Origin of the sequence: Streptomyces ovatisporus (genome assembly GCF_042653885.1) — a bacterium.
In the GTDB taxonomy this organism is placed as follows: domain Bacteria; phylum Actinomycetota; class Actinomycetes; order Streptomycetales; family Streptomycetaceae; genus Streptomyces; species Streptomyces ovatisporus.
Genome location: NZ_JBHSFH010000006.1, coordinates 1 through 56,199, shown reverse-complemented (window position 1 = coordinate 56,199; position 56,199 = coordinate 1). Strand labels below are relative to the sequence as shown.

The 56,199-nt window shown below is 70.4% G+C and carries 53 protein-coding genes (1 of these 53 only partly in view); 14 read left to right on the top strand and 39 right to left on the bottom strand.

Annotation, left to right across the window (positions count from 1 at the left end; translation table 11 throughout):
- A protein-coding gene (locus ACFPA8_RS11620) for a helix-turn-helix domain-containing protein (protein ID WP_386446473.1) crosses the window boundary here: on the bottom strand, positions 1-289 show its start. It extends 1,073 nt beyond the left edge of the window; the window shows 289 of its 1,362 coding nt (coding positions 1-289); its start codon is at positions 287-289; its stop codon lies beyond the left edge, outside the window.
- A gap of 82 nt (positions 290-371) precedes the next feature.
- Here ACFPA8_RS11620 and ACFPA8_RS11615 point away from each other — a divergent pair, with 82 nt between their 5' ends.
- Both ACFPA8_RS11615 and ACFPA8_RS11610 read left to right on the top strand, forming a co-directional pair.
- Positions 372-1,322 (top strand): glycoside hydrolase family protein, encoded by a 951-nt coding sequence (locus ACFPA8_RS11615; RefSeq protein WP_386446470.1) that lies wholly within the window; start codon positions 372-374, stop codon positions 1,320-1,322.
- A 92-nt stretch (positions 1,323-1,414) separates the two neighbouring features.
- Complete coding sequence (locus ACFPA8_RS11610; protein WP_386446467.1) at positions 1,415-1,846, top strand: protein-tyrosine phosphatase family protein; 432 nt, start codon at positions 1,415-1,417, stop codon at positions 1,844-1,846.
- Positions 1,847-1,978: 132 nt separating this feature from the next.
- Here ACFPA8_RS11610 and ACFPA8_RS11605 read toward each other — a convergent pair whose 3' ends face one another.
- The 3 genes from ACFPA8_RS11605 to ACFPA8_RS11595 all read right to left on the bottom strand — a co-directional run bounded on the left by ACFPA8_RS11605 (position 1,979) and on the right by ACFPA8_RS11595 (position 4,456).
- Positions 1,979-2,749 carry an SDR family NAD(P)-dependent oxidoreductase gene (locus tag ACFPA8_RS11605; RefSeq protein WP_386446465.1) on the bottom strand — a complete coding sequence of 257 codons (771 nt, stop codon included), beginning with the start codon at positions 2,747-2,749 and terminating at the stop codon, positions 1,979-1,981.
- A gap of 130 nt (positions 2,750-2,879) precedes the next feature.
- Positions 2,880-3,884 carry a LacI family DNA-binding transcriptional regulator gene (locus ACFPA8_RS11600; protein WP_386446461.1) on the bottom strand — a complete coding sequence of 335 codons (1,005 nt, stop codon included), beginning with the start codon at positions 3,882-3,884 and terminating at the stop codon, positions 2,880-2,882.
- A 122-nt stretch (positions 3,885-4,006) separates the two neighbouring features.
- Positions 4,007-4,456 (bottom strand): VOC family protein, encoded by a 450-nt coding sequence (locus ACFPA8_RS11595; RefSeq protein ID WP_386446458.1) that lies wholly within the window; start codon positions 4,454-4,456, stop codon positions 4,007-4,009.
- Between the two features lie 80 nt (positions 4,457-4,536).
- On the opposite strand from ACFPA8_RS11595, the gene ACFPA8_RS11590 reads away from it, so the two are divergent.
- Positions 4,537-5,178 carry a CGNR zinc finger domain-containing protein gene (locus tag ACFPA8_RS11590; RefSeq protein WP_386446455.1) on the top strand — a complete coding sequence of 214 codons (642 nt, stop codon included), beginning with the start codon at positions 4,537-4,539 and terminating at the stop codon, positions 5,176-5,178.
- Entirely contained in the window at positions 5,175-5,591 is a 417-nt protein-coding gene (locus tag ACFPA8_RS11585) for an SRPBCC family protein (RefSeq protein WP_386446453.1), read from the top strand. Before ACFPA8_RS11590 ends, ACFPA8_RS11585 begins: the two co-directional genes overlap by 4 nt.
- Positions 5,592-5,670: 79 nt before the next feature.
- Here the strand turns inward: ACFPA8_RS11585 and ACFPA8_RS11580 are convergent, their stop codons facing one another.
- From ACFPA8_RS11580 to ACFPA8_RS27680, 3 genes are all read right to left on the bottom strand, one after another.
- Entirely contained in the window at positions 5,671-6,330 is a 660-nt protein-coding gene (locus ACFPA8_RS11580) for a dienelactone hydrolase family protein (protein ID WP_386446452.1), read from the bottom strand.
- Between the two features lie 184 nt (positions 6,331-6,514).
- Positions 6,515-8,338: a glycoside hydrolase family 43 protein gene (locus tag ACFPA8_RS11575; RefSeq protein WP_386446449.1), complete on the bottom strand. Its 1,824-nt coding sequence runs from the start codon at positions 8,336-8,338 to the stop codon at positions 6,515-6,517.
- A gap of 239 nt (positions 8,339-8,577) precedes the next feature.
- Complete coding sequence (locus tag ACFPA8_RS27680) at positions 8,578-8,655, bottom strand: 50S ribosomal protein bL37 (RefSeq protein WP_373292019.1); 78 nt, start codon at positions 8,653-8,655, stop codon at positions 8,578-8,580.
- A gap of 443 nt (positions 8,656-9,098) precedes the next feature.
- Between ACFPA8_RS27680 and ACFPA8_RS11570 the strand changes: the two genes are divergently transcribed.
- On the top strand, positions 9,099-9,734 hold the full coding sequence (locus ACFPA8_RS11570) for a class I SAM-dependent methyltransferase (protein WP_386446446.1): 636 nt from the start codon (positions 9,099-9,101) through the stop codon (positions 9,732-9,734).
- 42 nt (positions 9,735-9,776) lie between these two features.
- On the opposite strand, the gene ACFPA8_RS11565 is transcribed toward ACFPA8_RS11570, so the two are convergent.
- Positions 9,777-11,393 (bottom strand): phosphodiester glycosidase family protein, encoded by a 1,617-nt coding sequence (locus ACFPA8_RS11565; protein ID WP_386446443.1) that lies wholly within the window; start codon positions 11,391-11,393, stop codon positions 9,777-9,779.
- 170 nt (positions 11,394-11,563) lie between these two features.
- Between ACFPA8_RS11565 and ACFPA8_RS11560 the strand changes: the two genes are divergently transcribed.
- Entirely contained in the window at positions 11,564-13,096 is a 1,533-nt protein-coding gene (locus ACFPA8_RS11560) for an alpha-amylase family glycosyl hydrolase (protein WP_386446440.1), read from the top strand.
- Positions 13,097-13,265: 169 nt separating this feature from the next.
- Here the strand turns inward: ACFPA8_RS11560 and ACFPA8_RS11555 are convergent, their stop codons facing one another.
- The 5 genes from ACFPA8_RS11555 to ACFPA8_RS11535 form a co-directional block, all read right to left on the bottom strand.
- Positions 13,266-15,218: an ABC transporter ATP-binding protein gene (locus ACFPA8_RS11555; RefSeq protein ID WP_386446438.1), complete on the bottom strand. Its 1,953-nt coding sequence runs from the start codon at positions 15,216-15,218 to the stop codon at positions 13,266-13,268.
- A gap of 1 nt (position 15,219) precedes the next feature.
- The gene (locus tag ACFPA8_RS11550; RefSeq protein ID WP_386446435.1) at positions 15,220-16,161 is read right to left on the bottom strand and encodes an ABC transporter permease; all 942 of its coding nucleotides are present in this window, start codon (positions 16,159-16,161) and stop codon (positions 15,220-15,222) included.
- A complete protein-coding gene (locus ACFPA8_RS11545; RefSeq protein WP_386446432.1) occupies positions 16,158-17,153 on the bottom strand; it encodes an ABC transporter permease in 996 nt (331 codons plus the stop codon). Before ACFPA8_RS11545 ends, ACFPA8_RS11550 begins: the two co-directional genes overlap by 4 nt.
- Before the next feature lie 5 nt (positions 17,154-17,158).
- A complete protein-coding gene (locus ACFPA8_RS11540) occupies positions 17,159-18,829 on the bottom strand; it encodes an ABC transporter substrate-binding protein (RefSeq protein WP_386446429.1) in 1,671 nt (556 codons plus the stop codon).
- Positions 18,830-18,958: 129 nt separating this feature from the next.
- Positions 18,959-19,999, bottom strand: a complete 1,041-nt coding sequence (locus ACFPA8_RS11535; RefSeq protein ID WP_386446426.1) for a LacI family DNA-binding transcriptional regulator — start codon at positions 19,997-19,999, stop codon at positions 18,959-18,961.
- Positions 20,000-20,147: 148 nt separating this feature from the next.
- Here ACFPA8_RS11535 and ACFPA8_RS11530 point away from each other — a divergent pair, with 148 nt between their 5' ends.
- On the top strand, positions 20,148-22,670 hold the full coding sequence (locus ACFPA8_RS11530) for a beta-galactosidase (protein WP_386446423.1): 2,523 nt from the start codon (positions 20,148-20,150) through the stop codon (positions 22,668-22,670).
- 3 nt (positions 22,671-22,673) lie between these two features.
- On the opposite strand, the gene ACFPA8_RS11525 is transcribed toward ACFPA8_RS11530, so the two are convergent.
- Both ACFPA8_RS11525 and ACFPA8_RS11520 read right to left on the bottom strand, forming a co-directional pair.
- On the bottom strand, positions 22,674-23,480 hold the full coding sequence (locus tag ACFPA8_RS11525) for a thioesterase family protein (RefSeq protein ID WP_386446420.1): 807 nt from the start codon (positions 23,478-23,480) through the stop codon (positions 22,674-22,676).
- Positions 23,481-23,590: 110 nt separating this feature from the next.
- Positions 23,591-26,155, bottom strand: a complete 2,565-nt coding sequence (locus ACFPA8_RS11520; RefSeq protein WP_386446417.1) for an ATP-binding protein — start codon at positions 26,153-26,155, stop codon at positions 23,591-23,593.
- Positions 26,156-26,834: 679 nt separating this feature from the next.
- On the opposite strand from ACFPA8_RS11520, the gene ACFPA8_RS11515 reads away from it, so the two are divergent.
- Positions 26,835-27,056, top strand: coding sequence for a hypervirulence associated TUDOR domain-containing protein (locus tag ACFPA8_RS11515; protein WP_386446414.1), 222 nt, complete (start codon positions 26,835-26,837; stop codon positions 27,054-27,056).
- Positions 27,053-27,397: a DUF3140 domain-containing protein gene (locus ACFPA8_RS11510; protein ID WP_386446412.1), complete on the top strand. Its 345-nt coding sequence runs from the start codon at positions 27,053-27,055 to the stop codon at positions 27,395-27,397. Before ACFPA8_RS11515 ends, ACFPA8_RS11510 begins: the two co-directional genes overlap by 4 nt.
- A 33-nt stretch (positions 27,398-27,430) precedes the next feature.
- Here ACFPA8_RS11510 and ACFPA8_RS11505 read toward each other — a convergent pair whose 3' ends face one another.
- From ACFPA8_RS11505 to ACFPA8_RS11480, 6 genes are all read right to left on the bottom strand, one after another.
- A complete protein-coding gene (locus ACFPA8_RS11505) occupies positions 27,431-29,044 on the bottom strand; it encodes an amidohydrolase (protein ID WP_386446409.1) in 1,614 nt (537 codons plus the stop codon).
- Positions 29,041-30,564 (bottom strand): sodium:solute symporter family protein, encoded by a 1,524-nt coding sequence (locus ACFPA8_RS11500; RefSeq protein WP_386446406.1) that lies wholly within the window; start codon positions 30,562-30,564, stop codon positions 29,041-29,043. Before ACFPA8_RS11500 ends, ACFPA8_RS11505 begins: the two co-directional genes overlap by 4 nt.
- Entirely contained in the window at positions 30,561-30,920 is a 360-nt protein-coding gene (locus ACFPA8_RS11495) for a DUF3311 domain-containing protein (protein WP_386446403.1), read from the bottom strand. Before ACFPA8_RS11495 ends, ACFPA8_RS11500 begins: the two co-directional genes overlap by 4 nt.
- An 89-nt stretch (positions 30,921-31,009) precedes the next feature.
- A complete protein-coding gene (locus tag ACFPA8_RS11490) occupies positions 31,010-31,834 on the bottom strand; it encodes an SDR family NAD(P)-dependent oxidoreductase (RefSeq protein ID WP_386446400.1) in 825 nt (274 codons plus the stop codon).
- Positions 31,831-33,288 carry an aldehyde dehydrogenase family protein gene (locus ACFPA8_RS11485; RefSeq protein WP_386446397.1) on the bottom strand — a complete coding sequence of 486 codons (1,458 nt, stop codon included), beginning with the start codon at positions 33,286-33,288 and terminating at the stop codon, positions 31,831-31,833. Before ACFPA8_RS11485 ends, ACFPA8_RS11490 begins: the two co-directional genes overlap by 4 nt.
- Before the next feature lie 32 nt (positions 33,289-33,320).
- Positions 33,321-34,541 carry a M20 family metallopeptidase gene (locus tag ACFPA8_RS11480; protein WP_386446394.1) on the bottom strand — a complete coding sequence of 407 codons (1,221 nt, stop codon included), beginning with the start codon at positions 34,539-34,541 and terminating at the stop codon, positions 33,321-33,323.
- Positions 34,542-34,744: 203 nt separating this feature from the next.
- Between ACFPA8_RS11480 and ACFPA8_RS11475 the strand changes: the two genes are divergently transcribed.
- Entirely contained in the window at positions 34,745-35,524 is a 780-nt protein-coding gene (locus ACFPA8_RS11475) for a FadR/GntR family transcriptional regulator (RefSeq protein ID WP_386446391.1), read from the top strand.
- A gap of 79 nt (positions 35,525-35,603) precedes the next feature.
- On the opposite strand, the gene ACFPA8_RS11470 is transcribed toward ACFPA8_RS11475, so the two are convergent.
- Complete coding sequence (locus ACFPA8_RS11470) at positions 35,604-36,698, bottom strand: chitinase (protein ID WP_386446389.1); 1,095 nt, start codon at positions 36,696-36,698, stop codon at positions 35,604-35,606.
- 37 nt (positions 36,699-36,735) lie between these two features.
- Between ACFPA8_RS11470 and ACFPA8_RS11465 the strand changes: the two genes are divergently transcribed.
- From ACFPA8_RS11465 to ACFPA8_RS11455, 3 genes are all read left to right on the top strand, one after another.
- Positions 36,736-37,185, top strand: a complete 450-nt coding sequence (locus ACFPA8_RS11465) for a hypothetical protein (protein ID WP_386446386.1) — start codon at positions 36,736-36,738, stop codon at positions 37,183-37,185.
- Positions 37,186-37,304: 119 nt separating this feature from the next.
- Positions 37,305-39,347, top strand: coding sequence for a bifunctional polysaccharide deacetylase/glycosyltransferase family 2 protein (locus tag ACFPA8_RS11460; RefSeq protein WP_386447618.1), 2,043 nt, complete (start codon positions 37,305-37,307; stop codon positions 39,345-39,347).
- A gap of 164 nt (positions 39,348-39,511) precedes the next feature.
- Entirely contained in the window at positions 39,512-39,706 is a 195-nt protein-coding gene (locus ACFPA8_RS11455; RefSeq protein ID WP_386446383.1) for a hypothetical protein, read from the top strand.
- A 107-nt stretch (positions 39,707-39,813) separates the two neighbouring features.
- On the opposite strand, the gene ACFPA8_RS11450 is transcribed toward ACFPA8_RS11455, so the two are convergent.
- The 12 genes from ACFPA8_RS11450 to ACFPA8_RS11395 all read right to left on the bottom strand — a co-directional run bounded on the left by ACFPA8_RS11450 (position 39,814) and on the right by ACFPA8_RS11395 (position 51,409).
- Positions 39,814-40,149, bottom strand: coding sequence for a hypothetical protein (locus tag ACFPA8_RS11450; protein ID WP_386446380.1), 336 nt, complete (start codon positions 40,147-40,149; stop codon positions 39,814-39,816).
- Positions 40,146-41,513, bottom strand: a complete 1,368-nt coding sequence (locus ACFPA8_RS11445) for a hypothetical protein (RefSeq protein WP_386446377.1) — start codon at positions 41,511-41,513, stop codon at positions 40,146-40,148. The genes ACFPA8_RS11450 and ACFPA8_RS11445 overlap by 4 nt, the downstream gene beginning before the upstream one ends.
- Positions 41,514-41,518: 5 nt before the next feature.
- Entirely contained in the window at positions 41,519-41,851 is a 333-nt protein-coding gene (locus ACFPA8_RS11440) for a hypothetical protein (protein WP_386446375.1), read from the bottom strand.
- 220 nt (positions 41,852-42,071) lie between these two features.
- A complete protein-coding gene (locus ACFPA8_RS11435; protein WP_386446372.1) occupies positions 42,072-42,632 on the bottom strand; it encodes a M23 family metallopeptidase in 561 nt (186 codons plus the stop codon).
- 298 nt (positions 42,633-42,930) lie between these two features.
- Positions 42,931-43,206, bottom strand: a complete 276-nt coding sequence (locus ACFPA8_RS11430) for a hypothetical protein (protein WP_386446370.1) — start codon at positions 43,204-43,206, stop codon at positions 42,931-42,933.
- Positions 43,207-43,331: 125 nt separating this feature from the next.
- Positions 43,332-44,204 (bottom strand): MurR/RpiR family transcriptional regulator, encoded by an 873-nt coding sequence (locus tag ACFPA8_RS11425; RefSeq protein ID WP_386446367.1) that lies wholly within the window; start codon positions 44,202-44,204, stop codon positions 43,332-43,334.
- A gap of 183 nt (positions 44,205-44,387) precedes the next feature.
- A complete protein-coding gene (locus ACFPA8_RS11420; RefSeq protein WP_386446365.1) occupies positions 44,388-45,602 on the bottom strand; it encodes a M20 family metallopeptidase in 1,215 nt (404 codons plus the stop codon).
- On the bottom strand, positions 45,599-46,366 hold the full coding sequence (locus tag ACFPA8_RS11415; protein WP_386446362.1) for an amino acid ABC transporter ATP-binding protein: 768 nt from the start codon (positions 46,364-46,366) through the stop codon (positions 45,599-45,601). The genes ACFPA8_RS11420 and ACFPA8_RS11415 overlap by 4 nt, the downstream gene beginning before the upstream one ends.
- On the bottom strand, positions 46,363-47,343 hold the full coding sequence (locus ACFPA8_RS11410) for an amino acid ABC transporter permease (protein WP_386446359.1): 981 nt from the start codon (positions 47,341-47,343) through the stop codon (positions 46,363-46,365). The genes ACFPA8_RS11415 and ACFPA8_RS11410 overlap by 4 nt, the downstream gene beginning before the upstream one ends.
- 8 nt (positions 47,344-47,351) lie before the next feature.
- Positions 47,352-48,170: an ABC transporter substrate-binding protein gene (locus ACFPA8_RS11405; RefSeq protein WP_386446356.1), complete on the bottom strand. Its 819-nt coding sequence runs from the start codon at positions 48,168-48,170 to the stop codon at positions 47,352-47,354.
- A 762-nt stretch (positions 48,171-48,932) separates the two neighbouring features.
- The gene (locus ACFPA8_RS11400) at positions 48,933-50,798 is read right to left on the bottom strand and encodes a LamG-like jellyroll fold domain-containing protein (RefSeq protein WP_386446353.1); all 1,866 of its coding nucleotides are present in this window, start codon (positions 50,796-50,798) and stop codon (positions 48,933-48,935) included.
- Positions 50,799-51,175: 377 nt separating this feature from the next.
- Positions 51,176-51,409, bottom strand: coding sequence for a hypothetical protein (locus tag ACFPA8_RS11395; protein ID WP_386446350.1), 234 nt, complete (start codon positions 51,407-51,409; stop codon positions 51,176-51,178).
- 824 nt (positions 51,410-52,233) lie between these two features.
- On the opposite strand from ACFPA8_RS11395, the gene ACFPA8_RS11390 reads away from it, so the two are divergent.
- On the top strand, positions 52,234-52,857 hold the full coding sequence (locus ACFPA8_RS11390) for a TetR/AcrR family transcriptional regulator (RefSeq protein WP_386446347.1): 624 nt from the start codon (positions 52,234-52,236) through the stop codon (positions 52,855-52,857).
- A 37-nt stretch (positions 52,858-52,894) separates the two neighbouring features.
- Here ACFPA8_RS11390 and ACFPA8_RS11385 read toward each other — a convergent pair whose 3' ends face one another.
- The 5 genes from ACFPA8_RS11385 to ACFPA8_RS11365 all read right to left on the bottom strand — a co-directional run.
- Positions 52,895-54,091, bottom strand: a complete 1,197-nt coding sequence (locus ACFPA8_RS11385) for an alkane 1-monooxygenase (RefSeq protein ID WP_386446344.1) — start codon at positions 54,089-54,091, stop codon at positions 52,895-52,897.
- A gap of 162 nt (positions 54,092-54,253) precedes the next feature.
- Positions 54,254-54,811 (bottom strand): TIGR03086 family metal-binding protein, encoded by a 558-nt coding sequence (locus tag ACFPA8_RS11380; protein WP_386446341.1) that lies wholly within the window; start codon positions 54,809-54,811, stop codon positions 54,254-54,256.
- 2 nt (positions 54,812-54,813) lie between these two features.
- A complete protein-coding gene (locus ACFPA8_RS11375; protein ID WP_386446338.1) occupies positions 54,814-55,347 on the bottom strand; it encodes an SRPBCC family protein in 534 nt (177 codons plus the stop codon).
- On the bottom strand, positions 55,344-55,706 hold the full coding sequence (locus ACFPA8_RS11370) for an ArsR/SmtB family transcription factor (RefSeq protein ID WP_386446335.1): 363 nt from the start codon (positions 55,704-55,706) through the stop codon (positions 55,344-55,346). Before ACFPA8_RS11370 ends, ACFPA8_RS11375 begins: the two co-directional genes overlap by 4 nt.
- Positions 55,707-55,853: 147 nt before the next feature.
- On the bottom strand, positions 55,854-56,199 hold a 346-nt coding region (locus ACFPA8_RS11365; protein ID WP_386446332.1), incomplete at its 5' end, for a hypothetical protein.

Here is a 56,199-nt window from a genome sequence, read left to right as displayed (position 1 = left end):
CGACGGCCTCGTGCAGCGCCTCCACCAGCGGGCCGGGCGGATCCGCGTCCAGCTGCGGCCAGGCGGGCACGGTCACGAGATCGGCGCTCGCCACGCGCTGCGGGCCGTGCTCGGCGTACAGGGTGAATCCCGAGGTCGTCCTGACCGGGCCGGGCTTCGCGGAGCACACGGCGAAATCGTGGACGGGAAAGCCGTCGTCGGACCGGTCCAGCCCGAAGACCTGGGCGACCACGCCCAGTTCGAAGGCGGCGGCCTGCTCGCCCACCAGCGCGACGACGTTGCGGAGCATCCGTCCATCATGGCAGGAAGTTCCGGGGTAGTGGCAGTCCTGCCACTGTCGCTCTTTCCCGGAGCTCAGCAGGATTCCGGGCATGGACACCTTCACAGCCCCGGCCGGACAGTCCGGCCTCTCCGACGCGGCTGGCCGTCCCGGCAGCTCCCGCCCGGCCGCGCCCGGCGGTCTCCCCCTGCCCGGCACGGCTCCGGCCACCGTGGCCGTCCCGGCACCCGGCAGAGGGCCACAACGCTGGGCCGGTGCGCCCAGTGCCCTGTACGACACGGACGGGTCCCTTCTCCTCGCGTACCGCGTACGGGACGAGGAGGACTACAACGTCGTCGCCCGCTCCGGGGACGGTCGCACCTTCACCACTCTCGCGGTCCTGGAAAGCAGCCGGCTCGGCGCCATGATGGTCGAGCGCCCTGCCCTCGTGCGGACACCGGCCGGCACCCTGCGCCTGTACGTCAGCTGTGCCACGCCGGGCACGAAGCACTGGTGGATCGGCGTGCTGGAGGCCGGCACTGCCGAAGACCTGCCCGGTGCGCCTCTGCGGCCCGTCTTCCGCGGCGACCGCGACACCGCCGTCAAGGACCCCGTGATCCGGTGGCGGGACGGGCGCTGGGAGGCGTGGCTGTGCTGCCATCCCCTGGACCGGCCCGGGGAGGAGGACCGGATGTTCACCGCGTACGCGACCAGCGGGGACGGGCTGCACTGGCAGTGGCGCGGCCCGGTGCTCCAAGGGCGCAGCGGAGCATGGGACGCCCGCGGCGCCCGCCTGACGTCCGTGCTGCCCGACGGGCGTGCCGCCTACGACGGACGGGCCAGCGCCGAGGAGAACTGGTTCGAGCGCACCGGTCTCGCCGCCCGCGAAGTGACGGACGGTGCCGTGAAGTTCAGCGCGACGGGGCAGGAACCGGTCGCCGACGTCCGCTACCTCGACGTCCTGCCGCTGCCCGGCAGGCGCGGACACCGCATCTTCTACGAGGCCAGGCTGCCGGACGAAAGCCATGAACTGCGTACCGAGTTGATCCTCCCGGACGGGTGACCGGGCCTGTGCCGGCAGCATGGTGCGGCCAGGGGCGGCGTCGGGACGTGACAGCCGTGGAGGGGCGCGGCAGCCCCCGATAGGCTGCGCGGATGACCGAGACCTGGGAGCCGGGCGCCGCCGGCGTACTCCGGCTGCCCTCCGGACGCGCCGTGCGCGGGCGGGGGCTGCGCAAGCCGCTGCCGCCCGGCCCGCAGCCGGCCTTCTCCGTGTTCCTGCTCGGCAAGCAGCCGCCCGAAGTCCCCTGGGATTCCCGGTGGTTGCGCTGGCCCGACTTCCGCGTGCCCAGTTCCCTCACCCAGGCCCGTGCCCTGCTCAGCGAGGCCTGGTCGCGGGCGGAGTCGGAGCGGGTCGAGGTCGCCTGCGGTGGGGGCCGCGGCCGTACGGGTACGGCGCTGGCCGCCCTCGCCGTCCTGGACGGCGTGCCGCCCGCCGAAGCGGTCGCCTTCGTGCGCCGGCACTACGACCCGCGGGCGGTGGAGACCCCCTGGCAGCGCCGGTGGGTGCTGCGCTTCGCCGACTGACCGGAAGGGAGGGGAAGGGGCACGGAGAGGAGGGGTGAGGAGGGGCAGCGGTGCAGGGGCGCACCCGGCGCACCGGCCGTCCCGTTCGGGCACCTTTCCGTGGCCCCTTCACCAGTCCGGTTCCAGTCCGGTTCACCAGTCCGGGTCGCGGCCGAGCACGGTGCGCCCGCCGTCGACGGGCACCGTCGCACCGGTGATGAATCCGGCATCCGGCGAGAGCAGGTGCGCGATGGCTGCCGCCGTCTCCTCGGGCCGCCCCACCCGTCCCAGGGGGTGCAGCGCGCGCATCTCCTCCTCGATGCGCGCGGCCACTTCGGGTTCGCAGGCGGCGAGAAGACCGGTGTAGCGCTCCGTGGCGACGGAACCGGGCGCGACGGCGTTCACGCGTATTCCGTACGGCCCGTACTCGACGGCCAGGGCCCGGGTGAGACCCTCGACGGCCGCCTTGGCGGTGACGTACGGAGTGCAGCCGGGGACGGCCCGCGTGGCCTGGTGCGAGGTGACGTTGACGATGCTGCCCGCTGTGCCGTCGGCGAGGAATCGGCGCAGAGCGGTCGCGCATCCGACGACTGCCGGGTCGAGGCTGCCCGCGATCAGGCCGAGGACGGTGGGGACCGGGGCGGTGTGCAGCGAGGCGTCGCGGAAGACGGCGGCGTTGTTCACCCAGCCCGTCAGAGTTCCCACGCTCTGCGCGAGGTCCGCGGCCCGCTCGGTGACTGTTTCGTCGTCTGCGCTGCCTGCCAGTGCGAGGGCCCTGCCGTCGGAGGAGTGCGACTCGACCCACTCCAGTGCCGCCGCATCGACGTCGACCGCCACCACGGAGTGGGAGCCGGCCAGCAGGCGCTCGGCGAGTGCCCGCCCGATGCCGCGGCCTGCACCTGTCACGACGTAGGCGTCGCCCATGCCTCCGCTCTCCCTTCCTCCGTGCGTCGCTGACGGCGCGACCCACCCTTGTCCCCGCCGCCGGACAGTGTCAACTGCATTTGTCGAAGCACTTCGACAGCGCTCGTCCACGGCCGCCCGGGACCGGGCCTCAGCTGGAGCCGCGCTCGATCAGTTCGAGCCGGAGTGTGACCTCCCGTACCGCTGCCCCGTCCTTGCCGGTCATCCGTTTGTGCAGCAGCTCCATCGCGGCCCTGCCGGATTCCTCGAGAGGCTGGCGCACCGTCGTCAGATCGAGGGCTTCGGCCAGGTCGCTGTCGTCGAATCCGGCCACGGCCACGTCTCCGGGTACCGCCAGTCCGAGCTCGTGCGCCGCCCTCACCACGCCCGCGGCGAGGGTGTCGTCGGCGGCGAAGACGGCCGTCGGGCGCTGCTCACCCGAGAGCAGGGCGCCCGCCGCCGCGGCGGACGCCCCCACACTGGGCTCGACGAAGCGCACGTGGGTGTCGGCGAGCCCGCATCCCGCTTCGGCCAGCGCCGCACGGTATCCGCTCAGTCTCCTGCGGGCGGGCGAGAGGTAGTCCTCCGACTGCTGCGTCTCGCCGACGAAGCCGAGGCGCCGGTGCCCTCGTCCGACCAGGTGCCCGGCCACGAGGCGGCCGCCGGTGGCGTCGTCCGTGTGGACGGAGTCGAAGTCGGGATGGCGCACGTCGACCAGTACGGCCGGCAGTCCCAGCGCTCGCAGGCGCCCGGCGACGGACTCCTCCAGCGGGAGACTCACGACGAGGATCCCGTCCAGCTGTCCGGTCAGCGGCAGGCTCTCCAGCAGCGGTGAGGCGCTCCGCACCGCCGACTCCTCGTCGAAGAGGACGACTTCCAGCGGCAGCCCGGCCGCCTCGCGCAGCACGCCGTTCAGCCGCCGGGCCACCGAGGGGTAGGAGGTGAAGGGCGCGAGCACTCCGATGCGGCCCACGCCCCTGCGTGCCTTGGCGACGGCCTCCGTCTTGGGGGTGTACCCGAGCGCGTCGGCCGCGGCGAGGACGCGCTGCCGTGTCCGGGTGCTGACGCGTGCCGGAGTGTTCAGCGCCAGCGAGACCGTGGAGATGCTCACGCCGGCTTCCGCGGCGACGTCGTAGATGGTGACGCGGCTCGGCAACTGCTCTCAGCTTTCCTCGACTTGGCCCCGGCCGGCCACATCGTAGACCGGTACGCACGGGGGCCGGGCCCGCTGACGGAGCGCGGACGGCACGGGAGTTGCGCCGCAGGCCGCGCGGAGGCTCACTGGACGTCGAACTCGTTGCCCTCCGGGTCGGCCATGGTGACGTGGTTGCTGCCCTGCGCCTCGACCTTGTGCAGCACCTTCGCGCCGATCTCCGTGAGCCGGCGCACCTCCGAATCGCGCTGCTCCGGGCCGACGTGCAGATCGATGTGCAGACGGTTCTTGGCCTGCTTCGCCTCGGGGACGGCCTGGAAGAGCAGGCGTCTGCCCAGGCCCGTGCCGCTGGCCTCGTCGACCGGGTCGTCGGGGTGGCGTACGGCGGCCAGGAGGCGCCATGCCTTGCGTCCGTCGACCACGGTGAAGTCGTTCCGGCCGACGGCTCCGGAGGCGAGGAGCTGGTCGATGAGCACGCTGTTGTCCTCCACCTCGTAGCCCAGGGCGAGGGCCCAGAACCTGGCGAGCTGCAGCGGGTCCGAGCAGTCGACGACGAGTTTCCAGTCCACGGCCATCAGGTCCTCCAGGTCCGGGAAGAGCTTCGCGCTACAGGTCTCTCAGTGGTTCCCACCCGGAAACCACTTATACTGGTTACATGAATGCCGAGGCAACAGGGCTGGTCATGCACTCGCCCGAAGGCACCCGTTACGTCTTCGACCCGGGAGCGCTGTGCCTTGAACTCCTCACCACGGGCGGACCGGGCGACCTGGCGCGCTTCGAGGTGCTGCACACCCCCGGTGATCTGGCCGAGTGGCTCGTCCGGTCACGCCTCCGGCCGGCTCCTCAGGACGTCCGCGTGACCGTCCCCGAACTGGATGCCGCACGCCGACTCCGTGACGCTCTCTGGGACCTGGCGCGTGCAGGGGTGTACGGACGCGCGCGAGAGCCCCGTGACGTGGCCGCGCTGAACCGCGCCGCCGCCCACCCCCCACCCGTCCCGCAGCTGGGGGAGGACGGCGCCCGCGGCTGGCAGCCTCCCGTCTCGGGAAGTCAGGCCATGTCCGCCGTGGCCCGGGACGCCGTCGAGCTGTTCACGGGCCCGTTCGCCTCCCGTGTGCGCGAATGCGGCGCAGGCGACTGCTTTCTGGTCTTCGTGGACACCTCCCGCCCGGGGCGCCGCCGCTGGTGCGCCATGGAGCGATGCGGAAACCGTCACAAGGTCCGGGCCCTGCGCGCCCGGCGCGAGAGCGAGAGAGAGGAGACGAGAGGGGAGACGAGAGAGGAGACAGGGCCATGACCCGACCCACGGGACTGACGAAGGACGCCGGCTACGAGATCGGCGTCTCCAGGACGCTGCACCTGCCGCCCGGAGCGGTGTGGGAGTTCCTCACCAGCTCCGAGGGGCTGGCCGTCTGGCTCGGTGCGGGCGCCCGTGTCGAGCCCCGCCGCGGCGCCGCGTACACCCTCGACGACGGCACGACGGGAGAGGTGCGCGGCTATCAGGAGGGAGTCCGTGTCCGGCTGACGCACCGTCCGCCCGGAGCGGACCGCGAGAGCACGGTCCAGTTCACACTCCAGGCGCGGGCGAGCAAGACAGTGCTCCAGTTCCATCAGGAACGCCTCGCGGACGCGGAGGAGCGGGAACGCCGGCGCCGCCACTGGAAAGCGGTGATGAGCCGCGTCACGGAGGCACTCACGCCCGCCGGTTGACGGCGCTCCGCTCTTCTCGCGCCCTGCCTCCGCTCTTCTTGCGCCCGGCGCTCCGCTCTTCTCGCGGCGCGCAGCCGACTCACCCCGGGCCGGAGCCGGCCGACTGGAGGAACCAGTCGCGCGCAGCCGCCGCGACCTGCTCCAGAGCGCCAGGCTCCTCGAACAGATGGCTCGCCCCGGGCACGACCTGTACGCGGTGCGTCTCGGGCAGCTCCTCCGCGGCCTTGCGGTTCAGATCCAGCACATGCTCGTCCCGGCCACCCACCAGCAGCAGCACGGGCACCCGCACCCGGCCGACCGCACCACCGGCAAGGTCCGGCCGCCCGCCGCGGGAGACGACGGAGACGACGCGGTCCGGCCGCTCCGCGGCGGCCACGAGCGCGGCGGCGGCGCCTGTGCTGGCGCCGAAGACATGCACCGGCAGTCCACTGGTCGACGGGTGCTTCGCGAGCCAGTCGACGGCGATGGCAGTGCGCTCGCCCAGCAGTTCGATGTCGAAGCGGAACTGCCCGCTCAGCGCGTCGGACCGCTCCTCGTCCTCGGTGAGCAGATCCATCAGCAGCGTGCCCCATCCGTTCCGGCGCAGCGCCTCGGCGACCGCACGGTTGCGGGGGCTGTGCCGTGAGCTGCCGCTGCCGTGCGCGAAGAGGACCACCCCGCGGGACGAAGGGGGAACCTCCAGGTCACCGGCGAGGTCCACGTTGCCCGGCACCGAGACCGACACTGTTTCCGAGACCATCAGAGCTTTCCCCTTCCGGCTGGCTCTCCGTGCTCCCCAGGTAGCCGTGCCTCCGGGATCTCATGCACGGAAACGGCGTGCGAGCGGGCACCGAGACAGCACCTGCGATACGGAGGCAGGCCGCAGGGAGGCGGAGGAACCGCAGGAGAAGACGCCGTCCCGGGCTTCGGTGCCGGTCAGGCCGTCAGTGCCGGTAGACGCGGAAGTAGTCGAATTCCGCGGTCGCACCCTTGCCGCCCATGGAGACCAGCCCCGCACGCAGCTTGCTCCCGCCGGGCAGCGTCCAGGTTCCGCCCGCGATCCACTCGTGGCCGTCACGGCTCGTGAACGCCTGTACGCGCCTCTCGCCGCTGCGGCGGTCCGTGGTGTGCCTCAGCCGCAGCCACGTGGTCCCGGCGGGCGGGCCCACGGACGTCGAGCCGTAGGCGATGTCGCCCTCGTAGGGCTGCTCCTTGCCGTACTCGGTCTGCCGGGTGTTCCAGATCGCCGCATGTGACAGGCGCAGGTACCTGTCGTCGTCGACGTAGGCGACCAGACCGCCCTGCTGGTAGTTGCGTTCGGTCTCCTCGCCGAGGTCGATTTCCAGCTTCGTCTCGACGGTGAAGTCCCCCTTCGGGGTGTCCCGCAGCATGACGGAGGCGGTGTTGTTCTTCTTGTGCAGGTCGGCGTCCTGGGTGGGCCAGACGTACTGTCCCTTCTCCACCCGTCCAGCGGGATCGCGCACCCACTGCCAGCCCGGACGCGGCTGCTCACCGTCGAACTCGTCGCTGCGGGAGCCGTCGAGCCGGCCGGGCACGTCCGGCCGGTGCCCCTCCGGCCCCGGCAGTGTGCTCGCCGCGGCACCGGGTGGTCCGGTGACCGGGGCGGACTGCCGCCCTTCGGACGCGCCCTTGCCGCCGCGGACGACCGGCCAGCCGTCCACCCAGTCCAGGCGGTCGATGAGCATGGGGCGGCGGTTGATGCCGTACGGCTCGTCGAGGTACGGCTTCGCGCGGTCGATGGCGTGGTAGACCATCCAGTCCTGACCGGCCAGGTCCTTCACGACGGCGTTGTGTCCCGTGCCCACCCAGCGGTTGCCGTTGGGGGTGAGGGCGATGCTTCCGCCCGTACGGGATGCCGTCAGCGCGACGCCCTCGCGGTCGGTGAAGGGGCCGCGCACGGAGCGGGAGCGCCCGACGAAGACCGAGTAGCCGGTCGTCGGGCCCGCACAGCAGTCGCCGGAGGAGGCGAAGAGGTACCACCAGCCGTCACGCCGCACGACGTAGCCGCCCTCGAACCTGTTGTCCGTGGCGACCTTCGTGGGTCTGCCCACGGTCCGCCGGCCGTCCGCCGACAGCTCGGTGACCTCGATGCCGCCGTAGTACGAGCCGTAGTAGAGGTAGCGCCGGCCGTCCGTGTCGACGACGTGCGCCGGGTCGAACGTCCACAGGAAGTCGTCCTTCTCCCCCGTTCCGCGCCTGGGTTCGACGACGGGCTCGTCGTGGGACTTCCAGGGGCCGGCGGGGCTGGACGCGGTGGCGACACCGATCGCGCTGTCGTCCTTCTCGCCCGTCGCGTCGGTCTGGGTGACGACGTAGTAGAGCCAGTAGCGGCCGTCGTGGTAGCTGATGTCCGGCGCCCAGTAGGCGGCGTCGTTCTTCTCGTCGGCCCACTCGGGGGCGTTGTCCTCGTCGAGGGCGTCGCCGACGTAGGACCAGTTCACCAGGTCGTGCGAGCGGGCCACGGGCAGCGAATGCGGCTTGCCCTCGCCGCTGCGGAGCGGATCGGTGGTGCCGAACGCGTACCAGTAGCCGTCCTTGCCGCGTACGACTGCGGGGTCGGCGAAGGTGTCGGCGAAGCTGCCGGAGACGGGGTTGCGGTAGGTGAGTGCGCGCGTTCCGTCGCCATCCGCCCTCGCATCGGCGGAAGCGGCGGAACCGTACGTGTGCGGCACGAATGCCAGCGGAATCAGCAGAGCCGACCCCGCGAGTGTGCGGCGGATCCGTGCTCCGGAGCTCCGTGCGGTCACTTGCCCTCCCAGGGTTCTCACAGCGGCACGCTCGTTCTATAGCCGGGAGTACAACGTTGTAAAGAGCTGGGGCGGGGACTGCTCGCCACCGTGACAAAGACCGTGAAGGCTGCTCAGGCCGCCCTCGTGCAGAGGCAGTCGGCCCATGCGCAGAGAACTGCAGCCGTCCACCGCTGCGGAAGCGGTGGACGGCTGCAGGGGACGGCCGGGCTCTCAGGCCGCCGGGCCGGGGCCCGTCCTCAGGACTGGGGCCGCCTGCCGTGGTTGGCCGCGTTCTTGCGACGTGCCTTCTTCTTGCGGCGCCGCTTCGATGACATGCCGGCTCCTTTCTGTGGTGCTTCCCGGGTGCCCGGCCCGGCGGTCATACGCGCGTATGCCCCGCCGCCGGAGCACCAACCGTTCGTGAGCAGCACCCCACCATGCACGGGCGGTCATCTCCAAAACGGCCGGCCCCGCGGCCGGTCAGCCCTGGATGCCCTGCCGGAAGTGGAGGAAGTCCTGCGGGTCGTACGGTGCTTGACCCCGGTGCGGCGCCGGCAGGCGGCCGGACTGCGCCTGCGGGCTCTGCCTGTGCGACCCGACGGAGCTGACGGGACCTGCGCGAACGTCCGGCCGGCGGGGTTGCATTCCTTCCCGGGCAGCGGCGCCTCATGGGTGCCGGGTGACGCGGGACCGGGGGAGGGGCGGAACCGGCCGGTCCCCGCTGCGTGTCACGACGCCCGTTCGACGTCGGGACCGCGTCCGGGTCCAGTGTGTGGGTATGGAGACAAACCGACGTTCATGGGCACTGGCGGGGCCCGTCACCTCGCCGTTCGCCCACCCCGGTGGCGTCCTCGGGCGCCTGGCCGGGCGCTTCATGCTGTGGACCAATGCCCAGAGCGACATCCTCGGTGTCCTCCGAGTGCGGCCGGGGGAGCGGGTACTGGAGGTCGGGTACGGGCCGGGGGCACTGGTACGGCTGCTCGCGGCCCGTACCGGAGCGGGCCACATCCACGGTGTGGACCCCTCGCCGGAGATGCGGGACGCCGCCGCCCGCCACAACCGCGGAGCCGTACGCGCCGGCCGCGTCACCCTGGAGACGGGGACGGCGGAGGACACCGGCCTGCCCGGCGAGGCCGTGGACCACGTCGTATCCGTCAACACCGTGGCGATCTGGCCCGATCTGGAGGCAGGACTGCGGGAGTTGCACCGCGTCGTACGTCCCGGAGGCGCCGTGGTGATCGCATGGCACGGCGGCACCTCCCCCGGCCGGATCGCGCGCAAGCTGCGGCTGCCCGAGGACCGGCTGGCGCGCATCGAGTCCGCACTGACAAGCCTGTTCACCGGCGTGGAACGCCGCCGGTTGCGGAACCTCGACGTCTTCAGGGCCGTGCGCCGAACCCGCCCCGGTGGGTGAATCCGCCGAGGAGGGCCGGGAGTCGGGACGTACCGTCCGCGCTCAGCGCCTCAGCAGCAGCGCATCTCCGATGGCCCGTTCGCCGGCCGGGTCCGAAGGACGCGTGATCAGAGCACCGCCGACGGTCATGCCCGTCGAGCCGCCGCCGTCCAGGTTCATCGCCTGCACGGCACCCAGCGAGGCCATCAGCCGCGCCGTCTCCGTGACCGACAGGCCGTCGCTGTAGCCGGGCTGCCTGCCCTCCGCGGTGACGAGAACGACCCGTCCCCGGCCGTCCACGCCCAGAGCCGTGCGCGGATTGCGCTTGAGGCCCCACGCGTAGGGGGCCGTGGGGTCTCCGGGCCGGTCGATGCCGTCGGCGCCGAAGTCGACGGCCACCTTCCCGTCGCGCACGAGCCGCGGGCCGCCGTTGACGATGTCGTCCCCGGGACCCAGGCGCACTGTCCGCCCGTCCTCGTCGAGGACGCGCTTCTTCAACTTCAGGTCCGATCCGGGGACGGCGTGAGCGCGAAGCCAGCCGGCGCCCTCGCCCGTGCCCGCGAGTACGTTCCCGCCGGCGGGCACCTTTCCGCCGCGCGACCGCAGTTCCAGCACCCGGCCCGTACGGTCCAGCACGGCCTCGACGCCCTCGCCCGACGGGGTGGAAGCACCCAACTCACCGGTGAACAGGACAAGTTCGTGCTCGTCGGTGCAGGTGATGTCGTGCCGCGGCAGTTCGGTGGGACGGTCGCCGCCGACTCCTCCGCAATTGCGGATCAGCCCCGGCCGCCGGTTGACGCCGTCGACCGTCCTGGCGGGCCCGTCAGCCCCGCCGCCCTCCGCGCGTACGCGCAACTCCGTGCGCAGATGCCGCAGTTCGGGCCGCAGCCCGTCACCGCGCAGCACCGCCGCGACCCGGCCGTTCGTCGCGGCGCTCTGCAACCGGCCGTCGTGCGCGGCCACTCCGGCCGCGGCACCGGGCACACCGTCCTCCTCCTCCATCACGAAGAAGCCGGCGTTCACGCCGAGCAGCGCACCCGCACGGGAGGACAGCGACGTGAGCGTCTCCCTGCCCGAGACGGCCGCGCCGGTGTCGCTTCCGAGGGAACCGCCGAACCGGCGGGGGTCGATCACGGCGGCTTTCACACGCGTCATCCCGCCACGGCCCGCTCCGTCCCCGCCCGTCCAGTCCGTCGCAGCATCGAAGCCGGCCTCGTCGAGGTCGGCGCGCCGCGCGTCGGCCTCCTCCTGCGATGCGTAGCTCCCGACCCGTATCCGCACACCCAGGGTTCCGTGCCGGTCGGCGGATCCACGAGGCCATTCGACGCGCTCCGTGCGAGGGGTGAAACCGGCTGCCCGGAGTTCTCCCGCCGTCGCCTGCGCCTCGCTCCGGCTGAGGAGTTGGGCGCCGTCCACGCTCACGGTCGTCGTCCAGCGCGCCGTGCCGCCTTCCTCGAGGAGAGTGGAGTACAGGTCCGCACCCGGCGCGAGCCGCTGGTGGTCCCAGCCCGAAAACGCCCCGGGCGTCCGCCCGTCGAGCCCGTCCCCGCCGACCGCACCAGCCGGCGGCGCCGTGAGGAGAGCCACGCTGACGGCTGCCAGCGCGCCCGCCGTGCCGGTCACGCGCATCCCGAAGGGGCGGACGGTGCGGCGGGGGCGTACCCGGTGACTGGCGGCCATGGGCTCTCCATCGGGACAGGTCGGGGAACGGCTGTGGTGCGCAGAAGATACTGGCTGCGAAGTCCGCGGGCAGCCCCGCGTACCACATGCCGGGCGACGGTGCTCTCCGGCGGGACGGTGTGCTGTGATGAGGCGCCGGGCGTCCCCACACTCGTCGCAGGAGCCACCACATGAGCGCCGAAGAAGCACCGTGGTGGCGGGATGCCGTCGTCTACCAGGTCTATCTGCGCAGTTTCGCGGACGCGGACGGCGACGGTACGGGCGATCTGCGCGGCCTGCTAGGGCACTTGGACCACCTGGCCGAGCTGGGTGTGGACGCGCTGTGGCTCAACCCGTTCTACGTCAGCGGCGAGGCCGACGCCGGATACGACGTCGTCGACCACCGGGCGGTGGATCCCGCGATGGGCACCCTCGCCGACGTGGACGAACTGATCGGGCAGGCACACGCACGCGGCCTTCGGGTCGTCGGTGACATCGTCGCCAACCACACCTCGGTGCACCATCCCTGGTTCCGGCAGGCCCGGTCGGGCGGCCCCGGGGATCCGATGCGCGCCCGCTACCACATCGCGCCCGGCCGTGACGGCGCGCCGCCCTCGCAGTGGCAGTCGCTGTTCGGCGGCCCCGCGTGGGAGCCGCTCGGCGACGGCGACTGGTATCTGCACCTCTTCGACGTCGAACAGCCCGACCTGAACTGGGATCATCCCGAAGTCCTCGCCGACGTCGAGAGAACGGTGCGCTTCTGGCTCGACCGGGGCTTCGACGGACTGCGCTTCGACGCCGCCGGAGCCCTCGCGAAAGCCCCCGGCTACCCCCCGGTGCCCGAGGGGGAGCGCCGGCCGGGTGACGGCCATCCCTACAGCGACCGCCCCGAAGTGCACCGCATCCACCGCCGGTTCGCCCGGATCCTGGCAGAGCGTCCCGGCCGCTTCGGGGTGGCCGAGACCTGGGGTCCCGCCTGGCTCGGTGAGCCGTATCAGCGTCCCGGCGAGCTTCAGCAGGCGTTCGCCATGGACGTGGTCTTCACCCCGCTCGACGCCGAAGCGCTCGGCAGCGCAGTACGTTCCTACCTGGACGCAGCGGCCCGTCAGGGACGGCGTCCCGCCTGGCCGCACGGCAACCACGACGTCGTACGGGCGGCGACCCGCTGGGGGAGCGAAGGCGCACTGGCGGTGCTGTTCCTCCTGCTCGCACTGCCCGGCGCGACTTACCTCTACGCCGGTGACGAGCTGGCCCTGCCCGAAGTCGAGCTCGCCGACGACGACTTGAGGGACCCCTCCTGGGCGCGCTCCGGCGGTACGGACCGCGGCAGGGACGGCGCACGCGTGCCGCTGCCCTGGACCCGCGAGAAGGAGGGCCACCACGGGTTCTCACCTCTGGGGACGCGCCGGGGCACGTGGCTGCCGCAGCCGCCCGGATGGGGCGAGCGCAGCGTGCAGGCCCAGCACGACGACTCCCGCTCGGCGTTGCACACGGTCCGCTCGGCGCTGGCTGCCCGGCCGGAGCTCCGGGACGCTCCCTGGCCGCAGTGGCTGCCCGCCCCTGCCGGAGTGCTCGCCTTCCGGCGCGGTCAGGTCACCTGCGTGCTGAACTCGGGTGGCGAGCCGCTGACCCTGGACGCCTGGGGCGGCGAACTGCTCGCATGCAGCCGCCGGTTGGACGCGACGGGCAGGCTGCCCTCGCCCGGCACCGCCTGGCTCCGCTGACGCACAGCGGGAGCAGACCCCGTCACCACCGCTTGATCAGACTCCGCCACCGTAGCGGCGGCCGAGCCCCGAGAGCGAGGCGTTCCCCCTCCCACGAGCAGCACCGAACCGGGTGACGCACCCCCCTGTCCAGTGCGCCACCCGGAGAACCACCCGCCCCTGTCAGGGCTCACGCCCCGGGCGGTCGCTGCTCCGTTCCGTGCTCCCCGCCCGGCGAGGCGCCGGGAGGAGGCCCGGCCATCGCCGGCACGCGTGCCGTGCCCGGCCGGGGGATCGCGGCCAGCAGCTGGCGCGTGTAGGGGTCCTTGGCGTCCCCGATCACCTCGAGCGTCGGTCCGTGCTCCACCATCGATCCCTGGTTGAGCACCATCACCTCATCGGCGAGGAGCCTGGCGCTGAGCAGGTCGTGGGTGATGTAGAGCATGGCGATGCCGCGCTCGCGCACCAACGTGTCGAGGAGTTCGAGGATTTCGGCGCGGATGGAGACGTCGAGCATCGAGATGGGCTCGTCGGCGATGAGCACCTCCGGCTCCGGCGCCAGTGCCCTGGCGATGACGACCCGCTGCCGCTGCCCTCCGGAGAGCTGACTGGGCAGTTTGTCCAAGTACTGTCCTGCCGGGCTGAGTCCGACGGTCTCCAGCAGCTCGGCTGCCCGCTTCCGCGCCTGCCTGCCGTCCATCCCCAGGTGGTTGCGGAGCGGCCGGCTGAGCGCGTACGCGAGGGTCCGTGTCGGGTTGAGCGCGGAGAACGGGTCCTGGAAGACGAGCTGGACGTGCCGCCGGTAGCGGCGCAGCGCGCGGCGCCGCAGCCGGTCCACGCGGGTGCCCTTGAAGTGGACGCTGCCCCCGCTGGGCCGCTCCACCCCGGTGAGCAGGCGGGCGATGGTCGACTTGCCCGATCCGCTCTGCCCGACCAGGGCGCTGACCCGTCCCGGCCGCAGCGTGAACGACACGTTCCGCACGGCGGGGGTGGAGGTGAAGGCGAACCCACGCTTGGTGCGGTAGGTCTTGCTGACGGCTTCGACGACCATGACCGGCTCCCCGCCCGTCCGTCCCCGGGCATCGGCCGTCGTGGAGAAGACAGCCACGTTCCGCACGGGCGCCGCCGCTCCCGCCGCCACCGCGGCTCCCGGCCCGACGCTGTCGGCGGCCCGGTCGGAGGTCCCCTCCAGCAGCAGGCACCTGGCCTCGCCGCTCCCCACGGGCAGGAGCAGGGGGTGGTGCGTCCGGCAGGCGTCGACCGCGACCGGACAGCGCGGCTCGAACAGGCACCCGTCGTGCTGACGCGACAGGTCCGGCGGCCGCCCCGGCGTGTAGGCGACTTCGACGGCTGCGTCGCGGGGGTCGGCGTACGAGCCGAGCAGACCGACGCTGTAGGGGTGCAGCTGCCCCGCCACCATGTCGGCCGCGGGCTGGTTCTCGACGATCTCACCGGCGTACATCACCATCACGCGGTCGGCCATCTCCATGACCGTCCCCAGGTCGTGGCTGATGAAGAGCACCGCGAACCCGAGCCTGCGCTGCAACTCCCGCAGCCGGTCCAGGATGTCGCGCTGCACCACGACGTCCAGGCCCGTCGTCGGCTCGTCCAGGAGCACGAAACGCGGCCGCAGCAGCAGGGCGAGAGCCAGAGCGACACGCTGTTTCATGCCGCCGGACAGCTCGTGCGCGTAGCGGCGCAGCACGCCGCGGTCGAGGGAGACCATCTCCAGCAGTTCGCCCGCCCGCTGGTCGACGTCGGCCTTCTCGCCGGCCACCTCGGGGTGGGCGGCGATGGTGTCGGCGAACTGCTCGCGCACGGTGATGACCGGGTTGAGCGAGTTCATGCTCGACTGGAAGACCGTGGACAGGTCGGCCCAGCGCATCGGCCGGAGCTCTTCCTCGTCCAGGTGGGTCACGTCGCGGCCGTCGAAGGTGATCCGTCCGCCGGTGATCGAGGCGGGCTTCTCCAGCAGCCGCAGCACCGCGTGCCCGAGTGTCGACTTGCCGCAGCCCGACTCCCCGAGCAGGCCGACGAATTCACCCTCGCCGACGGTGAAGCTGACGTGGTCCACCGCCCGCACGGCGGCCGAGTCACGGGGACGGTAGGTGACGCTGAGGTCTTCGACCTGGAGCAGGGTCATCTCAGTCCTCCCTCAGGTGCGGGTTGCTCAGCGCGTCGACGCCGAAGTTGACGAGCGTGAACGAGGTGACCAGGAGCGCCAGTACAAGCCCTGGCGCGACCACCCAGGCCCACTGTCCGGTGGTCATGGCTCCGCCGAGGCTGGCCTGGTTGAGCATCGTTCCCCAGCTGACGGTCTGCGGATCGCCCAGGCCGAGGAACGCGAGCCCCGACTCCGCGCCGATCGCTCCGAGGGCCGACCCCATGAACCCGACGACGATCAGCGACATCATGTTGGGCGCGATCTCGTACGTGATGATGCGCGCCGTGCTGTCACCCGCGAACTTCGCCGCCGTGACGTAGTCGCGCGTGCGCAGCGTGATGATCTGGGCGCGTTTGATGCGGGCACCGTGGGCCCAGCCGGTCACCGTGATCACGACGATGATCAGCCAGAGCCCCTTCACCGGCGCGTAGGCGGCCAGCGTGATCATCAGTGGCAGCACCGGCACGACGAGGCCGAGGTTGATGAAGAACGACAGCACTTCGTCCACCACCCCCTGCAGGTATCCGGCCGTGAGCCCGACGGCCACGGCGATCAGGGTGCTCAGCACCCCCGCGACGACGCCCACGAGCAGCGACGTGCGTGCCCCGAAGACGAGCTGGGAGAAGACGTCCTCGCCCCGGGCGGTCGTGCCCAGCCAGTGCGCACCCGAGGGCACCTCCGAGGTGGCGAACTCCTCGACGCGCGGGCCGAACGGCGCGATGAGCGGGGCGAACACGGCGATCAGCGTGAACGCCGCGAGCATCAGCAGCCCCACACGGCACTTGCCGTTGCGCCACAGGATGACGAACCAACCGGGCATGCTCCGGGACCTGCCCGCGTCGAGTGCCGCGACCCCCACGCCTTCGGTGTCGCCCGGAGGGGCGGGGGCGGCGATCGGCGCGTTGCCGGGGGCGGTGGTCATGTTGCCTCCTTCCGCCTGACGCGCGGGTCGAGGAACCCGTACGCGATGTCGGCGAGGAAGTTCGCGACCAGCACGCCGACGGTGGTGAACAGGAACAGCGTCTGCATCAGCGGGAAGTCCTTGTTGGACACCGCCTCCAGCAACAGCCGTCCCATTCCCGGGTAGTTGAAGATGCTCTCGACGAGCACGGTGCCGCCGAGGATGCTGCCCAGCGCGATGGCGAATCCCGTCACGTTGGGCAGGATCGCGATGCGTGCCCCGTAGGTGAGGGCGATGCGCCGCTTCGGCAGGCCCTTGGCGCGGGCCAGCCGCGCGTAGTCCTCGCCGAGGTTCTGCACCATGTTGTTGCGCATCCCGAGGATCCAGCCGATGGGGCCGGTGATGAGCAGTGACACGGCGGGCAGCACACTGTGCTGGAAGGCGTCGGAGAAGAACAGCCAGGTCCAGCCCGGCTGACTGCCGCCCCCGTAACCGCCGCCCTCGGGGAACCAGTTGAGAGTGATGGCGAAGACGAAGATCAGCAGCAGGCCGATCCAGAAGAACGGGAGCGTGCCGATGAACGTGGACCCGAGAGTGATCAGGGAGTCGGTCCTGCTGTTGCGGCGGTAGGCGGCCCACGCGCCGAGCGCCGTGCCCACCGCGAAGGAGAGGATCTGGGTGACACCGACGAGGACCAGGGTCCACGGCATCGCCTCGCTGATCACGTCCGTCACCGAGTACGGGTAGTAGGTGTAGGAGACGCCGAAGTGGCCCTGTGCGAGGGCGCCGAGATACTCCCAGTACTGCTGGAGCAGGTTCCCGTCCGGCGTGCCGAGCAACTTCCGTACAGCTGCGAGCTGGGCGGGGTCGACCGCCTCGGTCCTGCTGGTCAGCCGGGCCAGCAGCGCCTCTGCCGGGTCCCCCGGCTCGAGCCGGGGGATGAGGAAGTTGAGCGTCACCGCCGCCCACAGGGTCGCGAGGAAGAAGCCGGTACGCCGGACGAAGAACGTCATGAGAGTCAGTCCCTGGCGGGCTTGAGGTGGGTCAGCCAGACGAGGTTGTCGCCGGCGGCCGCATAGGGGTCGTTCTCGTTGGGCCAGCCCACGGCCTTAGTGGTCTTGTACTGGAACCATTTCGCGCCGTACCAGATCGGGATCATCGGCACGTCGGTCATCATGACGTCGACGAGCCCGGCCACGGCCTTCTCCTGCTCGTCACGATCCACGGTGAGCCGCAACTGCTTCAGCAGCTTGTCCGTCCGCGCGTCCTTCCAGCGCACCGTGTTGCTGGGGGCCTTCTCACCGACGGGAGCGGTCTTCTCGCTGCTCAGCGGATCCGCGAAGTTGTTGTAGTTGTTGCAGCTGCCGGGGAGGACGCCGAAGGTCATGTCGTAGTTGCCCGTCGCGCGGTCCTCCTCCTGCGACTTGGGCGTCGGCGTCTCCATCTCGACCTGGAGGCCCAGCGCCTTCATGTTGTCGGTGAGGATCTCGGCGGAGGCCACCCAGTCGTTGTACGAACCGGGGACCTTGAAGCTGAACGAGATCGGCTTGCCGTCCTTGCCCAGCCGCCGGCCCTCGGAGTCGCGCTTGTACCCGGCCTTGGTGAGCGCCGAGCTCGCCGCCTTCGGGTCGTAGCCGATGCGTCCCTCATCCTGGAGGCCCCTGGGCAGGAAGTCCTTCTGGCCGGGGACGATGAGACCGCTCTGGCTGGCGTGCGTGACGTAACCCAGCTGCGCTTTGCTGACGACCTTCTGGTGGTCGTACGCCTTGGTCAGCGCGCGGCGGAAGCGCACGTCGTCGAAGGGCGCCTTGGTGAGGTTCATGTAGACGCTCACGGCGCCGCCCGGCGCGTACCAGTACTTGTGGTGCTCCGGGTCGCGCTTGACGTACGTCTTCTCGATGTCCGGGACGTACAGGCCCTGCTGGTCGTACTCGCCGCGGCTCAGTTTCAGCTGCTCGACCTGGCCCCCGGCGTCGGTCTTGTTGAAGCGCAGTTCGTTGACCTTGACCTTGTCGGCCTGCCAGTAGCGGGGATTGCGCTCGGTCACCAGCTGCTTCGGGCTGAAGGACTTCATCTTCATCGGGCCCGTCCCGACCGGGTTCTTCGCGTTGGTGAACGTGGTCGGGTCTTTCACCTTCGACCAGATGTGCTCCGGGACGATGGGGACCTCGGTGATGGAGGTGAAGGCGGAGGCGCCCGGCTCCTTGAAGGTGAAGACGGCCTTCTCGCCCCGGGCCTCGACCGACTTCAGCTTCGCCGCGCTGCCCGTGGTGTCCAGGGCCGAATGCTTCTTGAGCATGTCGAAGGTGAAGGCCACGTCCTCGGCGGTGAATGCCTTGCCGTCGTTCCACTTCACCTTCGGGCGTATGTCGAAGACGAGGGTCTCGGGGTCCTCCCACTCATAGGCGCTGGCCAGCCACGGCTTCTCCTTGCAGCTGTTGCCCTCGACTATGTAGAGCCGCTCGTACATGTATTGCGTGGAGCTGAGCTCCAACGCGTCCAGGTACGGGTTGTAGTTGGGCTTCGGCGCCGCGCCGCCGCCGAAGTCACCGAGGTTGAGGTAGTCGATCCTGCCGCCGGCGCCGGTTGCTTCCCCCGCCCCCTCGGTGCCCGTACAGCCCGAGAGCAGCAGGCTGACAACTGCGGTGCCCGCCACGAGGGCGGTGGTCGTGCTCCGTGGTCGACTCATCGTCGAGTACCTCCATCGGTGCTACCGGCGTGTCTGTGCGCGCCGGCTGTTGTGGTCGGTCACGTGCGTGCCGGGGGCCCGCCCGGTGGCGGCGAAGCCCGGCTCCCCCCCGTGGTGGGCAGTGGCAGTTCAGCCGTCACCACCGGTGAGGCCGTCCCGGCTGGACGTACCGGAGGGCCTGTCCGGGCAGCCGCACGATCCACGCAGCACCACGTCCGTCTTCAGAAGGGTGTCGCCGTCCCGCTGCGTCAGCGGGGCGTGCAGCAACCGGGCCGTGGTGGTGGCCAGTTCGCGTACGGGCTGCCGCACCGTGGTCAGCCCGGGCTGGACGAGCGCCGCCATGGGCATGTCGTCGAAGCCGGTCACGGCGATGTCCTCCGGAACGCGCAGACCGCGGCCGAGCGCCCCGAGGATCAGCCCGAGGGCCGTCTCGTCGTTGGCGCAGACCACGGCCTCGGGCGGCTCCTCACCCGAGTCCAGGAGCTTCTGCGCGGCGATTGCGCCGTCGGCCTGTGCGAGTCCGACGAGCGTGGGCCCGGCGGGCGGCTGCCTGCCCGCCTCGGCGTGAGCGGCGAGGAAGGCCTCCCAGCGGGCCGTCACATCGGGGGAGCCCTCCGGTGTGCCGACGAACGCGAGCCTGCGGTAACCGTGTTCGACGAGCATGTGCCGTGTGAGGGTGCCGACGGTGCTGTTGTCGGTGCTCACCGAGGCGTGCGCGGGTCCGGCCTTGTCGGCCATCACCACCACGCGGATCGACTGGGAGACGCGCTCGACCATGGCGTCGGAGACCGTCCCGGCGTGGATGGCCATTCCGTCCACCCTGCCGGCGAGATCGAGCACCTTCGCGTCGGTGTCGGAGCGGTAGTGCGAGGAGAGCAGCAGCACTTGGTCGCCGGTCTCCAGGGCCTCCGACTCGAAGCCCTGGATCAGCTCCGAGAAGTACGGGCCCGAGAGCCCCGGGAAGACGAGGCCGAGCGAGCCGTGCCGCTTCTCGGCCAGCGCCCGCCCGAAGTGGTTGGGCCGGTAGCCGTGTTCCTCGATGACCCGCATGACCCGCTCGCGCAGCTCCGGCGAGACCTGGGCCGATCCGCGCGAGACGCGCGAGACGGTAGCGGGTGACACGCCGGCCTGTTCGGCCACCCAACGAACGTTCACGCGACTGTTGCTCATCGAAGAAGCTCCGGATAGGTTCTGAAACCGGTTTCCTGAGACCGGTTTCAGGAACCTAAGCAGATCCCTTCCGCAGTGGCAAGACCTGAGCACGCACGCCTTGGGCGCGACCGCCCGATTCGAACCGCACCACGGTGAGGACCCTTCCGTGACCACACCACAGACCGCAGGCCGTCACACCGCTCGCCCGCCGCACGCCCAGGAGTTGCCGACCGGACAGGTGCGGCTGGAGAGCCGCCGGCTCCTGGTCGGCGGAGTACCGAGAATCCTGATGGCGGGGGAGGTGCACTACTTCCGCCTGAAACGCGGCGACTGGGCCGACAGGCTGGGGAAGCTGGCCGCCGCCGGATGCACCGCGGTGGCAACCTACATGCCGTGGCTCGTGCACGAGACGGCAACCGGCGAAATCGATCTGGAGGGCCGCACCAGCGAGTACCGCGACCTCGTCGGGTTCCTCGAACTCGCCGCCCGGCTGGGCCTGTTCGTCATCGCACGCCCCGGCCCGTTCATCATGGCGGAACTCAAGAACGAAGGGATTCCCTTCCGCGTCTACCGCGAGCACCCGGGGGCGCGCCCGCCGGGCTGGGACGGTGAACGCGGCCCCACCGAGACGCTCGACTACCTCGATGCGGGCTACCTCGGCGAAGCCGAACGCTGGTACGCCGCGGTCATGCCCGTCCTCGCCGACCGCCTCACCACCCGCGGCGGGCCCGTCGCGGCGGTGCAGCTCGACAACGAAGTCGGCATGCTCTCCTGGGTCACCAACACCCCCGAGCTGACGGACGGTTCACTCGCCGCCCTGGCCTCCCGGGCCGAAGCGCGCTGGGGCCGCCGGGGCGCGGTCACGCGCTACGGCGCCGACCCCGGCGACACCGCCGCATGGGCGGCGTGGTGGCGCAGCGGCGGCACCCGGGGAGGCACCGAGGCTCAGCAGCTGGCCCTCCACCACGACCTCGGTGTCCACCACCGCGAGCGCTACGCCGAGTACGTGCGGCGGCTGAGCGACTCCGCCCGGGAACACGGCATCGACGGCGTGCCCTTCCTCGTCAATCTGCACGGTACGTCCGAAGGGCGCGGCCGTACCTTCCCCATCGCCGTCAGCCAGCTCTCCGCCGCTTACGCGGGCCGTCCGCAGACCACCTCCGGCTCCGACCACTACATCGGCGAACTGACCGTGGAGAACGTCCCCGACCTGTACGTGATGAACGCCTTCATGGCCGCCGTCCACGACGCCGAACAGCCCCTGACGTCACTGGAGTTCGAAGCGGGCACGGGGGACTACGGAGAGGACCTCGGCAGCCTGGTCTCCCCGGAGACCACGGAGCTCAAGACGCGTCTGTGCGTGGCCCAGGGCAACCGTCTGATCAACTACTACCTCTTCGCCGGCGGTCACAACCCGCCCCTGGACGAACCCGTGGGCGACGGCAACGACCGCATCGCCTTCACCGGCGAACGGCACGGCTTCGCCGCCCCGCTCGACCCGGAGGGCCGCCCCAGCAGCACCTACGACGCGACGCGCAGCGCCGTACGCGCAGTGATCGGCGCCGAACACCTCCTCGCCGCCATGGACGAGGAGCACGACGACGTCGTCCTCGGCTACGTTCCCGACCACTACCTGACCGAGTACGCCCATCCCGCAGCACAGGGCCGTCGCCGCCTCGTGCGCGAACTGGAGCGTTTCCGCGGCATGGGCGCGCGCGACGTGCTGGCCCGCGCACTGCTGCTGAGCGGCCACTCGTTCCGCGCCGTGGACCTCTCCGCCGCACCGCACTCGGCCGGCTCCCGCCTCGACCCCGCAGGACCCGCTGTCGCACTGGCGTCCCCGCCGGTCCTCGGCCGGCCGGTGCAGGAGCGGCTCGCCGCCTTCGTACGGGGCGGCGGGCGGCTGCTGCTGCACGGACTCCTGCCCACGCACGAGGAGGACGGCACGCCCTGCACCACCCTGGCCGACGCGCTCGGACTCACCGCCGACGCCACGGTCGAGGGCACTGTCGGCTACTTCCCCTCCGTACGGGCCACCGACTGGATCGCGAAGCAGCCGGAAGTGCGGACCGGTTTCCTGCAGCGCCTGCGGACGGCCCCGGGAAGCACGGCACAGCCGCTGGCCCTCGACGTCACCGACGGCTCACCGGCCGCCCTCGACGTCACCTTGGACGGCGGTGGACGAGCGCTGGTGGTGGCCTGCGACTATCCCTGCCATCTGGACTTCTGGCGGGGGCTGGCGGCCCGTCTCGGAGTCGGGCGGCGCGTCACACTCGACGGTGCGACACCCGGCCTGGTGGCCACCACCACGGCCGACGGCAGCGGTCAGCGACTGCTGCACCTGGTCAACGTCGCGCCGCATGCCCAGAACTTCACAGCCGCAGTCGGGGGGACGTCCGTGGCCGACGGCTTCCGCTTCCGGCTGGCCGCCCGCAGCGGCCTGATGCTGCCGCTGGACGTACGCCTCGACGGGGCGGTGCTGCGCTGGTCCACAGCCGAACTGGACGGCGCCGGCGACAGCTCCACCGTGCTGCTCCGGCGGGGGGAAGGTGCGGGCAGGGCGCTGGTGGAGACTGCCAGGCGCGTCACCGTCGACGGAGACGCCGAGGTGTCGCCCACCGGAAGCGGTCAGCTGGTCACCTGGTCCGGCGGCCGGGCGGGACGGGCCCTGCGCATCCAGCTCACCTGACGTTCAGGGGCGTGCCGCGACGAACAGGCTCTGCACGCCCCGTCCCATGGGTCCGCGCTCGTCGTGGAGCGCGGACTCCGCCATGCCCACCCCGGCTCCGCCGATGCTGGTGGTGGCGTCGACACACACCCACTCGCCGCACGGATACCGGTGCAGATGCACGGTCAGATCCGGGTTGACGAACATGTGCCGCGAGAAGTCCAGCACGTTGCTCACCCCGTTTCCCGAATCCGCGGCGATCAGCACCCTGTCCAGGGGAGCTGTCTTCTCACCGGCCACCAGCGGCACTCTCATCCGCAGCCAGCAGGCCGCCGCCCCCCGCTCGAGGAAGGAGCCCGAGGCGAACCGGAACTCCATCCCCGTGTGATACCCCTTCTCCCACGGCACGTCGAAGAACGGCTGCGCCGCCGAACTCGCGGGCGGCGCAACGACAGGCCCGCTGACCACTTCGGGCACGGATCCCGGCTCCGAGCGGATGCGCAACGCCCTCGCCCGCATGACTTCCCGTCCGCCCTCCGGTGTCAAGGACGCCTCGACCAGCTCCACGCTGCGTCCCTCCCGGAGCACACGCGTGGTCACCTCCAGGGGCTTCAGGGGCACCGGGCTCATGATCTCGAACGTGATCCGGGCCAGATGCATGTCCTCCCGGGCGCCCTCCCGCTGCAGCACGGCCCGTCCCAGCAGCGCCGCAGGAGGTCCGGCGTGCTGGCTGTCCGCGCCCCAGGGACCACGGGTGTATCCGGTGGGTACGTACCGCGCGTCCCCGTCCTGCTCGAAGAAGGCCTCGGCACTGCTCTCCTGCACATCCACTGCTGCTCTCCCGCCCTGACGACGGCAATCACCCTACGGGGGCGGCGGATCCGGCACCTCGGCGCACCCGTGCGCGCCCGCCCCCGCGGCCAACTGCCGGGCCGGGCCGCTCAGGTGCGCTGCAGCGTGGCCCAGACGACGGTCACGAGGATGGCGAGGGGGACGGTGATCATGACGAGCAGCGCGGGGACGCTCGGGTCGCGCAGACTCCTGCGGCGCCGGCGCCGCTGCGGCGCCGGGCTGGAGGGGGCCGGCGGGGGGCCGGTCCTCCCTTGGGGGGTGGGGGCGGGAGGGACGGGTGCCCCGGGGTGCCGCGGGTGCCCGTTCGCGACGACGCGCTCCTGCACGAGGGACTCGCCACCCGTCCCGTTGCCGTTCACGGCGGCGTGGGCGGGGGTGGGGGCCTGCTGCTGCACGGTGACATCTCCCCGCACGGCCGCCTGGCCGAGTACGAGGGTTTCCCCTGGCGTGGTGACGGTGGTCTTCGCCTGTGCGGCGGCTGCTTCGCGCGCGGCCCGTTGCGCCTCGGCCTCCCTGCGGGCTTCAGCCTCCCGCTGCCGCTCGTACGCCTCCCTCTGCCGCTGCGCGGCGGCGGCGTGCAGGGTCTTGAGCCACTTCTCCCTCGTGTTCTCGGGGAGGTGCTCGGTGATGTGCGTGGCGGGGACGGCGAGGAGCGCGGAGTTGACGGCGATGGTGTGCGCGATGTGGGGGGCGAGATGGGGGTGGGCGGTGAGGGTGTGGGCGAGAGTGGTCAGGCTGCGCCGGCGCTGACCGGCGCTGATGTACCGCGAGGTCAGGGCGTGGTGGAGGAAGGTGCCGGTGTCTCTCTCCAGGCGGTCGATGAGCGCGCTCGTCAGCGCGTGCGGGCCGGTGCTGCCGCAGCTTCCTCCGTCCAGCGGCGGATGGCACTCGCGCAGCGTCCGGTGCAGCTTGTGCAGGGTCTGTTCGTCCAGAGGCGCGGGGTGGGGACGGTGATGGAACTGCCAGGCGGTCTGGATGAGCGAGGTGGTCTCTTCCTCCGTCTCGGCGCCCGCCATCGCCTGGAGGGCTGTGAGCGCCTGGAGGAGATGGGGGTGGGCGTGGGGGAGGCCCTGCTTGGCGGCGCCGCGCTTGAGGTAGGTGGTTTCGTGCTCGATCAGCGTGAGCGTCGCGGGCAGCGAATCGGTCAGCTCACCGGGGGAGTTGAGCAGGACGCTGGTCAGCGCGTCCATGTGCAGCGTGAGGATGTGCGGGGGCGCGCTCTTCGTGACGGTCGCCGTCTGCGGCGGCGGAGTGTGCGCGGCGGCCGTCGCACGCTGATCGGCGGCCTGGTAGGCGTCCCAGTCGTCGGGGGTGCCCGCCCGGTGCAGGGTGAGGATCCGTTTGCTGAAGTCGATCTCCGCGAGTTCCTGGATCTGCGCGGGAGTGTGATGGCGGTAGAGGGCGTCGGAGTCCAGACCGATCGGCGGGTCCAGCACCAGCCCGCGGTAATGGTCCTGCAGCCTGTGCCACCAGCTGTGGGTCGAACGGGCAAGCAGCAGAACGCGGATGCGGTGCTGCGGCCGGTCGTGCGTGGCGAGCGCGGAGAGCAGCTGGTCGACCTGTGCGAGGCGTGTCTCGGCCTGGTCGACGATGATCAGCGCGGGCCTGGTCAGTTGCCGGAACATGCCGTAGGGAGGCGGCTGTTGGCCCGGGATCCCGGAGAGGAAACCCGCGGTCCACGGGATGTCCGCGCTTCCCGGCTGGTGCTCGGCCTCGGGCCGGCGCTCGCTCAGGCGGCGGGCCAGTTCCGCCCCCAGACGGCTCTTCCCGACGCCCGCCGGACCCTCGACGGCGGCGACGCTTACGCCCTCGCGGGTGTGGCACCAGTCGGTCAGCGTGTTGATCTCGGTGTCGAGACCGATGAAGTCGACGACTTCGGACCGCGGGTCCAGCAAGTACGAAGCCGCCGCGGCCGGTTGAGGAAGACTGTCGAAGAGACCGTCGAGGTCCGCCGCTTCGAGACGCGGCCTGCTTCCGCAGGCCTCCTCGATGATGTCGCAGAACCCGCGGTCCTCGAGCAACTGCCGTGCGGGCACGGCCTCCACGCGGCTGTGCAGGCTCGCTCCGGGCGCATGGGCGACCATGCCCATCAGCAGGTCCGCACAGAAGACCGCCGCGCCGGACATGCCCTGCCACGGCGAGAAGGCCTGACCGTCCAGGTGCTGGGAGGGCCGCAGCGCAAGGTGCAGCCCGTAGGCGGGGGAGGCGTTGGCCACGGTGTCGATGTCGACGTGGACAGGCGCCTTGAGAGGCTCCGGCCCGCTCGGCTCCTGCCACCCGGCATGCTCGTCCGGCTGCGCACCGGACGTGAGGGAGCGCATCCCGGACGGTGCGAGGCCCAGGGCCGAACACTGCGGTGGCGTCGCGGGGTTGGTGCAGGTCATCTCCCCCCACCGCACGGGCGTGAACTCCTGGCCCAGGTCCCTGGGACGGCAGCGGAGCAGCGCCGCCTCACCGCGCCGCCAGGCCACTTCGGCCTCGGCGCGTGGACCCGACCCGCCGTTGTTGAGGACGCGCACCATGCGCGGCTCGCCCACGGACTCCGACGCGGTGGGCTCCACCATGCGGCGAGCCGTGAGGATGACTCCGGGTGCCACGACGCAGCCGACGCCCACCCGCCCTGCGTACTCCACCGACGCTGCGCGATTCCACACCGGTACTGCCCCCTACGCCTCGGGCTGAGCGTCGCGGCCCCGACGGCCCCGGCGCTGGTCAGCGGCCATGCTCACGGTCACTTCCGGCGGAGCGGCCCTCCCGGGTGAAGGACGGCGCACTCCGGCGCACACCAGCGATGCCCTCGCTCTGGCAGTCTTCCGGCTGGTCCTGTCCGTCTACCTGTTCAGTCGAGGTCACCCGCGTCTGCGGCACTCGGCCACGGTCCGGCCCCTCGCGACCGCTCCCGGTCGACCGGAGTCCCGTACGTCGCGGTGAGAGCCTGGCTGCACACCGAAGCCGCAGATCACAGACACACCACTACCACCGTGTGCTCATCCGGTGGCCACTTCGTGCGAACTTCGACAAGTCCCCTCCACACATCTTGACGGGACGCTTCCGATCTTCCCCGGGCCCTCGGAGGACGGCGTCCTGCCGGGCCTGCTGCGGTACGGACGGATCCGTCCGCTCACTGCCCGGCACGATCGGTCACCGTCCGGTACGACAGGCGGTACCGCCTGCGGTGACGAGCCCGTACCGGAGCGGCATACCGCGAGACGCGCTGCTCAGCCAGGCTCTGACCCGGCAGGCGCATGCCCGGCTCCGACGAGGACACCCGGGCGGCGAATCGCACGTACAGCAGAAGACGAATCGTGCGTACAGCAGAAGGGGGAGCCCGCCATGACCAGGAGACTGCGCAAGGGCGACCGGGTGAGCTGGAAGACGTACGGGAACACGGCTGTCGGAACGGTCAAGAACAAGATCACGAAACGGACGCGGGCCGGTGGCCGGACCGTCGACGCGTCACCGGAAGAACCCCAGTACGAAGTGGAGAGCGAGAAGTCCGGGAAGACCGCCGTTCACAAGCCGGGGTCCCTCAAGAAGAAGGGCCGCTCCTCGTGAGCGCGCAGAAGGCCGGCACGGAACGCGACAAGGTCCTGGCCGACTTCGACGACGCGGTCAACATGAGCGCCGACGAGCTCGAGGACTGGCTTGCGACAGACGAGTCGAAGAGTGCCGGGCAGCACAGGGACGGGGAGGAGAGCACCGGACATGCCTCCGGGCGGCGGATCGTCGCCCTGCTGCGTACCGGCAAGCGGGAGCTCAGCGACGACGACCTCGCGCACATGCGGAAAGTCGTCGGCTACGTCCGCCGCCACCTGGGACAGCGGCCGGCGGGTGACGTCGGCGACTCACGGTGGCGGTACTCGCTGATGAACTGGGGGCACGATCCGCAGCGTTGAGGATCGCCGTCCCGTTCCCTCCGCACCGTACGGTCAGGCCGCGTACACGCGCTCACCGCCGACATAGGTCGCCCGGACGGGTATCGAGGCGATGCCGCGCGGATCCGCCGCGAGCGGGTTCTCCCCCAGCACGGTGAAGTCGGCGAGAAAGCCGGGCGCCAGCCGCCCCTTGCAGTCGATGGTGCCCTCGGCCTCGGCCGAGCCGAGCGTGAAGACGGCCAACGCTTCGCGTGGCGTGATCTGTTGGGACGGCCCGACCGGGACACCGTCGTCCATGCCTTCCCGCGTGACCATCGACTGCATGCCCAGCAGCGGCTGGTAGGGCCCGCACGGATAGTCGGAGGAGCCGGCGACGCAGACCCCGGCGTCGAGGAACGCCCGGTGGGCGAACATGCGCTCCGTCCGCTCCGGGCCGTACCAGCGGTTCAGCGAGCCGCCGTGGTAACCGACATACCCCGCGAAGGGCACAGCGATCGCCTTCAGCGCGCGCATCCGCTCGACGATGTCCGCGTCGATCACGCTGCAGTGCTCGATCCGGTGCCGCAACCCCGGCCGGGGAGTGCGGCGTTGAGCGTCCTCCATGACGTCGAGGACGAGCCGGATCGCGGCGTCCCCGTTGGCGTGCACGCCGATGCGGTTTCCGTCGGCGTGCACGGTGTGGACCTGCTGGGCGAGGTCCTCGGTCGGGGTGGTCTGCAGCCCGTGCCCGCCGGAGTCGGCGTACGGCTCGGCGAGGAGGCACGTACGTCCGCCGATCGCGCCGTCGACGAACGCCTTGACACCCACCAGCCGCAGCCGGTCGTCGCCGAAGCCGCTGCCGAGACCGAGAGCGCGTGCCGCGCCGTAGTGGTCGATGGACAGCAGCATCCCCACCCGGAGGGTGAGCTGGCCGCTCTGACGGGCCCGGTGCAGCAGGCCGGTGTCCTGTGGCGCTATCAGCGCGTCGCAGACGGAAGTGAGACCCGCGGCGTGCCAGGACCGCTGGGCACGGACGAGGCCCCGCAGCTTGTCCTGCGGTGAACTGGGCCGCAGCGGCGAGGTGTTGCCGCGCGCCGTCGCGGGATAGACGACGTTCATCAAGGCGCGTTCGACGAGCCGCCCGTCGAGCCGTCCGTCGTCCGAGCGCCCGAAGTCGCCGCCCTGGGGCGGAGGCGTGTCCTCGTCGATGTGCAGGGCCTTCAGGGCGGCGGAGTTGGCGACACCCCAGTGCCCCGCGACCTGGACGACGAGGACGGGATGGTCCGGAGCCGCCGCGTCCAGCTCCCGGCGGGTGACGGGGCCTGTCTTGGTGTCGTCGTAGCGGCTGCCGCGTATCCACTCCCCGGGTGCTGCCTGTGCCGCCTCGTGCCGGACCTGGGCCAGCAGGCCGGGTACGTCCCGGACGGCGTCGGCCGACAGGTCCAGATGCAGCATGTCCTCGGCGGCGATGGCGAGGTGGATGTGCGCGTCGTTCAGGCCCGGCACGATGCACGCGTCGCCGAAGTCGACCTCCTGCGCGCCGGGGAAGCGGTCGCGCAGTCCGGCGACGGACCCGGTGGCGCGTATCCGTCCGTCCGCGACGGCCAGCGCCTCCGGCTCCTCGCCCGTGTGCTGCTGGCTGACGATGTGAGCCGCCCGGTAGAGCACGGGCATGGTCTCGTTGATCACGGAGTCCCCCCGGAAGCGGCCACCGCGGACCCGGCCTCGGACCGTCCCGCCGTGGCAGGACGGTCCGTCCCGGGCCGCAGCAGCGAGACGGCGCAGGTCACGGCGAGGTTGGCGCCCAGCGCGATGATTCCGCCGTTGACGCCGTTCCACGGGTCGTTGCCCGAAGCCCACAGGGCGGTCATGACCGCGAGGCCGACGATCGCTCCGGCGCCGGCGGCGGCAGCCGTCATCCGGCGCCAGTACAGCCCCAGCAGCACAGCGGGTACCAGCTGGGCGAGGCCCTCGTAGGACAGAACCGACAGCTGCACAAGGGTGTTGGGGAAGAAGAGAGCGCCCGCGAGGGCCAGCAGACCGGCCAGGAGACACACGAGCTGCGAGAGCCGCTTCGTCCTCACGTCGTCCGCCGGTGCCTGGCCCGTGCGGCGGCTGCGCGGATCCGCACCGTTGCCGCCGCCCAGCAGGGTCCGTCCCCACAACGTGCCGATGGCGAGCATGAACACACTCATCGGCACGATCGCCGACAGTGCCCCCGCCACCCCGATCACGGCGACGAGCGGTGCCGGCAGCGAATCGGTCACCAGGGAGAACAGCGCGAGGTCGGGATTGCCGAGGTTCGGCATCACGAACAAGGCCGTCGCTCCGACCATCATCGGGATGAACAGCAGCAGTTGGTACCAGGGCAGCAGAAGTGCGTTACGGCGCAGCGCGTTCGGCGACCTGGCGCTGAGATATCCGGCCACAGTCGTGGGGAAGATCGTGATCGTCACGGCGTTCAGCAGCAGCGTGCTGATGAACCATGTGCCGTCCAGGCCGCCCGAGTCGTGTCCCGGGAAGGTCAGCCACTCCGGCTTCTCCGTCACCATCCGTTGCATGAAGTCCCCGACGCCGTCCAGGTAGTGCATCGGTACGTACACCGCGAGGAACGCCACAGCGGCGATGACCAGCACGTCCTTCAGCGCGCTCACCCACGCCGAACCCCGCAGTCCAGAGACCAGGATGAAGACCTCGGCGACGACGAAGGAGATCACCGCCGCCACGCGGAGATCGATGCTCCCGTACGTCATGGCGTTGACCACGACGCCCATGCCCTGAATCTGGACCTGGATGTACGGGACGATGAAGACGGTCGCCACCACGGCGACGAGGATCCCCAACGGCCGGGAACGGAAGCGGTGTTCGGCCATGTCCGCGATCGAGATCAGACGGTGCCGGCTGGCGTACGTCCACAACGCGGGTCCCACGACGTACGCCACGGCGAAGCCCGTCGTCAGATACGCCACGAGATAGAGGATCGGCACCCCGAAGGAGAACGACCATCCCGCGGTGCCCAGGAACGAGAAGCTGGTGTAGGTCTCACCGGCCATCAGCAGCCAGATGAACAGCACCCCCAGACCGCGGCTGGAGACCGACCACTCGGCCAGCCCCTTGTCCCGTCCGCGGGCACTGAGCAGACCGACGGCGATGGTGGCCACCATCGCCACGGCGAAGATCGACGTCGCAATCGCCGCGGAGGAGCTCATCGCGCACCCCCCGTGCCCGCGCCGCCGTCGGCCCCCTGGGGACCGTCATCGACCGGGATCGGTTCGAGCGCCCCCGTCCGGTAGGCCGGATCGAGCCGCGCCACCGCCCATATGACCAGCGGGGAGATCACGGTCGCCGCGATGATCCACGCCAGCAGGAACGGCACACCGAAGACGCGCGGCTCGATGCTGTTGGCCACCAGCGGAGCCGCGCAGTACAGCACGGCGGGCACCAGCAGCAGCCACAGCATCCGGCGTCGCGGCGGGACCACCGGCAGCGCGTCGAAGGAGGGCGGGCCTGACTCCTGCGGGACCGGCGGGGTCTCCTGCCCGCCCGGTGCGGGGCTCTCGGACATGTGGCTCCTTGAAGTGCTCAGTGCTCAGTGCTGGTTGCCGGTTGCCTGCCGGCGTTCTCCGTCCCGGCGTCCCGGCCGTGGACGGAGAGTCACACGGACGGCTCGTAACGGCCGTCGACGGCGGTCCACCCTCCGTCCACGGTCAGAACGCTGCCCGTGACGAAGGTCGAGGCGTCGGAGACGAGGTAGGTCACGGCCCCCGCGATCTCCCCGGCCCCGGCCCACCGCTGCAGTGCCGAGGCCCGGGCGTACGCGTCGTACCACTGCGGGTCCTCCGCGATCTGATCCGTCAGTGGCGTACGGACCACCCCCGGCGCCACCGCGTTGAACCGCACACCCCTGGGACCCCACTCCGCGGCAGCTGTCCGCAGCAGCTGCACCAGCCCGGCCTTGGACGCGGCGTAGACGCTCTGCCCGGCCTCCACCTGGAACGCCCGCATCGACGACAGCCCCACGACGCTGCCGCGCCCGCGCTCCGCCATCCCCGGCGCCACCGCCTGCACGAGTGTGAGATACGCCCGCAGGTTCAGGGCGAGAACCTTGTCGAAGTCCGCCGCGGTGTAATCGCTGATCCGCTTGCGCACATTGGTGCCCACGGTGACCACGAGCCCGTCCAGCGCGCCCCAGTCCCGTACGGCCGCGCGCACCGCGGCCTCGTCCAGAACGTCCAGACAGCGCGCGGTCACCTTCCCCGCTGACGTGCCCGGCGCCGGCATCTCGCGCAGAGCCAGCCGCACCGTCTCGGCCGCTCCGTCCGCGTCCCGGTCGGCGACGAGCACGTCGGCGCCGTGCGCCGCCAGGGCCCGCGCCGACTCCCGGCCGATGCCGCTCGCGCCGCCGACGACGGCGACCCGGCGCCCGTCCAGCCGGAACAGGTCCGCGTAACCCGTCGCCCTCTCCCGCCCGTCCGTCACCGCCGGATCACCGCCATCCGTGTCACCGTCATCTCCTCGATGGCGAACCGCGGCCCTTCGCGGCCCACCCCCGAGTCCTTCACGCCGCCGTACGGCGCGATGTCGCAGCGGTAGCCCGGCACGTCGTTGACGACGACGCCGCCGACCTCCAGTTCCTCCACGGCATCGAGGGCGGCACCCAGATCCCGGGTGAAGACCGCCGCGTGCAGCCCGTACCGGCTGGCGTTGACCGTCGCGTAGGCCGCCGCGAGATCCGGCACCCCGCGCAGGCACACCACCGGCCCGAAGATCTCCTCGTCCCACGCCGGCTGACCGTCCGGCACCCCGGCCAGCAGAGCCGGCGTGAGGCACCGCCCGCTGCGGGTCCCGCCGTGCACCAGCCGCGCCCCCGACGCGCGGGCCCGCTCGGTCCACTGCAGGACGCGCCCGGTCGCCGCCTCGTCGATGAGTGCCGACACGCGCGTCTCCTCCGCACGCGGGTCACCGACGACGACCTGGGCCAGCCGCTCTGTGATCTTCCGCTCCAGCTCCCCTGCGATCTCTTCGACGGCGATCACACGCTGTACGGCGATGCACGCCTGCCCCGAGGCGTAGTACCCGCCGCGGACCACGGCGTCGGCCGCCGCGTCGAGATCGGCGTCCGCGGCCACCACCAGCGCCGCGTTCGAACCGAGTTCGAGCACCACCTTCCGTGGCGCCGCCTCCCGGGCGATGCGGTGCCCGATCTCGGCCGACCCGGTGAAGGAGACCGCGGCGACCCGTGGATGCGTGGTCAGGGCGCGGCCCACACCGGCGTCGCCGGTGACCATCTGCACCGCACCCGCCGGCGCCCCCGCCGCTGCCAGTTGCTCCCGGACGAGCCGCACCAGCCACAACGTGGCCAGCGGCGTGGCAGGAGCGGGCTTGACGATGACCGGGCATCCGGCGGCGAGCGCCGGAGCGATCTTGTGGGAGGCGAGCATCATCGGGTAGTTGAACCCGGTCACCCCCACGACCACCCCGACCGGCCGCCGCGTCCAGAACCCCGTCATGCCGTCCCCCGAGGGCAGCATGTCCAGCGGCACGGTCTCCCCGTGCGTGCGGGAGACCTCGTCGGCAGTGGCCTCCCACGTCGCCACCGCCCGCAGCACCTCGGTACGGCAGTCCACCCGCGGCTTGCCCGTCTCCAGGACGAGCAAGTCCTCCATGGGGCCCGCGACGTCCTGCAGCGCCGCGGCGACTCCGAGCAGCACCCGGCGCCGTACACGTGCGGGCAGTGCGCCCACCTTCGTACGCAGCGAGGCGGCGTGCCCGGCTGCCTGCCGCGCCGCTGCCTCGTCACCGAGCGGGGCGCGGGCGATCTCACTGCCGTCGAAGGGGAAGTGGACCGGCTGCCGGTGCTCCGGCGTCACCAGCGTCTCCCCGGCGGGCAGTCCGGCGGTCAGATCCGGCGGGACGCCGGGTACGCCGGCCACGCCGCACGACCCGGACGGGGAGTGCGCGGCGGTCACCGGGCGGCCCCACCGGTCAGGAAGTGCCGCGCCGCGTTCGCGTAGACCCGCGCGTAGGCCCCTATCTCGGCCACCTCGACGTACTCGTCCTTCTGATGTGCGATCCACTTCCCGCCCGGGCCGTAGACCACCGTCGGCAGGCCCGCGTCGCGGGTGAGGATCGTCCCGTCGGTGGTACCGGGCACGGCACCGTAGGCGGGCGGAACGCCGTGTTCGCCCAGGTGCCCGGCGACGAGGGCGGCGACGACGGGATGGTCCTGCGCCACCTCCACGGCGGGCCGGTCGTCGACGACGGTCGTCTCCACGGTCACGCCCACCGTGGCCGCGGCTTCCCCGGCGGCCTGCCGTACGCGTCCGATCAGCTCCCCGTGGTCCGTCCCGGGGATCGTACGGACGTCGACGCCGACCAAGCCGTGCGCCGGAATGACGTTGAGCTGGGACGCGTCCCCGGCGTGCAGCACCGTCGGGGTGACGGTCACCGCTCCGGCGTGCGGATGCGTGCCCCAGCGCCGCACCGCCCACTCCTCCACTCCGGCGAGGGCCTGGACGATCCGGGCCCCTGCCAGCAGAGGGGACTTGGCCTCCTGCGGCATCGCTCCGTGAGCCATCACCCCCGTCAGCTCCAGACGCAGCCGGATGCCGCCGCGGGCGGAGGTGCACACCTCGTACCCCTCGGGCTCGCAGACGATGACCCCGTCGACCCCGGCCGCCGCCGGGGATGCCGCGAACGCCTTGGCGCCGAGCATCATCCCTTCCTCGTCGCACAGCACGCCCAGGACGACCCGGCCGGGGAAGGGCCCCGCCAGCTCCAGTCCGCGTACGCCGTGGACCATCGCCGCCAGGCCGGACTTCATGTCCGCCGCACCGCGGCCCCACAGCTTGCCGTCGCGTATCTCCGCGCCGTAGGGGTCCATGCTCCAGTCGGCGCTGTCGCCCTCGGTGACGACGTCGGTGTGCCCCTCGAACATCAGCGTCGGCCCCTCGCCGCCACCGCCCTCGACGACAGCGACGAGGTTCTGCCTTCCCGGGGCCACTTCGACCACTTCGTGCCGCCAGCCGAACTCGGAGAACAGCCGGGCGAGCAACCGCACGGCCGGGCCCTCGACTTCCTCCGCGTCGGCGACGGTGCGCAGCCGCACCAGGTCGCGGGTCAGCTGCACGGCCGCGTCCGCGTCGACCACGGGGTCGCGCGGCGGGGCACCCGATTCGGAATGCATAGACAAGCCTCTCCCACAGCCTTCGCCACCAGGCCAGGTGACTGGTCAGACCAGTTGATTTCCCGTACTCTCCTAGCGCGCTCGCGCGTTGGTCAAGGGGGAGGAAGCCGCAAGCACCGGAATCTGCTTCCGGTACCGCGGCAGGGCGGCGCCGCGAGCGACGCAGGGCGCTGAAGCCGAGAGCGACGACAAAGGGGCGTGCGGTGGTTGCTGGGGGAGTGCCGTTCCAGCCGGTGCGGGCGGTGCGTGCGTACGAGCGGGTCGCCGAGGAGATCGAGAACAGGATCGTCAGCGGGGTGCTCCCGCCCGGATCGCGTCTGCCGGGGGAGCGGGAGCTGGTCTCGCAGTTCGGTGTGGGCCGCTCCACGGTGCGTGAGGCGCTGCGGGTCCTGGAGTCGGGCGGTCTCGTGCGCTCCCGGCCGGGTGATCCGCTGGGCGTGGAGGTTCTCGGCGTCTCGTCGGAGGGCCTGAGCCGCGCTCTGGGCAGGCTGACGCGTTCCCGGGTGACGTCGGTGGGGGAGTTGATCCAGTTCCGGATGGTGCTGGACGGCGAGAGCAACCGGCTGGCCGCCTGCCTGCGGCAGGAGAGCGACCTGGAGCGTATGGCGGAGCAGATCGAACGGATGGAGGAGCTCAGCCCGGTGGGTCTGCGGGCCTTCAGCGAGGCGGACGCGCTCTTCCACCAGGCGGTCGCCGAGGCGAGCGGCAACGCGCTGCTGGGGCTGTGCGCTCGTGCCGTGCACGAGGCGGTGGTGGGGGTGATCGAGCAGAAGATCGCCGGGGTCTCGGACGCGGGCGCCTGGATGGAGCGCTCCGTCGCTCATCACCGCGGCGTGCTGGAGGCGATCCGGGCCGGTGACGGCGCGGGGGCGGCGCGCCTGGGGCGGGAAGCGTTGTTCGACTACTACGCGGATCTCGTCAGCGAGGGGGACCGGCGGCTGCTGCAGGCGGCGTTGGGTGAGAAGGACGCGGGTACGAGCTAGCGGTCTCGTCCCGCCCGGACCGGACGGGACACCGTGCGGTGCTCAAGTGGCGTAGGAGCTGCGGCAGTTCCGCACGGACTCAGCCCGACAGCGCGACCGAGAAGGCGCCCTTGGTCTGGGTGACCCCGCTGCAGGCATCGTCCACCTCCGCCTTCGCGCCGCCCGGGCACTCCCGGTCTCGTGCCGAGGACCACATGGACAGCCCGCCCAGCTTCCTTTCCGCGGCGAACGCGGCCAGCTGCGCTGCGTCGCCCAGAGTGAAGGTCTCCGCCTCGATGTCGTTGACGCCGATCATCACGGTCACCATGAGGGCCCGCCAGGCGGCGGTGCCGGACATACCCGGCAGACGCGTTATCTGGTCGTGCGCGGCCCGCGCTGCCGCGATCGCATAGTCGCCCATGTCGCCGGTGTGGGACGGGCTGTAACTCATCGCCATGATGTTCACGGCAGAGATCCGTACGTCCAGACCGGCGGCGCGCTCGAGCAACTCCGCACCCTCCGGCGTCAGTCCGGTGGGCATCACGGGAAGAGTGAACGACGCCTTCAGCCCGGGACGCCGGTGCTGGAGCAACTTGATCGCCTTCGCCCGGCGCGTCGAGGCGGCGGAGTTCTCCAGCGTCTTCCCCTCGATGTCGAAGTCCGCCGTCGTCGCGCCCACCTGTTCCAGCACCTGCCCGTACGCGGCGGCGAGTCCGGCGGTGCTCTCGCAGGCCACCGCGAGTTCGGTTCCGGTGGCACCGCCGAACGACACGCGGACGTCCGCCCCGCTGTCCCGCAGGGCGCCGATGCGCTTCTTCACGGCCGCATCGTCGATCGCGGTCCCGTCGTCCCACATGGGCCTGCACTCACCGCTTCCTGACGCGACGGCGAACGCCACGTAGTACGCCGAGGGGGTTCCCGCGGTCTCCGTGTCGGCGGGCGTGGTGGCGTTCACGTATGGAGCGAAGTGCACGGCAGATCCGGACTCCTCCACGCCGTCGTCGGCCGCGGGCGTGCCCCCTGCTGAGCATCCCGCACAGACCAGGGCGAGAGCGCCTGCGAGCCGGGCCATCCGGTGCCGCACGTCGATCGCACCCTTCCGCACCTTCGAAATCGCCCCCGCGGAAAGGAAGTTCGCGAGAACGCCGGTATGGCAGAAACCATGGCACTTCCCCGTCGCGCCGGTCGCGTTCACAGAGAAATCACAAGATGGGCCTCCAGGATGCGCGCCCATGAGTCTCTCGCCAACAGACGCGCACGCCGGCGGTCGCCGGCGCCACGGAACGGATCAGGGCGGGGACCCGGACGTGCCCGTCTTCCTGGACTCCACCGGCCGCCGGGCCCTCCTTCTGCGCCGAGCCGGGATCGTCGTCGGAGCCGCGTTCCTCGTGTACGGGGTCATGCTCGGGGTGGCCTTCATGGGAGGCCCCTCGCTCGCCCCGTCGGGCCTGAGCCCGTTCGACAGTGTCGGCTCTGCGCAGGACGCCGGCACCGACCGTGTGCGGCAGGACGGCTCACCCTCCGCGAAGGACTCGGCGAGGCCGTGCCGGAAGCAGTGCCGCAAGAACTGCAGGCAGCGGCCGGGGAAGCCGTGCGGGAAGGGGACTTTCGGCAGGACGGCCGACGGGCCCGGCCGTGCGGTGCCCACGCGGTCCGCCTCTTCCTCCGCCGGAGGCCGGTGAAGCAGTTGACCTCCACCGTCACTCGCGGCAGGCACGCCGGGCACGGCCGACTGCCCGTCACCCGCCGCCCCGCGTTCCTCGGACCCCGCGCCGTCCTTGCTCTCCTCGCGCTGTCCGCGATGGCCGGTGTGATGCTCTTCAGCGGTTATCTGCACGCCGAACTCGGAGACGACACCCGGGTACGCGAGAACGCCCCTTCCGGCCACGTTCCGAAGAAGGTCCTCAACGGCGGTTCCATGCTCTCCTTCCCCGACGGGAAGGCCCGCAGCAGACCCGTCCCCCGCAGGACAGTCGCCCTCACCTTCGACGACGGACCCGACCCGCGGTGGACCCCGAGGATTCTCGCCGTACTGGAGAAGTACGACGTACCGGCCACCTTCTTCGTCGTCGGATCGATGACAGCCCGCTATCCGGACACCGTCCGCGAGATCATCGACGGTGGCAACGAGGTCGGCGTCCACACCTTCACCCACGTCGACCTGTCGTACCAGAGCCCGCAGCGCGTCGAGCGGGAGATGGCCCAGACACAACTCGCCCTCGCCGGCGCCGCAGGAGTCAACACCTCGCTCTTCCGGGCCCCTTACTCCTCCACGCCCGACGCCGTCGACGACTACAGCTGGCCCGTCTACCGGCGGCTGGGCACCAGGGGCTACACGACCGCCTTCGTGGACACCGACAGCGAGGACTGGCGGAACCCCGGGGTGTCGAAAATCGTCGAGAACGCCACACCCGAGGGCACCAAGGGCACGTCCGTCCTCTTCCACGACTCCGGCGGCGATCGGTCCCAGACAGTGACGGCGCTGGCCGCATACATCGAGAAGATGAAGGCCCGTGGCTACACCTTCACCACGGTCAGCGACGCGATGCGCCTGCCGGACGCCCACCAGCCGGTCTCCGGAACGTCGTTGGTGCAGGGCAGGACACTCGTCGCGGCAACGGCCGTCGCCGAGTTCACCATGCCCGGACTGGTCGTCGGGCTCACCGTCGTCGGCGTCGCCGTGCTGGGCCGCTCCGCTCTCATGCTCGTCCTCGCCCGCCGCCACCATCGGCAGCGCAACAGCCGCGGCTTCCGCTGGGGCCCGGAGGTGGTGGAGCCGGTGAGCGTGATCGTCCCCGCCTACAACGAGAAGGAATGCATCGCCGGCACGGTCACCTCGCTCGCCCGAAGCACACACCCGATCGAGATCATCGTGGTCGACGACGGTTCGACGGACGGCACCCCGGACCTCGTCGAGTCTCTCGGCCTGCGCAACCTGAGGGTCGTGCGGCAGGAGAACGCGGGCAAGGCCGCCGCTCTCAACACAGGGATCGCCCATGCCCGTTGGGGCATCATCGTGATGATGGACGGAGACACCGTCTTCGAGCCGGACACGATCCACACGCTGGTGCAGCCCCTCGCCGATCCGTCCGTCGGCGCGGTCGCAGGCAACGCCAAGGTCGGCAACCGCAAGACGCTCATCGGCGCCTGGCAGCACATCGAATACGTGATGGGCTTCAACCTCGACCGTCGCATGTACGACCTGCTGCGCTGCATGCCCACCATCCCGGGCGCCGTCGGAGCCTTCCGCCGCGAGGCGCTCGCGCACACGGGCGGCATGAGCGAGGGCACCCTCGCCGAGGACACGGACGTCACCATCGCCCTGCAACGCAGGGGCTGGCGGGTCGTGTACGCCGAGCACGCCGTCGCCTGGACCGAGGCGCCAGGCTCCATGCGCCAGTTGTGGCGGCAGCGCTACCGCTGGAGCTACGGCACGATGCAGGCGTTGTGGAAACACCGCCGGTCGGTCCTGGACCGGGGGCCGTCGGGCCGATTCGGCCGGGTCGGAATGCCCCTGGTCGTCCTCTTCCAGATCCTCACGCCCCTCCTCGCACCGCTGATCGACCTCTTCACCCTCTACGCCGCGGTCTTCATCGACCCGGTGAAGTCGCTGGCCGCGTGGGGACTCGTCCTGGCCGTCCAACTGGTGTCCACCGCATACGCGTTCAGGCTGGACCGGGAGCAGTACCGCTACCTGCTGATGCTGCCGCTGCAGCAACTCGTGTACCGGCAGCTGATGTACCTCGTGCTGATCCACTCGTGCGTCACCGCCGCAACCGGCGGCCGCATGCGCTGGCAGAAGCTGAAACGCACCGGAGAGGTCGGAGCCCTCAGGGCGGGATGACGCACGCACGGCCCGGCGGCGCTCCGCTACGGCGCCGGTCCCGTCGTCCCGACCGCACGCCGGGCCGCACGCGGACCCGCTCAGGGAACTGGCCGCCGAGCGCCCATACTTGACGGCGCGCAGGCCCGCACGACCTGTCGACCCACCAGCACCGAGGAGACGCAGTGACCGCCGATGGCAATGCCGACCGCCGTGAGCGCTATGCGATGGCGCTGTACGCGACGCTCGGGTTCAGTTCCGAGCGTCACCCCTGGGCGACCCTGGCCCCGGCCCGCCGGGAGGTCTGGTACCTCAGGGCCGACGCCGCCATCGCCGTGGCGGACGAGGAGATCGCCGCGGCAGTGCGCGCCTCCGGGTGAACGGCTGCGGCGACCCGCGCGTGCCGTCTGCCGGGCCGACGCACCATCCGTGATCACCCCCGGCACCGCCCGGCGGGCACGCCCCGGAGCCCCGGATCAGGGGACCGTCACCAAGGGTCGTATGCGGAGACGAGATACCCGTAGCGGAGGGCGGCGAGGACCAGCATGACGGCCGGTGGCGCGAACCAACTGCGCCGCAGCAGGCCCAGCTTCACGGGCAGGATGGTCAGCAGCAGCGCCGGAACGGTGAAACCGATCGTGAACAGCGCGCCGAGGCCGGCACCCTCCAGCGCCTCCTGGTCGTGTTCGTCCTGCGGCATCATCCAGTACGCGACGAAGAGCCAGAACGCGGCGACGAGACCGAGCCCACCGAGCACGAGCATGCTGAGCACGGTCCCGAGGGCGCGTGCCCGGCCCCGTCGCGGTTCCTGCTGCACGGTCACTTCAGCGCCTGCTCGGCCTGCGCGCGGTTCTGCTCGAATCGGTCCGCGTAGCCCTGGGCGTCGCCGCCCTCCCAGTAGGGACCGCCGTTGTAGCGGGCGGCCAGCTCGCGGTACTGCTCGGGCGTCATCTCCTCGGCCGGCACATCGGCGAAAGAGCTCTGGGCCTTGAGATCCGCCATGTATTTCGCGGAGATGAGCATGTTCTCGTTGGGGTCCTTCAACGAGGCCGTCACCTCGGCACGCTGGTCCTCGGTGAGGTTGGCCGGGTCGTACCCCAGTACCTCCGCGGCGCGGCGGACCTGAACGGCCATCGGGCCGTACGAGGTGTTGTCCCGGTCCCCGGCGAGAGGGCCCGGGAGCTGGTCCGGGGTGAGCGGGCTCCACCCGGATTCGGCGGCGTGCCGGGCCCAGTCGGTCATGTCGTCGGCGACGTAGGGTTTGCCGCCGACCTCGATCCAGGCGATGCCCGCCATCATGTCCGGCGGCAGGCCGTACGCCCGCGCGGCCTCCTTGATGGCGTCCTTGTTCGCCGCGATCCACTGCTCCTTGCCGCCGAAGGCGTCGGTCAGCCACATGCTGTCGATGTCAGGCATGCTCTTGCGGTTGTTCCGAAGGTCCTGCAGCAGCGGCGAGATCTTCTCGTCGCCGGCTGCCGGCAAGCTCCCCTTCTCCTCGGTGCTGCCCGGCAGTCGCGTCAGCGGGCTGCCGGCGGACTCCGCCCTCTCCTCCGAGAGCGCCCTGACCTTGAGGAGGAGGGCCGCCGCGTCCTTGTTCCCCGTGCGGAAGTCGGGGATCAGCGCCTTGGCCCGTTCGAGCGCGGCCACGCATTCGGCGCGCGGACCGCGCTCCGCGCGCAGGGCGGCGGTGAACGCGTCGTCGGCCTGTTCGTAGTAACGGTTGGCCTCGTCCTTGATGGCGTCGGCGTCCACGCCCAGTTCGGCGAACCAGTCGAGCACGCCCGTCGTGGACCGCAGGTCCTCCCAGCGCCGCATCGGCTCGGCGTCCTGTGCCGTACGCGTGACCGGGGTGGCCTCGCGGGAGATCACCCCGGCGAGCCGGTCCTGCGCGTCGCCGCCCTGCCGGAGCTTCTTCCGGGCCTCCTCCACGGCGTCGGCGTACTTCAGCAGCGCCTTCCATGCGGCTTCATAACCGTCCATCAGCCCCTGGACCAGGCCCCGTACGTCCTTCAGCCGCTCCTCGTAGGAGGCGCGGGCGTCGCTGGTCCACTCGACGGCCTGCGCCTTCCTGACGGACGGTTCGAGGGAGTCGAGCAGGTCGCGCATGCGCTTGTACTCCGCGGCGTTGCGCTCGATCAGCTTCGGGTCGCAGTCCTCCAGGAACTCGACGTCCGCGTAGTAGGTCACGACGATCAGCTTCCCTTCGGCGCGACATACTCGGAGGAGTCGACGAAGCCCTTCAGCGCCGCCGCCGTGCTGCTCTCCACGGAGGTGTAGTTGTTGCCGGTGGCCTTGAGCAGGGTGGACAGCGCGGTCAGCAGCGCGGCGAGATCCTGGCCCTGGTCGTCGGCGAAGCGGGCGAAGTCCAGCACCGCTGCGGAGACGTCCTCGTGGGAGCGCGGTACGCGGGCCATCGTGCCGATGTCACCGTCCAGACCGCCCTGTTCGAGCAGCCCGGCGATCTCCAGCAGCAAGTGCGCGCTGCCGTCGATCGACTCCGGTACCGCGCTGAATCCCTCACCCATGCGGTGACTCCCCCGTCCCCCGGCTCAGTTCGAAGGCAAGACTAGTCAATGCCGCGGATGTTCGAAGCCACCGGGTGCACGGCTCGGCTGTCGTGAGGCCGTTCCCCGCGTGCCAGGGAGTGCGGACGGCCCGCGGCCATGCGACCGGTGACCTTCGGGGTCTCCGGGACGCAGCGAACCGACGGGCCGAGGGCCGTCCGGCCGAAGTGCAGGGTCGGTGTCAGCAGTTGTTGCTCACGACGTTCCGCCAGGTCTGGCTGGCTCCGGCGTACTCGACGCCGTTGAAGGAGGCGTTGACCCGCTCGGAGTCGGCTTTGCCCCAGGAGGCCTGCCCGTCGCCGTCGGCGTCGAAGCCGAGCTCGAAGTGGAGGTGGGGGTGGTCGTTGGATCCCGCGCCTGTCCGTCCGACGAAGCCGATCTCCTGGCCCTGAGCGACTGTGTCGCCCACGTTGACGGACCGCGACTGCATGTGGATGTACGTGGTGTAGTAGCCGTCGCCGTGGTTGATCTGGACCACGTTGCCCGCGTTGTCGTGCCAGAAGGACATGTTGACGGTGCCGGCCTCCGACGCGATCAGCAGCGCGCCTTCGGTCCCGTGCTGGTCGGGCTCGTGGACCATGTCCAGCGCGGGGTTGTGGCCCCAGGTGTCGAGTCTCCAGGCGTCCCCGCAGGCGAAGGGGAGCTGGAAGTTCGTCGCCTGCGGCTCCGCGGCGGACGCGACAGGTGCAGCCGTCCCCGCCACGAGGATCATGCCCAGCAGGATGCCGGTTCGCTTCTTCATAAGGGCCTCTCCGAGTGATTGTTGTCGTGGGCACGCCATTTTCTGACGCGACAGCGTACCCGCGACAGGAGCTGCGCCTGAACGCTCTCCCACAGCGCCGCGTCCGCAACCGCACTGCCCCGGGTGCCAATCCGGGACGGACCGCCCCCGCGGCGTCCGGAGATTTGGCACGGACGCATCGCCGCCCGGCCGTGCAGCGTAGGACGACTTGGCTGACGGCTCTCCTCAGCGCCCGCAGCAGGGCGGGCGGTGAGGAGAGCCGGGAGGCAACGCCCGTATACGCGCACGCGAGCGGCCCTTACGCGCCGGCAGCCGATGCAGCGGCCCCGGTGGGCTCGCCCTCGCCCGCACCGCCCGCGTCCCAGGAGCTGCCCAGGATCCCGTCGTGGCTGCAGTGCAGCGCCGTGAGGGCGGCGAGCACCCGCGGGTCCCATCCTGCTGTGTGCGCGGTCAGCACCCAGTGGTCGTGCATGCCGCGCCCGAAGTCCAGGACCCGTTCTCCACCTCGGTTCTGCCGATAGCCGACCCGCCGCGGCATGCGGAACAGATCGCCCCCGCCGAGCAGGGGCGTCACGAACCGTGCGGGCAACGTAACAGCGGCCTCATACAGTCCACTTGGCGAGAGGAAGGGCGGACCGACGTACCGGAACCTCTGGCAGTGCCTGAATCAGAGGTGCCGAGGTACGCATCACGCAGCGATCAGTACAGCCCGATGCGGGTGGCGGTCTCCTCGCCGTGACGCATCCGGCTGTGGGCGTCGTCGCCGAGAGCGGTGATCACGCCTGCGACCACGGTCTCGATGACGGCGAGTGTGGGCACGAGGCTGTCGTACGGAGAGGGTGCCGTGACATGGCTGGGCATGACGACCTCGGCGTGCGCGGAGACGGGGGAGAGCCAGCTGTCGGTGAACAGCATGACCTTTCCGCCCCGCTCCTTCGCGAGTTGGGCCATGGCCACCTTGTCCTCCTCGTAGCGGCGGTAGTCGAAGACGACCAGGACGTCGCGGCGGGCGAGGTCGGCCAGCAACGCCGTGCGCTCGACGTCTCGGTCGGGCAGGAAGCGGACGTCGTCCCGCAGCTGCATCAGGTGCAGTCCGAGGTACTGGGCGAGCAGGTGGGTGAAGCGGCCGCCGCCCAGGGTGATGCGGCGTTTGCGGTCGGAGAGCAGGCGTACGGCGTGGTGAAGGTCGTGGGGCGGCAGCTCGGCCAGCGTGCGTGCGACGGCGTCGCCGAAAACGCGGCTGCCGCGCTCGATGAGCGACGAGCTGTCCGTGCCCTCGTCCCCCTCGCGGCCGTAGTCCGTGGCTTCGTAGAGCGAGAGCGGGGAGGCGTTGCGTTCGTCCAGTTCACGGCGCAGGGCGGTCTGGAAGTCAGGGAAGCCGCGGTAACCGAGACGGTTGACGAACCGGATCACGGTGGGTGCGCTGACCCCGGCGCGCTCGGCGACCACAGCGACCGTTTCGAACCCGGCGGAGGGATAGCCGGCCAGGAGCACGCGCGCGACCTTGCGTTCGGCGGGGCTGAGGTCGCCGAGCTTGTTCCGGATCTCGTCGGCGAGTACGCCAGAAGCCATGGCGCGAGTCCTTTCTTGGGCCGGTGCGGGACGCGGGCGGCGAGTGCGCAGCGGGTGACGCGGGGCTCCTGAGCTTAGAGCGAGCTGCGGCCCCTGGATGCCAGGGACCGCAGCCCTCCGGCCGGGGCACGGGTGGAAGGGGACGGTTCCCGTCGGCCCTGGACGCATCGCGGTGCGGCGACGTCAGTGCCCGCGACGGTCGCCGAGGGTCGCCACCATCGAAGCCAGCAGTGCCGTCCGTTCGGGCACGGTGTGGATGTCCAGCCACTCCAGCGGCGAGTGGTCGGCGCCGCCGACCGGCCCGAGGCCGTCCAGTACCGGTACCCCGGCACCGGAGATGAGGTTGGCGTCACCGACACCGCCGGTGGAGCAGCGGCCCAGCTCGATACCCAGATCTGCGCCGATCCGCCTGGCCTGCTCGTACAGCCTGCCGGAGGCGGGCGTCTCCTCCATGGGCGGACACATGTCCAGCTGTTCGACGGCCACCGTGGTGCCGTCGACGCACGGACGGGCTGCGGCCTCCTCGATCGCGGCGCGGACCGCGGCGATGGCCGTCCCGCTCGCGGCCCGCACCTCGACGGCCAACTGCGCCTCGGAACAGACGATGTTGCTGCGCGTCCCGGCCCGTACGACCCCTACATTGATCGTCACTCCCTCCCAGCGTCCGTTCAACTCCTGCAGCCTGACGACGAGATGGGCCGCGGTCAGGGCCGCGTTGGCGCCGCGCTCCGGCTCGATGCCGGCGTGGGCGGCTCGTCCTGTCACGGTGAGCCGGAAGTCGGCGACGCCCTTGCGGGCCGTCACCACGTCGCCGTTCTCCCGTGCGCATTCCAGAGCGAACGCGAAGTCCACGCCACGCGCCACGGCTTCGGTGTGGGGACGGCTGACGGGCGAGCCGATCTCCTCGTCCGGCGTGGCCAGCAGAGTCAGTTCGGCGTACTCGTCGATGCCGGCTTCGTCGAGGATCTCCAGGGCGGTCAGCCCGGCAAGGAGTCCGCCCTTGTCGTCGCTGACGCCCGGCCCGTGTGCCAGGCGGCCGGCCACCTCGAAGGGGCGCTGAGCGGCGGTGCCGTCCTCGAAGACGGTGTCCATGTGAGCGGCGAGCAGAATGCGGGCTCCGCCCTCCGCCTCCGTCAGACTGCCGCGTCGACGGGCCACGAGGATGTCGCCGAACTGCCGTCCGCCGGACACCGCTGGACGGATGCGCTCGACGGAGAAGCCGAGCCGCTTCAGCCGCCTCCCGGTCCAGCCGGCGACCTTGTTGACGCCTCGGGGGCTGTACGAGCCGGAGTCGATGCCGACCAGTTCGGCGAGGTCCCGCAGGAAGGCGTCGCGGCGGGTGCGGGCCAGCGTCAGCAGAGCGGCACTGCCGTGCCGTTGCCGCGCGGGGGCGGTCACAGGACCTTCGAGAGGAACGCCCGTGTGCGCTCCTGCTCAGGGTCGCTCAGCACCCGTCGGGGGTCGCCCGCTTCGACGACCACACCTTCGTCCATGAAGACCGCGGTGTCGCCGACTTCGCGGGCGAAGCCGATCTCATGGGTGACGACGACCATCGTCATACCGTCTGCGGCGAGTTGCCGCATGACGTCCAGCACGTCCCCGACGAGTTCCGGGTCGAGCGCCGAGGTGGGCTCGTCGAACAGCATGAGCTTCGGCTTCATCGCCAAGGCCCGTGCGATGGCGACGCGTTGCTGTTGTCCGCCCGAGAGCTGTGCCGGATAGGCGCGGGCCTTGTCCCCCAGCCCGACCCGCTCCAGCAGCACGCGCGCTTGCTCCCGGGCTGCCGTCCTCGCGATGCCCTGGACGTGGACAGGGGCCTCCATGACGTTCTCCTCCGCGGTCATGTGCGGGAAGAGGTTGAAGCGCTGGAAGACCATGCCGATCTCGCGGCGTCTCCGGGCGACTTCGCGCTCGCGCAGTTCACGCAGCCGGTTGCCGGTCTGCCGGTGGCCGACGAATTCACCGTCGACTGTCAGCGTGCCGCCGTCGACCTTCTCCAGGTGATTGACGCACCGCAGGAACGTGGACTTGCCCGAACCTGACGGCCCGAGCAGGCAGCACACCGCTCCGCGTTCGACGGTCAGGTCGATTCCCTTGAGGACCTCGAGTTTCCCGAAGTGTTTGCGCACGCCCTGGGCGTGCAACAGAGGAGTGGTGCTCAACTCCGTGCCTCCTCGACGGTGTCGGGGTGATCCGCGGGCCGGCCGACCGGTACGGGTGAGCCGCCGCCCGTGAACATCCGCTGGAAGACGCCGGCTTGGCCGCCGTCTGCCGTACCCCGCCCGAAGCGCCGCTCCAGCCATGCCTGCGGAACGCTCAGCGCGGAGACCATCGCGAGGTACCAGGCGGAGGCGACCACGAGCAAGGGAATGACCTGGTAGTTCGCGGCGTAGACGGCCTGGATGTTGGACATCAGGTCATGTGCGTTGATGACGGAGACCAGCGCCGTCATCTTCAGCATGTTGATCGTCTCGTTGCCCATCGGCGGGGTGATCACGCGCATCGCCTGCGGCAGGACGATGCGCCGCATCGTCTTCGTGGGCCGCATCCCGAGCGAGTGCGCCGCTTCGGTCTGGCCGGTGTCGACGGACTGGATGCCCGCGCGCACGATCTCGCTGGCGTACGCCGCCTCGTGCAGCGCCAGCGCCAGCAGGGCGGCGAGGCCCGGGGTGAGCACGGAGTTGGTCGGTGCGGAGAAGAAGGTGACGTCGGTGAACGGGACACCGATCATCACCACCGGGTACAGCGCCGCTGCGAAGCCCCAGAAGATGATCTGGACGAGCAGCGGCGTCCCACGGAAGAACCAGACGAACAGCCCGGAGATCACTTTGAGCACCAGGTTGTCGGAGAGCCGCATGACGGCGAGCAGTACACCCAGGACGACGGCGAGCGTCATCGCTCCTGCCGTCAGCCACACAGTGGTGAACAGACCCTCGAAGACGAAGTCCCTGAAGAGGTTGTCCCCGACGATGTCCCAGCGCAGGTTCCTGTTCCGGGCCACTGATCCCAGCAGCCCGGCCAGCGCAACCGCTGCGGCGACGGCCGCGACGAGCCGGCCCCAGTGACGTACGCGGACGACCCGCAACTCTTCAGCCGGCGCGGCACCTTGGTGCGGCGTCTCGGTTCCGGTGGCGGCCATGGGCGTCGTCATTCCTTCCCGGCGTTCACAGCGGCCTTCTTCAACGCGATCGATTCGACCCCGTACTTGGCGCAGATCTTGTCCAACGTGCCGTCGTCCATGAGTGCTTGGACGGCTTTCCGTACGGCGTCGGTCAGCTCGGGGAGCTGCTTGGAGACGGCGATGCCGTTCGGCGAGGCTCCGTAGCCGCCCTTGGCCGAGGGGTCCTCGACGACGTCGAAGGCGTTGCCCTGGTCGGCGGTCTTGGCAGTCCAGCCGGCGGCCGGTTTCGTCAGGACGTCGGCGACAACCTTGCGGGCACGCAGGGCGAGTTGAGCGTCGGAGTCCTTCGGGAAGGTCTGGATGTCGATCTTCTTCATGCCCGCCGCACCGCACTTGCGCTGCTGGCCTCTGAGCAGATCGAGCTGGTTCGTGGCCGCCTGGACAGCGACGCTCTTGCCGCACAGGTCGTCCAGCGTGGCGATCTTCTTCGGGTTGCCGTCGTTCACCATGATCCCGGATCCGGATTCGGAGTAGTCGACGAAGTCGAGGACGGCCTGTCGTTCCTTGGTGTCCGTGATGGCCGATATGGCGACGTCGAACTTGCCCGCCTGGATCGCCGGGACGATGCCGTCGAACTTCTGGGCCTTGAAGTCGAACTTCACCCCCAGCTTGGCTCCGAGGGCCTGGCCGAGATCGTGGTCGAGGCCGGTGATCCTGGTGCCGCCTTCCTTCGCGAACATCACGAAGGGCGGGTACGGCACGTCGGTGGCGACTCGCACGGTCCCGGACGCCTTGATCTGCTCCGGCAGCGCGTCGTGCAGTTCGGCGTCCTTTCTCACCTTCACTCCGGCGATCCTGTCCGGGGTCGACGATCCGGCGGCCCCGCCTTCCGACCCGCCTCCCTCACCGCATGCGGAGGCCGTCAGAAGTGCGGCGACCGTCAAGGCAGCGGCGACGCACGCACGAACGTGGGAGGTTGGCATCACGGTCGATCCCCTCTCGGTGAACATCGGCGGCGAAGCGCCGACTGGTTCCCTGGCTCCGGAGGAAGTTACATCATGCGTCACTAGCCAGCTAGATGTAACGCTGGTTACGGACCTGTGAGGCGCCTCCTGGCGGGTGCTGCGCGGTGCACGTAAGGAGGGATACTTGCGCTGATCTGCGATGAGTGAGGTGCGGGGGTGACGTCGCCCACGCCGCAAGGGGGTGCTGATGCGTTACAGCTTTTGCGTCTGTGGCACGTTCTGTATCTTCCGTTGCGGCGTCACGAGCTGACGTCCGGGTCGTCCGTGATCGCGTCGCTGTTCAAGTTCCGGCGGCTCCCGGCACGGGACACAGGCCGACGTGGAGGTCGTACGCAACGCCGGGCTCGTCTGCTTTCACAGGCGGCGACCCGTGCGGGTGCGTTGCCTGGAGGTGCTCGCCGGCCGCAAGAGCTCAACAGCCCTACGAACAGCACCGGTTGTGGAACTACTGCCCGCGCTTTTGGTGGCGTTCGTGAGCCGGAGGATGCAGGACGGAACGCCGCCGACGTGGTTCACCGATCCTGCGCAAACTGGGGCGGAGTCGCCATCACGGCGCCCTCCTCCGTCAGTTGGCCGGCTCCCTCACTGCCCCGATGCGAGCCTCCGGGCTTCGGCGCTTGTGAGCGCCTTGGGGAATGCCCGTACATCCTGAATGTTCCCCTCGAAGCCGCGGATGAACTGGTCGCCCAACCGGGCCCTGCCCACGGCGAAATCACCTTCCCGGCTCCGGTCCTTGTCCCGGTCGACGGTGTCCTGGAGTTGTCCGTCGACGTACAGGCGGATCTGTTCGTCTGCGGCGTCCCAGACTCCGGTCAGAGCGGTCCACTCGCCTGTACGCGGGGCCGTATCGGATTCCGCCTCATCGGCGCGGGAAGTCAGCGTGTCTTCCCTGTGCATGCGCATCTCCCAGCGGTCTTCCACCGGGTCGTACTGGAGCTGGAAAGAGCTGATCTCCGCGCCGTCCTGACTGGCGACCGTCTGGTATTCGTCCTTGTTCCGCAGCATCACGCGCGCCGACACCGAGAAGCTGCCGTCGGTGTCGAGAACGGGGCCCTGTGACGTTACCGACTGCTGCCCGAAGAACGCGGCTCCGCTCTTTTCCAGCGGCTTGGGCAGGGGGTCGCCCACAAGCGTTCCGTCCCGGTTGTTGCCCGAACTGTCCTCGGCGACACCGTCCTTGACGCTCTTGAAGAGCCACTCCACGGCGGCCCCCCGCACTGCTGGGGCGGATTCGTCCCCTTCCGGGGCCTTGGAAGCCCTACCCGCCGATCCGCTCGGTGACGGGGATTTCGTGGCCGACCCGGACGGTCCGTCAGTGCTGGACTCCGACGGTGCCGGGTCGGGCGGGACTTCCTTCGCCGGCGGTCCGCCCACGAGTTGAGGCAGCCTCGGGCCGAACCCCTGCGCGGAGGTGAAGACCACAGCCAGGGAGCACACACCCAGAGACGCGATGGCTTGCGTGAGCCGCCGAGCCGGGACGCTGTACCGGACGGCCTTGCGTCCGGCGGGTCCCGCCACCCGCGGCGCTCCCCGTCCCGCACCTTCGGGCGCCCGCCGGCTCCGAGGCGGCGCCGGCGGGGCCTCCGGTAGTGCGGGGCTTCGGGGGAGGTCGTCGAGCCGTCCGAGCACCGGGGCCGCGATCGCCGCGGACGTCCGCGCGGTGCGCCGGGAAGCGACGTATTCCTGCCCTCCCCACGGCAGCAGCGCTCCGGCCAGGAGTTCGCCGAAGTCGACGCGCATACGCTCGAGTTCGGCAACGGCGCGGGAGCAGTAGGCACACTGCTGCAGATGCGGAACCACATCCGCTGTGTTTCCGCCCTTGTGCTCTACGTAGGCCATGACCATCCGGTGGAAAGGGCGGCAGTAGTCCGTCATCCCGTCCAGATGGATCTGCTCGTACGCGTGGTAGAAGTCCCTGTACGCACGGCTGATCAGCAGGGAGATCTCCCGTGCCCCCCGTGAGTCGGAGCCCAGGAGGCGGGCGATCGAGGCGCTGCCGGCGTGCTCGACCCAGTGATGCCACATGACTGCCTGCAAGTTGGCCGGCAGGGAGCAGAAGGCCCGAGCGGTCACCGAGCCGTGGTGAATGGGGCCGAAATCGCCGCCTGAGACGCCTCGGTCCGGTGTCGCGGCGAGGTGCCTGTCCAGCCACATCGCCAACCTGGCGTCGAGAGCGCCGCGTTGATCCCAGTTTGCGATTCCGGCCGCGGCTTCCAGCACATGTGTCAGCGCGTGAGGACGTACTGCCCTGTCCGGGCCGGCCTCGTGCGGCCACAGGGTCCGTCGCCAAGCGGTGTCGGCGAGTTGGTCCGGTGCCGCATGATCGTTCAGGCATACGGCGGCAAATGCGCGGACCGCGTCGAAATGGCGCTCGTTCAGTTCGATCAGAGCTGTTTCGGTCAACTCCCCGCCGGCACGGACCAGTGCGACCAGGTCTGGGTCGGACAACCGCTCGGGTTCCATCCGTTGAATCCCCCATCGATCAAGGCGCTGCATCACGGGCGGAAGTACGCGGACTCACGCACAGAATGTCGAACTGTGAAGTTCATGGTGATCCGCCTCCGGAAGTCGGTCGCGCGTGATGAGATGAACGAGCAGCGTGACGGGCCGACTTCGGGGCGCGCAATGGTTATCCATTATTCAACTAGTCGACTCCCTGGGGCTGGTGTCACGCCCGGCAGAGTCGGCATTTCCTGTCGCTGCCCCGGCCACGGTACCGCTGTTTCCTGACGGACCTGGGCCGCCCGGGGAAACTTGGCACACGCCGACAATTGTCTGTGCGTCCGTGAATGCGTGATCGCGACTCCGAATGCGCTCTCGCGGATTCATATCGCTCGGCCGCGGAGCGCGTTCTCGGAGCTTGTCGTGGACAGGCGGCGCTGTTTTCCACCACGGCCCCCGTCGCGGTTGTAGGCGCTCCGCAGGCGTACCGCATCCACGCGGAGGCGGTCGAACTCGTCCGTCAGGGGCGTGGAGACGTTCCGCAGGGGAAGCTTCCGGCCCCGCACGGCAGTTGGGGAGGCGCGGCGGCACCGGTAGGGGGTGGTCACGAGTGACATTCCGGCGTCCTTCCTCCTGAAGAAGGATCAAAGAGGACACCGAAGGCAGGCAGGGAGACGGGGGGACCGCTGCCTCCGGTGTACTCGGCTCTTACTCGGCCATTTCGAAGGCCTGTTTCTCGAGAGAGCCGGCAGTCGTGCTGTCCGACTGCTTCAGCATCTGCGAGAGGGTGATTCGCCACCGGGGGAGTCGGCGACGCCATCTCCCATGAACCGGGAGGTGTCCGTCATCGTCGGCCCCCAGGGAAACCGTCGGCCTCGTTGTCTGCACCACCGCAGCCCGCAGAGGCCGCAGACGGCAGTACCTCGAGCGTCACCAGGACGCGTCGGTGCACCTGCCGCTGCCTGTGCAGGACCATGGCGTTCACTCCTCACGTACCGGACCGCCCGAATCCCCGCTCTGGCGGGTCGTGCGGCTCGGCGGCGCCGGCCCTCGGCGTGCTTGGGGCGAGGGTCCAACATGTTCACAACGAAACCGGACGAAACCAACAGGCTTCGTCGGCCTGCCTCTTGTCTCCTTGAGTCGAGTCCTTGACGTGGAGGTCAGGGCGTCGACGGTGCGGTCAGCACACCGTTAGGAGTCGAGAGGCCCCAGAGCCAACCGGTGAAATAGAAAGTACATCAAGGCTTCGCAATGCGGTAGTTGTAACGGAAGTTTCGCTGCTCCGGAGTCGGCTCAGCGGGGTGGAGCGGCCTCCTTGCGCGGGTCACTCATGCGCTTGCGGTGGGACAACGGCTCCGCAAGAGTGCAGTCGACGGCTGACGATGAAGACGCCGGGCAGGGTGCACAGTCTTCGCCTGCGGCCGAGAGGATGAGGGTGAGCATGAGGAGCGGTTCAGGTACCACCGGGCCGGAGGCCCCCGACCCGCCCCGGGTCGCGTGGCGCAAGCAGATGCGGGAGTCGGTCCTGGACGAGGCGCGGGTGCTGGCCGCCAGGAACGGCTGGGACCGGGTGAGTCTCTCGGAGGCCGCAGCTCGGGCGGAGGTCTCCCGCCCGGCCGTCTACAAGGAGTTCGGCAGCCGAAGCGGACTGGGCGAGGCATTGGTCCGCCGGGAGACGACCAGGTTCCTGCAGGGCATCGCCGAAGCCCTCGGATCACCGGGCCGGGCGACTGCCGAGGCAATGCAGGACGCGGTGGAGTTCGCTCTCACCGAAGGGGCGCGGAATCCTCTGATCCAGGGGGTGGTTCTGGCCGCCCGCCGGGGTTCGGACGGTCTGCTGCCCTTCCTGACCACCCGCCCCGAGCCGGTTTTCGGCGACGCGGAGCAGCTGATCGGTGCCTGGCTCGCCGAACGGTTCCCGGAGCATGCACCTCGAGCACGCGATGAGGCCACCGATTTGGTGGTGCGGATGACCATCAGCCACATCGTGCTGCCCGGCCCGGAGCCGGAGTTGACGCCCGGGCGTCTGACGCGCGCGGTGCTCGCGGTGCTGTCCGGCGGGTGAGGCCCCGCATCCGTATATCCGGGTGCGGAAACTCTCTTCAGCCCCCGGCTCCGGAGGAATCCGCTGTGCCGGCCGGCTGCGGGCGGTGTGCCAGGAGGCGCTCGCGGACGGGGGGATGCACATTGGCCCGGGTGAGATCACCGTCGTAGTGCTTGACCAGTTTGGGGTCCATCACCCGCCGCCATAGCGGGGGGAACCAGCTGAGCACGATCATCGAGGCGTATCCGGAGGGCAGTTGAGGTGCCTGATCGAAGTGGCGGAGCGTCTGGTAGCGGCGGAGCGGGTTGGCATGGTGGTCGGAGTGCCGCTGCAGTTGGTAGAGGAAGAGGTTGCTGGTGGTGCTGTTGCTGTTCCAGCTGTGCCGGGGGGTGACTCGTTCGTAGCGGCCGGGGGAGCGTTCGGCGCGCAACAGGCCGTAGTGCTCCAGGTAGTTGACGCTCTCCAGGAGGGTGAAGCCGAGCACTGCCTGGAGCAGCAGGTACGGCAGCACGGTGATGCCGAATCCCGCGGTCAGCGAGGCGAACAGCACGGCGGACATCGCCCAGGCGGTGAGGACGTCGTTGTGCCGGCTCCATACCCGACGATCGCGCCGGCGCAGGCGCCGTGTCTCAAGTCGCCAGGCCGATACGAGGCTGCCGACGACGGTGCGGGGGAGGAAGCGCCAGAAGCTCTCCCCGAACCGGGAACTGGCGGGGTCCTGCGGGGTGGCGACCCGGATGTGGTGGCCGTGGTTGTGCTCCACGTAGAAGTGTCCGTACCACGTCTGGGCCAGGGCGATACGGGAGAGTCGGCGCTCCATGTGTTCCTTCTTGTGCCCGAGCTCATGCGCGGTGTTGATGGCCACCCCGGCGACCACGCCCATGGTGACGGCCAGGCCGATCCGGTCGGTGACGACGAGCTCCGGCCGGGCCCACTGCCTGCACGCCCATATCAGGGACGCGTACTGCAAGGGCAGATACAGGTAGGTGCACCAGCGGTAGTAGCGGTCGCGTTCCAGCAGCGGCATCGCCTCCTCGGGGGGATTCTCGCCGTCCTCCCCGATGACCCGGTCCAGCACCGGTACGACGACGAAGGCGAAGAAGGCTCCCCACCACCAGAACGCCCCGACGCCGGTGACCGCGACGAGTCCTCCCGCCTGGAACGGCAGCGTCGGTACCGCCAGTCCCAGAAGCCAGAAGTAGCGCTTGGGGTCGCGCCATTGGCGCTGCACCTCTGCGCGGGTCTCTGCTGTCATGTCGGCCTGCCCGGTGTCGTTGGGTGACGTTTCCGAGGAGGCTGACAGGGTCGGAATTCGTTAACAAGATGTTCTGCACTGTAATTGTTCTGACTGCTCGTCAGGAGCTTTCGCAACTGTCCATGACTGGTGGTGGGTTCGTTTGTGTCGGGGGGCGGTTCGTCAGGGCTTGCGGCCGATGAAGGCGAGTAGGCGGGTCTGGACGTCGGTGTCGGCGGGTACTTCGGTTTTTGGCCCGTAGTGTCCGCTCGCGCGGAGGGTGTCGTCGAGCGGGATTATTTCGTCGAGTATCTGGGCGCATTTGGCGGGGTCGAGATGTTCGTCCTGGCCGGTGGCTCGTGCCAGGTCCCAGGTGTGCATGAAGACGTCGGTGGTGTAGAACCGGTCGACGGCCTGGTCGAGTGGGGTCTCTCCGATGTGCGGGTTCGACAGGAGTTCGTGTGCGGTGGCGGGATCGTCGAGGAGGGCCTGTACCCCGTCGCGGTGGGTCGCCCAGGCGGTCACCGGGTCGTCGTCCACCGAGGGTCCTTTCGGTAGTTCGATTCCGGCGCCGGCCTTGAGGAAGGCGGGGAACCACTCGAGGAGGTGGCGGACGATGTCCCGGGCGGTCCATCCCTCGCACGGCGCCGGGTTGTCCCATGCTTCCGGGGCTGTGCCGCGTACGCGGTCGGTGAATGCACGTGCCACGGTGCGGTGCTCATCGGCTGCTGTTCTCGTCATGATCAGAATCCGTTCTCGCCGTGTGGGCCGGTGCTGTCGCTCTGCTGGTGGGCGAGCAGTTCGGCAAGCCGCTGGTGGCCTTCGCGGACGCCGTGATCCATGCCGCTCCTGAGCATCGAATCGCGGGCTTCGAGGGAGTCCATGAGGGACTTGACGGTGACGCGGGTGCGGCCACCGAGGTCGTCGAAGAGGGTCGTCTCCAGGCTGACAGCGTCCGGAAAGCCCTCGTAGGTGAAGGTTTGCACGATGCGCTCGTTGGGGCGTACCTCGTGGAACACACCGTGGAAGCCGTACTCGGTCCCGTCGTCGTCGCGATGCACGTAGCGGTAGGAGCCGCCGCTGTGGGCGTCGTACTTGTCGATCCGCATCGTGAGGCGACGCGGGCCGAGCCACTGGAGGACGAGGTCGGGGTCGGTGTACGCCCGGAACACGCGCTGTGGCGGAGCGTCGAAGTCCCGGGTGATGCGGATGGCGGGCAGATCCGGTTCCGCCAGGATCTGCGTCTCGTTGCGGAGGTGCTTGCCGGTGGTGCTCATGATGCTGCCTCTGTTGTCGGGGTGCCCGTCACACTCTGCTCGTCCATGTGTTCGAGAAGGGCATCGAGGCGACGGAAGCGGTCCTCCGCCTCGCGCCGGTAACGCTCGATCCACTTCGTCATGAGGTCGAAGACCTCTGCCTCGAGGCGGCAGGGCCGCCGCTGGGCGTCTTTGCTGCGACTGACCAGTCCGGCGTCCTGGAGGACCTTGATGTGCTTGGAGACGGCCTGCACCGTGACGTCGTACGGCTCGGCCAGTTCATTGACCGTGGCGTCCCCGGTGGCGAGCCTGGCCACGATGTCGCGTCGAGTGGGGTCGGCCAGTGCGGAGAACACCAGCGACAGCCGGTCGTCGGCCACTTCGCACCTCGCATATTCAACCGATTGGTTAAACACCCTACGGTGGAGGGTTCAGGCTCGTCAACCGTCCGGTTGAATAGCGACGTCGTCTGTGCGCGGTGAGAGGTGTGCGTCCCGGGTGCCGTGTGTGTGGTGGGCGGGGTGGGGTCAGGTTGTGGCCACTGTCAGGAGGGTGGAGCTTGAAAGCGGGGGGTGGGTGTGTGGGGGTAGGTAGCGGGCTTGGAGGGCATGCGATTCCATCAACGTCACGGTGTGGAAGCCCGCTTCGTGGAGCAGTTCACGCACTTCGGCGGTGGTGTAGGCGGCGAGGAGGGGCTCCTTGTCGGCGGTGACGGCGGAGGCGGCTGAGGCTCTGGCTTGCTGTCCGTGGTCGTCGAGTTCTCCGGTGGCGCGGCTGAAGTCGGCGATCAGCGTGGTCCCTTTCTCCCTGGAGGCGATGGCGTGCAGGGTGGTCTGGGTCGCTGTTCGTGGGAGATACATCGTTACGCCCAGC

Coding starts and splice junctions, on each gene's coding strand:
- ACFPA8_RS11615 (WP_386446470.1), top strand. CDS start 372: ATGGACACCTTCACAGCCCCGGCCGGACAGTCCGGCCTCTCCGACGCG.
- ACFPA8_RS11610 (WP_386446467.1), top strand. CDS start 1,415: ATGACCGAGACCTGGGAGCCGGGCGCCGCCGGCGTACTCCGGCTGCCC.
- ACFPA8_RS11605 (WP_386446465.1), bottom strand. CDS start 2,749: ATGGGCGACGCCTACGTCGTGACAGGTGCAGGCCGCGGCATCGGGCGG.
- ACFPA8_RS11595 (WP_386446458.1), bottom strand. CDS start 4,456: ATGGCCGTGGACTGGAAACTCGTCGTCGACTGCTCGGACCCGCTGCAG.
- ACFPA8_RS11590 (WP_386446455.1), top strand. CDS start 4,537: ATGAATGCCGAGGCAACAGGGCTGGTCATGCACTCGCCCGAAGGCACC.
- ACFPA8_RS11585 (WP_386446453.1), top strand. CDS start 5,175: ATGACCCGACCCACGGGACTGACGAAGGACGCCGGCTACGAGATCGGC.
- ACFPA8_RS11580 (WP_386446452.1), bottom strand. CDS start 6,330: ATGGTCTCGGAAACAGTGTCGGTCTCGGTGCCGGGCAACGTGGACCTC.
- ACFPA8_RS27680 (WP_373292019.1), bottom strand. CDS start 8,655: ATGTCATCGAAGCGGCGCCGCAAGAAGAAGGCACGTCGCAAGAACGCG.
- ACFPA8_RS11570 (WP_386446446.1), top strand. CDS start 9,099: ATGGAGACAAACCGACGTTCATGGGCACTGGCGGGGCCCGTCACCTCG.
- ACFPA8_RS11565 (WP_386446443.1), bottom strand. CDS start 11,393: ATGGCCGCCAGTCACCGGGTACGCCCCCGCCGCACCGTCCGCCCCTTC.
- ACFPA8_RS11560 (WP_386446440.1), top strand. CDS start 11,564: ATGAGCGCCGAAGAAGCACCGTGGTGGCGGGATGCCGTCGTCTACCAG.
- ACFPA8_RS11555 (WP_386446438.1), bottom strand. CDS start 15,218: ATGACCCTGCTCCAGGTCGAAGACCTCAGCGTCACCTACCGTCCCCGT.
- ACFPA8_RS11550 (WP_386446435.1), bottom strand. CDS start 16,161: ATGACCACCGCCCCCGGCAACGCGCCGATCGCCGCCCCCGCCCCTCCG.
- ACFPA8_RS11545 (WP_386446432.1), bottom strand. CDS start 17,153: ATGACGTTCTTCGTCCGGCGTACCGGCTTCTTCCTCGCGACCCTGTGG.
- ACFPA8_RS11540 (WP_386446429.1), bottom strand. CDS start 18,829: ATGAGTCGACCACGGAGCACGACCACCGCCCTCGTGGCGGGCACCGCA.
- ACFPA8_RS11535 (WP_386446426.1), bottom strand. CDS start 19,999: ATGAGCAACAGTCGCGTGAACGTTCGTTGGGTGGCCGAACAGGCCGGC.
- ACFPA8_RS11515 (WP_386446414.1), top strand. CDS start 26,835: ATGACCAGGAGACTGCGCAAGGGCGACCGGGTGAGCTGGAAGACGTAC.
- ACFPA8_RS11500 (WP_386446406.1), bottom strand. CDS start 30,564: ATGAGCTCCTCCGCGGCGATTGCGACGTCGATCTTCGCCGTGGCGATG.
- ACFPA8_RS11495 (WP_386446403.1), bottom strand. CDS start 30,920: ATGTCCGAGAGCCCCGCACCGGGCGGGCAGGAGACCCCGCCGGTCCCG.
- ACFPA8_RS11480 (WP_386446394.1), bottom strand. CDS start 34,541: ATGCATTCCGAATCGGGTGCCCCGCCGCGCGACCCCGTGGTCGACGCG.
- ACFPA8_RS11465 (WP_386446386.1), top strand. CDS start 36,736: ATGAGTCTCTCGCCAACAGACGCGCACGCCGGCGGTCGCCGGCGCCAC.
- ACFPA8_RS11460 (WP_386447618.1), top strand. CDS start 37,305: ATGGCCGGTGTGATGCTCTTCAGCGGTTATCTGCACGCCGAACTCGGA.
- ACFPA8_RS11440 (WP_386446375.1), bottom strand. CDS start 41,851: ATGGGTGAGGGATTCAGCGCGGTACCGGAGTCGATCGACGGCAGCGCG.
- ACFPA8_RS11435 (WP_386446372.1), bottom strand. CDS start 42,632: ATGAAGAAGCGAACCGGCATCCTGCTGGGCATGATCCTCGTGGCGGGG.
- ACFPA8_RS11425 (WP_386446367.1), bottom strand. CDS start 44,204: ATGGCTTCTGGCGTACTCGCCGACGAGATCCGGAACAAGCTCGGCGAC.
- ACFPA8_RS11410 (WP_386446359.1), bottom strand. CDS start 47,343: ATGGCCGCCACCGGAACCGAGACGCCGCACCAAGGTGCCGCGCCGGCT.
- ACFPA8_RS11395 (WP_386446350.1), bottom strand. CDS start 51,409: ATGTCACTCGTGACCACCCCCTACCGGTGCCGCCGCGCCTCCCCAACT.
- ACFPA8_RS11390 (WP_386446347.1), top strand. CDS start 52,234: ATGAGGAGCGGTTCAGGTACCACCGGGCCGGAGGCCCCCGACCCGCCC.
- ACFPA8_RS11385 (WP_386446344.1), bottom strand. CDS start 54,091: ATGACAGCAGAGACCCGCGCAGAGGTGCAGCGCCAATGGCGCGACCCC.
- ACFPA8_RS11380 (WP_386446341.1), bottom strand. CDS start 54,811: ATGACGAGAACAGCAGCCGATGAGCACCGCACCGTGGCACGTGCATTC.
- ACFPA8_RS11375 (WP_386446338.1), bottom strand. CDS start 55,347: ATGAGCACCACCGGCAAGCACCTCCGCAACGAGACGCAGATCCTGGCG.